General features: G+C 55.3%; 54 protein-coding genes (2 of these 54 only partly in view). 24 read left to right on the forward strand and 30 right to left on the reverse strand.

The window, feature by feature from the left end; all coding sequences use genetic code 11:
* The 3 genes from ABIE29_RS06320 to ABIE29_RS06330 form a co-directional block, all read left to right on the forward strand.
* Positions 1–141 carry the final stretch of a cytochrome o ubiquinol oxidase subunit IV gene (locus ABIE29_RS06320; protein ID WP_024483939.1) on the forward strand. It extends 198 nt beyond the left edge of the window, so 141 of the gene's 339 nt are visible here — the last part of the coding sequence; its start codon lies off the left edge, out of view; the stop codon is at positions 139–141.
* 17 nt (positions 142–158) lie between these two features.
* Entirely contained in the window at positions 159–1,049 is an 891-nt protein-coding gene (cyoE, locus tag ABIE29_RS06325; RefSeq protein ID WP_429617553.1) for a heme o synthase, read from the forward strand.
* Positions 1,050–1,376: 327 nt separating this feature from the next.
* Positions 1,377–2,741, forward strand: coding sequence for an MFS transporter (locus ABIE29_RS06330; protein WP_429617302.1), 1,365 nt, complete (start codon positions 1,377–1,379; stop codon positions 2,739–2,741).
* 777 nt (positions 2,742–3,518) lie between these two features.
* On the opposite strand, the gene ABIE29_RS06335 is transcribed toward ABIE29_RS06330, so the two are convergent.
* Entirely contained in the window at positions 3,519–4,010 is a 492-nt protein-coding gene (locus tag ABIE29_RS06335; RefSeq protein ID WP_024483937.1) for a YajQ family cyclic di-GMP-binding protein, read from the reverse strand.
* Positions 4,011–4,179: 169 nt separating this feature from the next.
* On the opposite strand from ABIE29_RS06335, the gene panE reads away from it, so the two are divergent.
* Both panE and yajL read left to right on the forward strand, forming a co-directional pair.
* The gene (gene panE / locus ABIE29_RS06340) at positions 4,180–5,091 is read left to right on the forward strand and encodes a 2-dehydropantoate 2-reductase (protein ID WP_429617303.1); all 912 of its coding nucleotides are present in this window, start codon (positions 4,180–4,182) and stop codon (positions 5,089–5,091) included.
* Positions 5,054–5,644, forward strand: a complete 591-nt coding sequence (yajL, locus tag ABIE29_RS06345) for a protein deglycase YajL (protein ID WP_429617304.1) — start codon at positions 5,054–5,056, stop codon at positions 5,642–5,644. The genes panE and yajL overlap by 38 nt, the downstream gene beginning before the upstream one ends.
* A 40-nt stretch (positions 5,645–5,684) precedes the next feature.
* Here yajL and ABIE29_RS06350 read toward each other — a convergent pair whose 3' ends face one another.
* Both ABIE29_RS06350 and thiI read right to left on the reverse strand, forming a co-directional pair.
* Positions 5,685–6,476: a DUF4198 domain-containing protein gene (locus ABIE29_RS06350; RefSeq protein ID WP_429617305.1), complete on the reverse strand. Its 792-nt coding sequence runs from the start codon at positions 6,474–6,476 to the stop codon at positions 5,685–5,687.
* A gap of 175 nt (positions 6,477–6,651) precedes the next feature.
* Positions 6,652–8,100 (reverse strand): tRNA uracil 4-sulfurtransferase ThiI, encoded by a 1,449-nt coding sequence (gene thiI / locus ABIE29_RS06355; protein WP_429617306.1) that lies wholly within the window; start codon positions 8,098–8,100, stop codon positions 6,652–6,654.
* Positions 8,101–8,383: 283 nt separating this feature from the next.
* Here thiI and xseB point away from each other — a divergent pair, with 283 nt between their 5' ends.
* From xseB to dinQ, 4 genes are all read left to right on the forward strand, one after another.
* Positions 8,384–8,647, forward strand: coding sequence for an exodeoxyribonuclease VII small subunit (gene xseB, locus ABIE29_RS06360; protein ID WP_429617307.1), 264 nt, complete (start codon positions 8,384–8,386; stop codon positions 8,645–8,647).
* A 5-nt stretch (positions 8,648–8,652) separates the two neighbouring features.
* On the forward strand, positions 8,653–9,555 hold the full coding sequence (gene ispA / locus ABIE29_RS06365; protein WP_429617308.1) for a (2E,6E)-farnesyl diphosphate synthase: 903 nt from the start codon (positions 8,653–8,655) through the stop codon (positions 9,553–9,555).
* Positions 9,556–9,576: 21 nt separating this feature from the next.
* On the forward strand, positions 9,577–11,439 hold the full coding sequence (gene dxs / locus ABIE29_RS06370; RefSeq protein ID WP_429617309.1) for a 1-deoxy-D-xylulose-5-phosphate synthase: 1,863 nt from the start codon (positions 9,577–9,579) through the stop codon (positions 11,437–11,439).
* A 431-nt stretch (positions 11,440–11,870) separates the two neighbouring features.
* The gene (dinQ, locus tag ABIE29_RS06375; protein WP_363135930.1) at positions 11,871–11,954 is read left to right on the forward strand and encodes a damage-inducible type I toxin DinQ; all 84 of its coding nucleotides are present in this window, start codon (positions 11,871–11,873) and stop codon (positions 11,952–11,954) included.
* A gap of 56 nt (positions 11,955–12,010) precedes the next feature.
* On the opposite strand, the gene thiL is transcribed toward dinQ, so the two are convergent.
* From thiL to nrdR, 5 genes are all read right to left on the reverse strand, one after another.
* Complete coding sequence (thiL, locus tag ABIE29_RS06380; protein WP_429617310.1) at positions 12,011–12,991, reverse strand: thiamine-phosphate kinase; 981 nt, start codon at positions 12,989–12,991, stop codon at positions 12,011–12,013.
* 45 nt (positions 12,992–13,036) lie between these two features.
* Positions 13,037–13,453 (reverse strand): transcription antitermination factor NusB, encoded by a 417-nt coding sequence (gene nusB, locus ABIE29_RS06385; protein ID WP_021180188.1) that lies wholly within the window; start codon positions 13,451–13,453, stop codon positions 13,037–13,039.
* A 21-nt stretch (positions 13,454–13,474) separates the two neighbouring features.
* Positions 13,475–13,945, reverse strand: coding sequence for a 6,7-dimethyl-8-ribityllumazine synthase (gene ribH, locus ABIE29_RS06390; RefSeq protein WP_021805495.1), 471 nt, complete (start codon positions 13,943–13,945; stop codon positions 13,475–13,477).
* A gap of 120 nt (positions 13,946–14,065) precedes the next feature.
* Positions 14,066–15,172 (reverse strand): bifunctional diaminohydroxyphosphoribosylaminopyrimidine deaminase/5-amino-6-(5-phosphoribosylamino)uracil reductase RibD, encoded by a 1,107-nt coding sequence (gene ribD, locus ABIE29_RS06395; RefSeq protein ID WP_429617311.1) that lies wholly within the window; start codon positions 15,170–15,172, stop codon positions 14,066–14,068.
* Between the two features lie 10 nt (positions 15,173–15,182).
* Positions 15,183–15,632 carry a transcriptional regulator NrdR gene (gene nrdR, locus ABIE29_RS06400; protein ID WP_021180191.1) on the reverse strand — a complete coding sequence of 150 codons (450 nt, stop codon included), beginning with the start codon at positions 15,630–15,632 and terminating at the stop codon, positions 15,183–15,185.
* A gap of 196 nt (positions 15,633–15,828) precedes the next feature.
* Here nrdR and ABIE29_RS06405 point away from each other — a divergent pair, with 196 nt between their 5' ends.
* Entirely contained in the window at positions 15,829–16,371 is a 543-nt protein-coding gene (locus ABIE29_RS06405; protein ID WP_429617312.1) for a DUF3251 domain-containing protein, read from the forward strand.
* Between the two features lie 50 nt (positions 16,372–16,421).
* Here ABIE29_RS06405 and ttrA read toward each other — a convergent pair whose 3' ends face one another.
* From ttrA to ttrB, 3 genes are read right to left on the reverse strand one after another with little or no spacing between them, the layout of a single operon-like run.
* Positions 16,422–19,505: a tetrathionate reductase subunit TtrA gene (ttrA, locus tag ABIE29_RS06410; RefSeq protein ID WP_429617313.1), complete on the reverse strand. Its 3,084-nt coding sequence runs from the start codon at positions 19,503–19,505 to the stop codon at positions 16,422–16,424.
* Positions 19,498–20,556 (reverse strand): tetrathionate reductase subunit TtrC, encoded by a 1,059-nt coding sequence (gene ttrC / locus ABIE29_RS06415; protein ID WP_429617314.1) that lies wholly within the window; start codon positions 20,554–20,556, stop codon positions 19,498–19,500. The genes ttrA and ttrC overlap by 8 nt, the downstream gene beginning before the upstream one ends.
* Positions 20,553–21,287, reverse strand: a complete 735-nt coding sequence (ttrB, locus tag ABIE29_RS06420) for a tetrathionate reductase subunit TtrB (RefSeq protein WP_429617315.1) — start codon at positions 21,285–21,287, stop codon at positions 20,553–20,555. The genes ttrC and ttrB overlap by 4 nt, the downstream gene beginning before the upstream one ends.
* Positions 21,288–21,404: 117 nt before the next feature.
* Here ttrB and ttrS point away from each other — a divergent pair, with 117 nt between their 5' ends.
* Together ttrS and ttrR are read left to right on the forward strand one after the other, a co-directional pair.
* Positions 21,405–23,198 carry a tetrathionate respiration histidine kinase TtrS gene (gene ttrS / locus ABIE29_RS06425; RefSeq protein ID WP_429617316.1) on the forward strand — a complete coding sequence of 598 codons (1,794 nt, stop codon included), beginning with the start codon at positions 21,405–21,407 and terminating at the stop codon, positions 23,196–23,198.
* Entirely contained in the window at positions 23,173–23,787 is a 615-nt protein-coding gene (gene ttrR, locus ABIE29_RS06430; protein ID WP_429617317.1) for a tetrathionate respiration response regulator TtrR, read from the forward strand. The genes ttrS and ttrR overlap by 26 nt, the downstream gene beginning before the upstream one ends.
* Before the next feature lie 56 nt (positions 23,788–23,843).
* Here ttrR and secF read toward each other — a convergent pair whose 3' ends face one another.
* From secF to queA, 5 genes are all read right to left on the reverse strand, one after another.
* Entirely contained in the window at positions 23,844–24,812 is a 969-nt protein-coding gene (secF, locus tag ABIE29_RS06435; RefSeq protein ID WP_429617318.1) for a protein translocase subunit SecF, read from the reverse strand.
* A 10-nt stretch (positions 24,813–24,822) separates the two neighbouring features.
* Positions 24,823–26,670, reverse strand: coding sequence for a protein translocase subunit SecD (gene secD / locus ABIE29_RS06440; protein ID WP_429617319.1), 1,848 nt, complete (start codon positions 26,668–26,670; stop codon positions 24,823–24,825).
* Between the two features lie 25 nt (positions 26,671–26,695).
* A complete protein-coding gene (gene yajC / locus ABIE29_RS06445) occupies positions 26,696–27,028 on the reverse strand; it encodes a preprotein translocase subunit YajC (protein ID WP_021180200.1) in 333 nt (110 codons plus the stop codon).
* Between the two features lie 33 nt (positions 27,029–27,061).
* Positions 27,062–28,186 carry a tRNA guanosine(34) transglycosylase Tgt gene (tgt, locus tag ABIE29_RS06450; protein WP_248944652.1) on the reverse strand — a complete coding sequence of 375 codons (1,125 nt, stop codon included), beginning with the start codon at positions 28,184–28,186 and terminating at the stop codon, positions 27,062–27,064.
* Positions 28,187–28,258: 72 nt separating this feature from the next.
* On the reverse strand, positions 28,259–29,329 hold the full coding sequence (queA, locus tag ABIE29_RS06455) for a tRNA preQ1(34) S-adenosylmethionine ribosyltransferase-isomerase QueA (RefSeq protein WP_429617321.1): 1,071 nt from the start codon (positions 29,327–29,329) through the stop codon (positions 28,259–28,261).
* 117 nt (positions 29,330–29,446) lie between these two features.
* On the opposite strand from queA, the gene ABIE29_RS06460 reads away from it, so the two are divergent.
* The 3 genes from ABIE29_RS06460 (at position 29,447) to ggt (ending at position 32,850) form a co-directional block, all read left to right on the forward strand.
* Positions 29,447–30,028: an ACP phosphodiesterase gene (locus ABIE29_RS06460; RefSeq protein ID WP_429617323.1), complete on the forward strand. Its 582-nt coding sequence runs from the start codon at positions 29,447–29,449 to the stop codon at positions 30,026–30,028.
* A gap of 230 nt (positions 30,029–30,258) precedes the next feature.
* Complete coding sequence (locus ABIE29_RS06465; protein WP_037375265.1) at positions 30,259–30,861, forward strand: peroxiredoxin C; 603 nt, start codon at positions 30,259–30,261, stop codon at positions 30,859–30,861.
* Between the two features lie 225 nt (positions 30,862–31,086).
* Positions 31,087–32,850, forward strand: coding sequence for a gamma-glutamyltransferase (gene ggt / locus ABIE29_RS06470; protein ID WP_429617324.1), 1,764 nt, complete (start codon positions 31,087–31,089; stop codon positions 32,848–32,850).
* Between the two features lie 199 nt (positions 32,851–33,049).
* On the opposite strand, the gene malZ is transcribed toward ggt, so the two are convergent.
* Complete coding sequence (malZ, locus tag ABIE29_RS06475; RefSeq protein WP_429617326.1) at positions 33,050–34,873, reverse strand: maltodextrin glucosidase; 1,824 nt, start codon at positions 34,871–34,873, stop codon at positions 33,050–33,052.
* A gap of 238 nt (positions 34,874–35,111) precedes the next feature.
* On the opposite strand from malZ, the gene ABIE29_RS06480 reads away from it, so the two are divergent.
* Positions 35,112–36,377 carry a mechanosensitive ion channel family protein gene (locus tag ABIE29_RS06480; RefSeq protein WP_429617328.1) on the forward strand — a complete coding sequence of 422 codons (1,266 nt, stop codon included), beginning with the start codon at positions 35,112–35,114 and terminating at the stop codon, positions 36,375–36,377.
* Positions 36,378–36,511: 134 nt separating this feature from the next.
* Positions 36,512–36,775 (forward strand): hypothetical protein, encoded by a 264-nt coding sequence (locus tag ABIE29_RS06485; RefSeq protein WP_429617330.1) that lies wholly within the window; start codon positions 36,512–36,514, stop codon positions 36,773–36,775.
* 88 nt (positions 36,776–36,863) lie between these two features.
* Here the strand turns inward: ABIE29_RS06485 and proY are convergent, their stop codons facing one another.
* The 5 genes from proY to phoB all read right to left on the reverse strand — a co-directional run bounded on the left by proY (position 36,864) and on the right by phoB (position 43,135).
* Positions 36,864–38,267 carry a proline-specific permease ProY gene (proY, locus tag ABIE29_RS06490; RefSeq protein WP_429617332.1) on the reverse strand — a complete coding sequence of 468 codons (1,404 nt, stop codon included), beginning with the start codon at positions 38,265–38,267 and terminating at the stop codon, positions 36,864–36,866.
* A 72-nt stretch (positions 38,268–38,339) separates the two neighbouring features.
* The gene (brnQ, locus tag ABIE29_RS06495; RefSeq protein ID WP_429617334.1) at positions 38,340–39,659 is read right to left on the reverse strand and encodes a branched-chain amino acid transport system II carrier protein; all 1,320 of its coding nucleotides are present in this window, start codon (positions 39,657–39,659) and stop codon (positions 38,340–38,342) included.
* A 492-nt stretch (positions 39,660–40,151) separates the two neighbouring features.
* On the reverse strand, positions 40,152–41,090 hold the full coding sequence (locus ABIE29_RS06500; protein WP_429617336.1) for a PstS family phosphate ABC transporter substrate-binding protein: 939 nt from the start codon (positions 41,088–41,090) through the stop codon (positions 40,152–40,154).
* Between the two features lie 14 nt (positions 41,091–41,104).
* Positions 41,105–42,421: a phosphate regulon sensor histidine kinase PhoR gene (gene phoR, locus ABIE29_RS06505; protein ID WP_429617338.1), complete on the reverse strand. Its 1,317-nt coding sequence runs from the start codon at positions 42,419–42,421 to the stop codon at positions 41,105–41,107.
* Positions 42,422–42,445: 24 nt separating this feature from the next.
* A complete protein-coding gene (gene phoB, locus ABIE29_RS06510; protein WP_021180214.1) occupies positions 42,446–43,135 on the reverse strand; it encodes a phosphate response regulator transcription factor PhoB in 690 nt (229 codons plus the stop codon).
* A gap of 202 nt (positions 43,136–43,337) precedes the next feature.
* On the opposite strand from phoB, the gene sbcD reads away from it, so the two are divergent.
* The 3 genes from sbcD (at position 43,338) to licT (ending at position 48,879) form a co-directional block, all read left to right on the forward strand.
* Entirely contained in the window at positions 43,338–44,567 is a 1,230-nt protein-coding gene (gene sbcD, locus ABIE29_RS06515) for an exonuclease subunit SbcD (protein WP_429617341.1), read from the forward strand.
* On the forward strand, positions 44,564–47,815 hold the full coding sequence (sbcC, locus tag ABIE29_RS06520) for an exonuclease subunit SbcC (RefSeq protein WP_429617343.1): 3,252 nt from the start codon (positions 44,564–44,566) through the stop codon (positions 47,813–47,815). The genes sbcD and sbcC overlap by 4 nt, the downstream gene beginning before the upstream one ends.
* A 206-nt stretch (positions 47,816–48,021) precedes the next feature.
* Positions 48,022–48,879, forward strand: coding sequence for a BglG family transcription antiterminator LicT (gene licT / locus ABIE29_RS06525; protein ID WP_429617345.1), 858 nt, complete (start codon positions 48,022–48,024; stop codon positions 48,877–48,879).
* 59 nt (positions 48,880–48,938) lie between these two features.
* Here licT and mak read toward each other — a convergent pair whose 3' ends face one another.
* A complete protein-coding gene (gene mak / locus ABIE29_RS06530; protein WP_429617347.1) occupies positions 48,939–49,847 on the reverse strand; it encodes a fructokinase in 909 nt (302 codons plus the stop codon).
* Between the two features lie 240 nt (positions 49,848–50,087).
* On the opposite strand from mak, the gene rdgC reads away from it, so the two are divergent.
* Positions 50,088–50,999: a recombination-associated protein RdgC gene (rdgC, locus tag ABIE29_RS06535; RefSeq protein WP_021805520.1), complete on the forward strand. Its 912-nt coding sequence runs from the start codon at positions 50,088–50,090 to the stop codon at positions 50,997–50,999.
* Between the two features lie 74 nt (positions 51,000–51,073).
* On the opposite strand, the gene ppnP is transcribed toward rdgC, so the two are convergent.
* The 3 genes from ppnP to ABIE29_RS06550 all read right to left on the reverse strand — a co-directional run bounded on the left by ppnP (position 51,074) and on the right by ABIE29_RS06550 (position 52,191).
* Entirely contained in the window at positions 51,074–51,364 is a 291-nt protein-coding gene (ppnP, locus tag ABIE29_RS06540; protein ID WP_021180225.1) for a pyrimidine/purine nucleoside phosphorylase, read from the reverse strand.
* A 184-nt stretch (positions 51,365–51,548) separates the two neighbouring features.
* Positions 51,549–51,743: a YaiA family protein gene (locus ABIE29_RS06545; RefSeq protein ID WP_429617349.1), complete on the reverse strand. Its 195-nt coding sequence runs from the start codon at positions 51,741–51,743 to the stop codon at positions 51,549–51,551.
* 58 nt (positions 51,744–51,801) lie between these two features.
* Positions 51,802–52,191: a nuclear transport factor 2 family protein gene (locus ABIE29_RS06550; RefSeq protein WP_429617351.1), complete on the reverse strand. Its 390-nt coding sequence runs from the start codon at positions 52,189–52,191 to the stop codon at positions 51,802–51,804.
* A gap of 101 nt (positions 52,192–52,292) precedes the next feature.
* On the opposite strand from ABIE29_RS06550, the gene ABIE29_RS06555 reads away from it, so the two are divergent.
* Positions 52,293–53,012, forward strand: a complete 720-nt coding sequence (locus ABIE29_RS06555; RefSeq protein ID WP_429617354.1) for an AraC family transcriptional regulator — start codon at positions 52,293–52,295, stop codon at positions 53,010–53,012.
* Between the two features lie 108 nt (positions 53,013–53,120).
* Here ABIE29_RS06555 and aroL read toward each other — a convergent pair whose 3' ends face one another.
* Together aroL and ABIE29_RS06565 are read right to left on the reverse strand one after the other, a co-directional pair.
* On the reverse strand, positions 53,121–53,645 hold the full coding sequence (gene aroL / locus ABIE29_RS06560) for a shikimate kinase AroL (protein ID WP_429617356.1): 525 nt from the start codon (positions 53,643–53,645) through the stop codon (positions 53,121–53,123).
* A gap of 119 nt (positions 53,646–53,764) precedes the next feature.
* Entirely contained in the window at positions 53,765–54,283 is a 519-nt protein-coding gene (locus ABIE29_RS06565) for an N-acetyltransferase family protein (RefSeq protein WP_429617357.1), read from the reverse strand.
* Positions 54,284–54,511: 228 nt separating this feature from the next.
* Here ABIE29_RS06565 and ABIE29_RS06570 point away from each other — a divergent pair, with 228 nt between their 5' ends.
* Positions 54,512–54,973: a GNAT family N-acetyltransferase gene (locus tag ABIE29_RS06570; protein ID WP_429617358.1), complete on the forward strand. Its 462-nt coding sequence runs from the start codon at positions 54,512–54,514 to the stop codon at positions 54,971–54,973.
* Positions 54,974–55,260: 287 nt separating this feature from the next.
* On the opposite strand, the gene ABIE29_RS06575 is transcribed toward ABIE29_RS06570, so the two are convergent.
* A complete protein-coding gene (locus ABIE29_RS06575; RefSeq protein WP_429617360.1) occupies positions 55,261–55,542 on the reverse strand; it encodes a DUF1471 domain-containing protein in 282 nt (93 codons plus the stop codon).
* 336 nt (positions 55,543–55,878) lie between these two features.
* Positions 55,879–57,240, reverse strand: coding sequence for an esterase-like activity of phytase family protein (locus tag ABIE29_RS06580; RefSeq protein WP_429617361.1), 1,362 nt, complete (start codon positions 57,238–57,240; stop codon positions 55,879–55,881).
* A 428-nt stretch (positions 57,241–57,668) separates the two neighbouring features.
* Here ABIE29_RS06580 and aqpZ point away from each other — a divergent pair, with 428 nt between their 5' ends.
* A protein-coding gene (aqpZ, locus tag ABIE29_RS06585; RefSeq protein ID WP_024483892.1) for an aquaporin Z crosses the window boundary here: on the forward strand, positions 57,669–57,671 show its start. 693 nt of this gene lie beyond the right edge of the window; the window shows 3 of its 696 coding nt (coding positions 1–3); its start codon is at positions 57,669–57,671; its stop codon lies off the right edge, out of view.

Below are 57,671 nucleotides of genomic sequence, written 5' to 3' on the forward strand. Positions count from 1 at the left end.
TACTTCCTGCATATGAACACCTCATCGGAAGAGCGCTGGAACCTGGTGGCATTGCTGTTCACTGCTATGATCATCGGTATCGTTGTTGTGGGTTCACTCTGGATTATGTACAACCTCAACATCAACATGATGGTCGATTAAGAGCAGAGCTGGACGTGATGATTAAGCAATACCTGCAAGTAACTAAACCAGGAATTATTTTCGGTAATTTAATTTCTGTCGTCGGGGGATTCCTGCTCGCTTCCAAAGGAAGCATCGACTATCCCCTGTTTCTCGCCACCCTGTTGGGAGTCTCGTTGGTGGTTGCCTCGGGCTGTGTATTTAACAACTACATTGACCGCGACATCGACAAGAAAATGGAGAGAACGAAGAACCGGGTGCTGGTAAAAGGCCTGATCGCGCCGAGTGTGAGCCTGGTTTACGCTACCTTGCTGGGTATTGCTGGTTTTGCACTGCTGTATATCGCAGCCAACCCGCTGGCCATGTGGCTGGCGGTGATGGGCTTTGTGGTTTATGTCGGCGTTTACAGCCTGTACATGAAACGCCACTCGGTATACGGCACGCTGATCGGCAGCCTGTCGGGAGCCGCGCCGCCGGTTATTGGCTACTGCGCGGTCACTAACGAGTTTGATGCTGGTGCGTTGATCCTGCTGGCCATCTTCAGCCTGTGGCAGATGCCGCATTCTTATGCGATTGCCATCTTCCGCTTTAAAGATTACCAGGCAGCCAATATTCCAGTACTGCCGGTGGTGAAAGGCATCTCCGTTGCCAAAAACCACATCACGCTCTACATCCTGGCGTTTATGATCGCCACGCTGATGCTGACCCTGGGTGGTTATGCCGGCTACAAATACCTGATCGTCGCAGCGGCGGTGAGCGTATGGTGGCTGGGCATGGCGTTACGCGGCTACAAAGCCGAAAATGACAGCGTCTGGGCGCGCAAACTGTTTGTGTTCTCAATCGTGGCCATTACTTCACTTAGCGTGATGATGTCGATCGATTTCAGTGCCAGTGCCACACCAGAAACCCTGTTAACCTACGTTTGGTAAACAGCGGTTATCTGCGAATGGGCCGCTTAGCGGCCCATTTTATTTGTTTCGGAGAAAAGCACGCCAACTGTAATATCTGTTAAACAACATTCGATTTACCCCCCCAGCCCTACGCACTAGAATGACGCAACTTTGCCGAGGCTATTCCAACTGGCCAAGTCCCCCGCTTAACCTGTTGGAATAGGTTCGATACCCTATGAATTTCAAGTTGCAGCTAGGCGACAAGCTTGCTCATCCCCAGGAGCTTACTTTTGTAAGTGACCTGGGGTGAGCAAGTGCAGGTAACAACGCTGCAACTTGAAAGGCGACGGGTTAACTGAGGTTTACATGAACGACAATATTATGACGCCCCTAGAACGCCGCGCGACCTGGGGCTTGGGTACCGTTTTCTCACTGCGCATGCTCGGCATGTTTATGGTGTTACCGGTACTGACCACCTATGGGATGGCGCTGCATGGTGCCAGTGAGGCACTGATTGGTCTGGCTATCGGTATTTATGGCCTGGCGCAGGCGGTATTTCAGATCCCTTTCGGCCTGGTTTCCGACCGCATTGGCCGTAAGCCGCTGATCGTCGGCGGGCTGCTGATCTTCGCCCTCGGCAGCGTGATCGCCGCCTTGAGCGATTCGATCTGGGGCATCATTCTTGGCCGTGCATTGCAGGGTTCCGGGGCGATTGCCGCTGCGGTGATGGCGCTGCTGTCGGATTTAACCCGCGAACAGAACCGTACCAAGGCGATGGCGTTTATCGGCATCAGCTTCGGCATCACCTTTGCTATCGCCATGGTAGTAGGCCCGATAGTGACCCATGCTTTCGGTTTGCAGGCGCTGTTCTGGATGATTGCCGTGCTGTCATTAGCCGGTATCGCCATCACCTTGCTGGTCGTGCCTTCTGCCGACGAACATGTGCTGAACCGGGAATCGAGCATCGTGCGGGGCAGTTTCAGCAAGGTGCTGAATAATTCGCGGCTGTTGAAACTCAACTTTGGCATTCTGTGCCTGCATATCTTGCTGATGTCCAGCTTCGTCGCCCTACCGCTGGCGATGGAAAAAGCCGGGCTGGCCGCTGCGGACCACTGGAAAGTCTATCTGGTCACCATGCTGGTTTCCTTTATCGCCGTAGTGCCGTTTATTATCTATGCGGAAAAATACCGCCGTATGAAGCAGGTCTTTATGGGCTGCGTAGCGGTGCTTTTTTGTGCCGAGGTAGTGCTGTGGTTTTCTGGTCAGCATCTATGGGGCATCATTGCCGGGGTGCAGTTGTTCTTTATGGCGTTTAACGTCATGGAAGCTATTCTGCCTTCGCTGATCAGTAAAGAGTCCCCGGCAGGTTATAAAGGCACGGCGATGGGGATTTACTCCACCAGCCAGTTTATTGGCGTGGCCATCGGCGGCAGTGTCGGCGGTTGGTTGTACGGCCTACAGGGAGCAGGATTGGTGTTTATCGCCGGAGCGGTACTTGCCGCCGTCTGGTTTGTGGTCAGCAGTACCATGAAAGAGCCGCCTTACGTCAGCAGCCTGCGTATCACGTTGTCTGAACTGGCGGTAAAAGATTCGGCGTTACAAAGCCGTTTGCTGGCTCAGCCGGGCGTAGCGGAGGCGGTCGTGGTTCCAGAGGAGCGCAGCGCTTACGTGAAGGTAGATACCAAACAGACCAATCGCGGCCAGTTGGAAGCCCTGATCGCTGCGCTTTAAGGATGCCCATCTACTTTGGCTTAATCGTCTGTTGTTCCCCCTCACCCCAACCCTCTCCCCAAAAAGGAGAGGGAGCTGGTACGGCATTATAGTCAGGCACACCACTCTGTCTGTGGCATGTACAGATGAATATTTGACGTGGGATTGCAGATTGGAACAGACGTAACGTTGTAGCACGATCGGTCCCCTCTCCCCAAAAAGGAGAGGAGCTGGTACGGCATTATAGTCAGGCACAACACTCTGTCTGTGGCATGTTCAGATGAATATTTGACGTGGGGTTGCAGACTGGATCAGACGTAACGTTGTGGCACGATCGGTCCCCTCTCCCCAAAAAGGAGAGGAGCTGGTACGGCATTATAGTCAGGCACAACACTCTGTCTGTGGCATGTACAGATGAATATTTGACGTGGGATTGCAGACTGGAACAGACGTAACGTTGTAGCACGATCGGTCCCCTCACCCCAAAAAGGAGAGGAGCTGGTACGGCATTATAGTCAGGCACAACACTCTGTCTGTGGCATGTTCAGTTGAATATTTGACGTGGGGTTGCAGACTGGAACAGACGTAACGTTGTAGCACGATCGGTCCCCTCTCCCCAAAAGGAGAGGGGCTGGTACGGCATTATAGTCAGGCACAACACTCTGTCTGTGGCATGTTCAGATGAATATTTGACGTGGGGTTGCAGACTGGAACAGACGTAACGTTGTGGCACGATCGGTCCCCTCTCCCTGTGGGAGAGGGTTAGGGTGAGGGGCTATCCCCCCAGATCGGCACTACTTAATCGCGGAAGTTTTTAAACTGGAACGGCTGCCCCAGATCGGCACCACGGATCAGCGCCATCACGCTTTGCAGATCGTCGCGGGCCTTACCGGTAACGCGGATTTCATCACCCTGGATCTGCGCCTGTACCTTCAGCTTGCTGTCTTTGATCAGCTTGACGATCTTCTTCGCCATTGAGCTTTCGATCCCCTGCTTGAGCTTGGCATCCACGCTATAGGTTTTGCCACTGTGGGTCAGCTCTTCCGGGATCTCCAGCGCGCCGCCTTCAATGCTGCGTTTCATCAGTTTTTCACGCAGGATATCCAGCAGTTGCTGCACCTGGAAGTCAGACTCGCTGGCGACCTTAATGCTTTCGTCTTTCTCGTTCAGCTCAAAGCTGGCCGGTACGTTACGGAAATCCCAACGGGTGCTGAGATCGCGGGTAGCGTTATCAACGGCGTTGCGAACTTCCTGCATATCAATTTCGGAAACGATGTCGAAAGATGGCATACTTCTCTTCCTCCTGAATGGGTGCTCTATGATTTCGATGCCGTGCATAATACCTGCTTTGCGGTTGCAGGCAAAATTCGGATATGCGCTTGAACAAGACGTTCAACAACAGAAAAGCCTATAATCAAAAGGATACACCAGTGGTCTTACCGGACACCAAGGAGATTTTATGAAAATAACCATTCTTGGTTGCGGTGCACTCGGACAACTGTGGCTGGCCAAACTCTATCAGCAGGGTCACGATGTACAGGGATGGCTACGGGTGCCCCAACCATTTTGTGCGGTCAACGTCATTGAAGCCGACGGCACATCGTTTAACCGTAATTTGCCCACCAACGATCCCGAGCACCTGCGGCAAAGTGAGTTGCTGCTGGTCACCCTGAAAGCCTGGCAGGTTTCCAGCGCGGTGACAGCATTGCTGCCCAAGTTACCCCCTCACTGTGCCATTTTACTGTTACATAACGGCATAGGGACTCAAGAAGAGCTGCCACCGCACAGCCAGCCGGTGTTACAGGGCATCACCACGCATGCCGCACGCCATGATGGTAACACCATTGTGCACGTCGCCAACGGTACCACCCATATCGGCCCAACGACCCAGCAAGCGACCCATCTCAGCCATCTGGCAGAGATACTGCATCAGGCCATGCCGGACGTTGCCTGGCATAATAATATTGCTTCGGCCAGTTGGCGCAAGCTGGCGGTCAACTGTGTCATCAACCCGCTAACCGTGCTGTATGACTGCCGCAATGGCGATCTGCAACGCTATCCTGAGCAGATAGAGCTTATCTGCCGTGAAGTGGCTAGCGTGATGGAGATGGAAGGTCACCACACCTCATGCGAAAGCCTGGTGTTCTATGTGATGCAGGTGATCCAGCTGACGGCGGACAACACGTCCTCAATGCTGCAGGATATCCGTTCTCAGCGGCACACCGAGATCGACTATATTACCGGTTATTTGCTGCGTCGCGGACGCAGCCACGGCATTTCCCTGCCAGAAAATACCCGGCTGTTTGAAATCATTAAACGCAAGGAAAATAGCTATGAGCGCATCGGCATTGGTCTGCCTGGCACCTGGTAGTGAAGAAACCGAAGCCGTAACCACCATCGACCTGCTGGTTCGCGCCGGAGTCAAAGTAACGACCGCCAGCGTAGCCAGTGACGGCAGCCTGACCATCGTCTGCTCACGCGGCGTGAAGCTGCTGGCAGACGCCCCCTTGGTGGCGATTGTTGATGACCACTTTGACGCCATCGTCTTACCTGGCGGTATCAAGGGTGCGGAATGTTTTCGCGATAGCCCGTTGCTGGTGGAAAAAGTCCGCCAGATGCATCTGCAAGGCAACATTGTCGCCGCCATCTGTGCGGCTCCGGCCTTGGTATTGCAGCATCACCAACTGTTCCCTATCGGTAATATGACCGGTTTCCCCGGCCTGAAGGAGCAGATCCCCGAAGGACAGTGGATGGAAAGACGCGTTGTTTTCGACCCACGCGTCAACCTGCTCACCAGTCAAGGGCCAGGCACCTCGATGGAGTTTGCCCTGAAACTGATCGATTTGCTGTTGGGGAAGGCCAAAGCGGCTGAGATAGCGGCACAGCTGGTACTGATCCCTGGCATGTACGACTTCCGCGATTGAATCAATATCGGCAGGCCGGTTGGCCTGCCAAGCCAATGACTTATTCGCTGATGGTAAAGGTCAGCGTTGAAAGCAACACGGATTCATCACATTTCGCCTTATCCACATAAGGCAGTTTATGTTCGGTTTCGACTACCCAATATCCCGCCTTCAGCGGGTAAACATTGACTTTGCCCTTACCGTCCGTCTGATTCAAAAAGGCTTTGGCATGACTATGAGTATGCCCGTGGTGCTGGTGTTGGTCGCCAAAACCGGCAAACGTCGCCGTCACATCGGCATTCTTTAACGGTTTCCCGTCATACAATACCTGTATTGGCAACGGCTGCCCTGGCTTGATAGTAGCCGGGTTGGCCAACGGGATAATTTCCAACTGCAACCCCTGTGGCTGGCTGATGACTGCGGTCTCTGTCGCCCCATCGATGTTCACAATGGTTTTGCCAAACATGGAAGCCCGCTCGCAGTACAGCGCGTCTGGCATTTCCGTCCTGCTCTGCTGTTGCCATCCCGCTTTATTTTTCGACCAATAGGTAGGTTTATAGATAGCGATAGCGGCATAGCTGCCCTTGGCTAACGGTTTTTCCGTCACGAACTGGTAATTCTCTTTACCAGGCTTCAGCATCAGATCCCCATTCTTTCCGATCAACTGTGCCGGTGAGAAAATGTGCAGGCGATCTTCAGGGATCGTTTCTGCGCTAGGGAACTCATCTCCATAACCTAGTTCTATCGTGCTCTGTCCACCCGCAGCGGGTAGCGCATTAACCCATAAAGAATGGGCCTGCGAATGGTTGATAAACCAAAAAGGCAATATCACCACCAACTTTTTTAACCGCATTAACCTGCTCCTTTCCCAATCAATAAAAGATACGTTATAACATAACAACAAATAAACCAAAGTGAGTCACTATGTCAAAGTTATTCGAGGGAAAAGAGAAAAAAGAGGATCAAACAGGAGAAGTGGATAAGGGTAGCAACACCAGAGAAACGGCATTGCTACCCTGCAACGCAGATTACGGGCGGTAGACTTTCACGTTAGCGTAGCCCTGCTCCAGCAGGTACAGCGCTTGCAAACGGCTCATCACTCCGCGCTCACAGTACAACAGATAGGTTTTGCTCTGATCGAGATCGGCAAACTGCGTGCCTAACTTGTAGAACGGCAGCAGTTTGACTTCCACCTGCGCCAGTTGCAGCGGCTTCTCTTCCTGCTCGTCCACCGAGCGGATATCCAGTATCACTTCGTCTGCGCTGAATTCAGCCACGGTTTCTACTTCGGCGACCTGCTGACTGGTTTCTTCTGCGATAGTGCGGATATCGACGTTACGCGCTTCGCGCACCACGCGATCGAGGATTTCGAAGTCAAAGTGCCCTTCTTCCTCTTCAATCCTGGCTTTGATTGCCTTGACCGTCGGGCTTTTTGAGATCACGCCACAATACTCCGGCATGGTCTTGGCGAAGTCTTCGGTGCCGATTTCACGCGCCACGTTGATGATGTGCTCTTTATCATGCGAGATCAGCGGGCGCAGGATCAGGGTATCGGAGGCGTTATCGATCAGGCGCAGGTTGGTCAGGGTCTGGCTGGAAACCTGGCCCAGCGCTTCGCCGGTCACCAAAGCCTGTACACCATAACGTTCAGCAACCTGGGAAGCGGCACGCACCATCATGCGTTTTAGCACCACGCCCATCTGGCCGTCATCGACCTTTTCCAGGATCTCACCGACCACCGGTTCAAAATCGATCGCCACAAAGCGTACCTTGTGTGAGCTGCCGAAGCGGTTCCACAGATAGTAGGCAACCTGCTTGACGCCAATTTCGTGCGCCGCACCACCCAGATTAAAGAAGCAATAATGTACGCGACAGCCACGGCGCATCAGCATATAGCTGGAAACACCAGAGTCAAAACCGCCGGAAATCAGTGACAGCACATCTTCCTGGGTGCCGATCGGGTAGCCGCCAATGCCTTCGCGGCGCGCCTTGACCAGCATCAGCTTATCGTCATCGATCTCCAGGTTTACCGTAACCTGAGGGCGAGAAAGTTTGACGCGTGCGCTTTCAATATGCTGGTTCAAACCGCCACCGACGTAGCGCTCTACGTCCTGGGAACTGAACTCATGCTTGCCACGGCGTTTCACCCGCACGCAGAAGGTCTTGCCTTCCAGTTGTTCGCGGTAGGTTTCCAGCGTCTGCTCAAAGATATGGTGGACATCGGTATAAGCGCGATCTTCCACCTCCAGGATATGGTGAATGCCGGGAATTCGCGTCAGGGCATCGGCAATCGCCGGGCGCTGATCTTCGTCTTTGGCACGCACCTCGATAAAATCCCAGTGACGGACAACCGCCAGAGTTTCATCATACTGCTTCAGGACGTTACGGATGTTGGTAGTCAGGATCTTGATAAAGCGCAAGCGCACAGATTGACTCTTGATGGTGATTTCCGGGAACAATTTAATGATAAACTTCATGGCGGTCTTTATAGTCTGATGAAAATTACGCAATACCCTGCCCTATGGGTTTCAGCGGCGGTGGTTAGCTGCCACTGCAAGGCTATTAGGTATACAATGGCGATAATATTGATAAAATCGCGGGCTGGCCGGGCTTTTATCAATCTTATCTGGGCGCGAAGTATATCACTATCTGCACGCGCGCCGTGCACAAAACCACATAGACGTGCCATGATTTGCTAATCAAGATCCGCTAGGATAGGCTCGGGTCTCACTGTTCACATGATGATGTAAAAAGAAAACTATGGCGAAAAAACCTGCACAATCAGACAGTAAAGAGCAAAGCATCAGCTTTGAGAATTCTCTGAACGAACTTGAGAGTATCGTAACCCGCCTGGAATCCGGCGATTTGCCGCTGGAAGATGCGCTCAATGAGTTTGAACGTGGCGTCCAATTGGCTCGCCAGGGCCAACAAAAGCTGCAACAGGCGGAGCAGCGCGTACAGATCCTGCTTAACGACCAAAGCGACGATGCTGCACTGGCCCCTTTTACCCCGGACGCTGAGTAATTACGATGTCTGAGTTCCACGATCAGTTACAGGCCTTCCATCAGCGCAGCGATCGCGCACTGCTTGGCTATATCGCTCCACTGCCGTTCAATGATGGCAAAATGGTTGAGGCGATGCGTCACGGCGCCTTACTGGGCGGTAAACGGCTACGACCTTTTCTGGTTTATGCCACCGGGCAAATGTTTGGCCTGAGCCTGGCAAATCTGGATGCCCCAGCAGCGGCGGTGGAGTGCATCCATGCCTATTCGCTGATCCACGACGATCTGCCAGCGATGGATGACGACGATCTGCGCCGTGGCCAGCCAACCTGCCATATCAAATTTGGGGAAGCCAACGCGATTCTGGCGGGCGATGCCCTGCAAACGCTGGCTTTCTCGATCCTGGCTGACGCCGATATGCCCGATGTAGCCCTGCGCGATCGGCTGGCAATGATTTCCGAACTGGCCAAAGCCAGCGGCGTGGCCGGCATGTGCGGCGGCCAATCGCTGGATCTGGAAGCCGAAGGTAAGCAGATCGATCTACAGGCACTAGAACAGATCCACCGCCATAAAACCGGCGCGCTGATCCGTGCTGCGGTTCGTTTGGGGGCATTGGCCGCCGGCGAGCCGGGCCGTGCCGCACTCCCTGAGCTTGATCGTTACGCGGCCGCCATTGGCCTGGCGTTTCAGGTACAGGACGACATTCTTGACGTCGTGGGCGAAACCGAAAAAATCGGTAAACGCCAAGGCTCCGACCAACAGCTTGGCAAGAGTACCTACCCGGCCCTGCTTGGGCTTGACAGCGCCAAGTTAAAAGCGTGGGATCTCTATCAGGAAGCCTTGGCCGCATTAGACTCGTTGACCACACAATCTTATAACACCGCACCATTACGTGCCTTGGCCAACTTCATTATTGAACGCGACAATTAACTCCTCTGATATGAGTACTGAATGAGTCTTGATATAGCCAAATACCCGACCTTGGCCTTAGCGGAAAGTCCTGAAGAGCTCCGCTCGTTGCCAAAAGAAAGCCTGCCGAAGTTATGTGATGAACTGCGGCAATACCTGCTGGACAGCGTCAGCCGCTCCAGTGGTCACTTTGCGTCTGGGCTGGGTACCGTCGAGCTGACGGTGGCACTGCATTACGTCTACAACACTCCTTTCGATCATCTGGTTTGGGACGTTGGCCATCAGGCTTATCCACACAAGATCCTGACCGGCCGGCGTGATCGCATCTCGACCATCCGCCAGAAAAACGGCCTGCACCCGTTCCCGTGGCGCGCCGAAAGTGAATATGACGTGCTGTCCGTTGGCCACTCTTCAACCTCGATCAGCGCGGGTCTTGGCATGGCCGTGGCCGCCGCGCGTGAGGGCAAAAACCGCCGCACCGTCTGCGTGATTGGCGACGGTGCCATCACCGCTGGCATGGCGTTCGAAGCCATGAACCATGCGGGCGACATCACCCCGGATATGCTGGTGGTGCTGAACGATAACGAAATGTCGATCTCCGAAAACGTCGGAGCGTTGAATAATCATCTGGCGCAGTTGCTGTCTGGCAAGCTCTACTCCACGCTGCGCGAAGGCGGCAAGAAGGTGCTCTCCGGCGTACCGCCGATCAAAGAACTGCTCAAGCGTACCGAAGAACACCTCAAAGGCATGGTCGTCCCCGGCACGCTGTTTGAAGAGTTGGGCTTTAACTACATTGGCCCGGTAGACGGGCACGACGTGCAGGGATTGGCCACTACGCTAAAAAACATGCGTGACCTGAAAGGCCCACAGTTACTGCATATCATGACCAAGAAAGGCCGTGGTTATGCTCCGGCAGAAAAGGATCCGATCAGCTTCCACGCGGTGCCGAAATTCGATCCGGCGAGCGGCACCCTGCCAAAAAGTGCTGGCGGCCTGCCAACCTATTCCAAGATCTTTGGTGAATGGCTGTGTGAAACGGCGGCCAAAGACAGCCAACTGATGGCGATCACCCCAGCCATGCGCGAAGGTTCCGGCATGGTGCAGTTCTCACGCGACTATCCGCAGCAATATTTCGACGTGGCGATCGCCGAGCAACATGCGGTAACTTTCGCCGCCGGGTTGGCAATCGGCGGTTACAAGCCGGTGGTGGCGATCTACTCCACTTTCCTGCAGCGCGCCTACGATCAGGTGATCCACGACGTGGCGATCCAGGAACTGCCGGTGATGTTTGCCATCGATCGTGGCGGAATTGTCGGTGCCGATGGCCAGACCCACCAGGGCGCATTTGATATTTCGTTCCTGCGCTGCATCCCGAACATGGTGATCATGACGCCGAGCGACGAAAACGAATGCCGCCAGATGCTGTACACCGGTTATCACCATAACGCTGGCCCAAGTGCGGTACGCTACCCACGGGGCAACGGTACGGGGGCAACGCTGGAACCTCTGGCCGCACTGCCGCTCGGTAAGGGCATAGTGCGCCGCGAAGGGGAAAAGATTGCCATCCTCAACTTTGGTACCCTGTTGGCGGAAGCCGCTCAGGTCGCCGAGGCGATGAACGCGACGCTGGTAGACATGCGCTTTGTCAAACCACTGGACGAACAACTGGTGCTGGAAATGGCCGCCAGCCACGAAGTGCTGGTGACGCTGGAAGAGAACGCCATCATGGGGGGCGCTGGCAGCGGGGTTAACGAACTGCTGATGGCCAAACGCCGCGTGGTGCCCGTACTGAATATTGGCCTGCCGGATTGCTTTATCCCACAGGGCGGTCAGGAAGAGATCCGCAGCGATCTGGGCCTGGATGCGGCCGGTATTCAACGCCAGATCGAAACCTGGTTGGCATAGTCTAGCCAAGGGCGCCGCATCATGTGGTCAGTTTTGAATAGCTGCACGGCGTAGCCAAAAACGCAAAAACCCGACTGGTGAGGTCGGGTTTTTGCGTTTCGGCCAACGACTCTGGCCGGGGTAGAACTATCCCTAACTAACCAAGCCAGTATAAGACAAAAGATTGAGAGGTGCAAATTCGTACAGCTTATCGCTCGTTTTTTACACACCTCTCCGATATAATCGGGAGGTTAGTCATAGTGATAGTTAAACTTTGGCCATCCGCAGCGTGGGATCAACGTTTTCAAGTCCTGGCTGAAATAACAGATGGTGCTGATTTCAGTGCTCTGGCCGGAGTGGCACTATCCCTAACTAACACTTGGGATAAACCGTTGTGACAGGCAGCGTATGAGTAAACAGCGGCGTTCTCACTCCACTTGATGGAGAAACGGATGAAAACTTTGATTGATAAAGTTCTCATCGTTCTTAAAGCGCTGGTTGCGCTGCTGGAACTGATTCGCCGGCTCATCGATTGATGACAGTGAAAACGTAGCTAAGGTCGGGGGTTGCCGCCTCCGACCTTTAACAACGGCTATCGAGCGCTACCAAAGTGATCGTAGCCACTCCACGGCAGTTCAACCTCTTGCTGATCGCGGTAGAACTTCATCCCTTCAGACTGCGGGCCGATCTGGCCAATACAGGTGTAATCCGCGCCTAAATGGCTTAATGCCACTTCCAACGCCCCCCGATTGATCTCTGGCACGGTGAAGCAAAGCTCATAATCTTCACCACCGGTCAGCGCCCAGCGCAACGCCTGCTCCGCATCGGTATTGTAGTTCAGCGTCTGCGATATCGGCAGCTCATCGAGTTCAATGCGAGCACCGCATTCGGAGGCGTTCAACACGTGCCTCAGGTCTGAAATCAGGCCATCGGAGAGATCAATTGCCGAGCTGGCCAAATCACGCAGCGCCTGGCCTTGCAGCACACGCGGATACGGGCGCAGATGGCGTGCCAACAGATATTCATGCGAAGCCCGATCGCTCACTTGCAAACGATCCTGCAGGATTGCCAGCCCGGCGGCGCTGTCACCCAGCGTACCGGTCACGTAAATCCAGTCACCAATGCGCGCGCCGCTGCGGGTTAGCGCCCGCCCGACAGGAATATGGCCATGGATCGTCAGCGTCATACTCAGCGGGCCACGGGTGGTGTCGCCGCCAATCAGCTGCATGCCGTAGTAATTCATCTGTTCGAACAGGCTATCGCTGAACGCCTTGAGCCACTCTTCGTTCACTTCCGGCAACGTCAACGCCAGCGAAAGCCACGCGGGATCGGCGCCCATTGCCGCCAGGTCGCTCAGGTTAACCGCCAGGGCTTTATAGCCGAGATCGGCGGGATCGATATCCGCCAGGAAGTGAATACCCGAAACCAGGGTATCGGTACTGATGGCTAAAAGCTGCTTTTCCGGCACTGTAAGCAGTGCGCAGTCATCGCCAATGCCGAGCTGTACGTCGCGGCGCACACTTTTGAACCGGTCAAAATAGCGGGCAATGAGATCAAATTCGCCACATGCCATAATTCGTCTTCCAAAGAAGTAAGGCCGGTTTCCCGGCCTTATATTTTATTTTTTCCTACGGATGCTGGGGGCCGCTTTATCCAGCACGCCATTGACAAACTTGTGGCTATCTTCCGCGCCGAAGGTTTTCGCCAGTTCGATCGCTTCGTTGATGGCCACTTTGTAAGGGACATCTTCACGCATTTTCAGCTCGAACAGCGCAATGCGCAGTACGGCTCTTTCCACCTGGCCCAATTCTTCGAGCTGGCGCGACAGGAAGGGGGCCATCAGGCCATCCAGCATACCTGCGTTGACTGCCACACCGGACAGCAGCTCACGAAAATAGGCGACGTCAACATCTTTGACATCCTGCTCCGTCAGGAACTGGTGTTCAACATCGGCAATGTCATTTTTAGACAACTGCCAAGAGTAAATCGCTTGAACAGCGCACTCACGAGCGCGACGACGAGCAGCAGGTTTCACGGAATTCCCCTTAAACTAAATTCAGGCTTTAATAGCTTTGATTACATTAATCATTTCAAGTGCGGTCAGGGCGGCTTCTGCGCCTTTGTTGCCCGCTTTGGTGCCGGCACGCTCGATCGCTTGTTCGATGCTTTCGGTAGTCAGCACGCCAAAGGCAACCGGGATCTCGGTATTCATCGAGACTTGGCCCAGACCGGAGCTGGCTTCGCCCGCCACATATTCGAAGTGCGCGGTGCCCCCACGGATCACCGTACCCAGAGCAATCACCGCATCATATTTGCCGGTATTAGCCAGCACGCGTGCGGTTAATGGCAGCTCGTAAGCGCCTGGAACCCAAACAACGGTGATGTTGTCATCAGCAACCTGGCCGATACGTTTCAGTGCATCAATGGCACCTTGCAGCAGGCTGTCGTTGATGAAATTGTTAAAACGTGCAATTGCGATCGCCACACGGGCATTTGGAGTAGCAACAACACCTTCGATAACTTTCATGGGCTTTCCTTAAAAATAGGTTCAATACCCCGCAGGGGGGCGGATTCTATCATATTCTTTGTCCGCCTGCGCGGCGCTTTTGTAAAACGCGGCTGCACCGGCAGACAAAGGTTACATTCTCTATTTGGCGGTTAGCCGCAGGCGCAGATCGGGGCCAATCTGGCGCACCTCGCTAAAGGCAAATTCAGGCACGTCGGCCAACTGCGTCAACCCCGGTAATTGGCATAGCCCGCGAGCATTATCACCCAATAATTTGGGCGCGATGTACAAGATGAGCTCATCCACCAGCCCAGCCTGCAGCAGCGCACCGGCAAGCTGCGCGCCAGCCTCGACCCAGATGCTGTTCACCTGACGCTTGGCCAATTGCATCATCATCACCACCAGATCGATACCGCCGCCGTGCAGCGGGAAGGATAATTGCTCCACACCTGCTGGCCAAATCCGATCGTCTGGCTGCTGGCGTGCCAACCAGGTCATCCCCGGTTGCTGCACGACCCGGTGCTGCGGCGTAACCCGGTTCTGGCTGTCCAGAATAATCCGTAGCGGTTGACGCAGATTGTCACGCGGATAGATCTTTTGGGTTTCACTGCTCAGTTCATCCCAACGCACCGTCAGCGCGGGGTCATCAGCCAACACGGTCGCGCTGGTGCTGAGGATAGCCGAGCTAGCCGCCCGCAACTCCTGTACATCCCGCCGGGCCTGCGGTGAGGTGATCCACTGGCTTTCCCCAGAGGCCATCGCCGTACGACCATCCAGTGAAGCCCCCAGCTTGAGCTGCACATAGGGAAACCCGGTGCGCATACGCTTGAGGAACCCCAGATTGACCGCTTCCGCCTCGGCCAGCATTACGCCGTGGCGCACTTCAATGCCCGCCTGTTGCAGCTTGTATAGCCCACGCCCGGCAACCTGCGGATTGGGATCTTGCATGGCAGCCACCACGCGGCTGACTCCCGCGGCGATCAACGCATCTGCACAAGGTGGCGTACGGCCATGGTGGCTACAAGGTTCCAGCGTGACATAGGCCGTGGCCCCCCGCGCCTTTTCCCCCGCCATGCGCAAAGCGTGTACTTCCGCATGAGGCTCACCGGCCCGCAAATGAAAGCCTTCACCCACGATGCTGCCATCGCGCACGATAACGCAGCCCACGTTCGGGTTCGGCGTGGTGGTGAAACGCCCCAGACGTGCCAACTCAAAGGCGCGCGCCATATAGAATTCGTCGTTTTGCATGCGGATCCCGTTAATCCTGCAGTTTGGCGATCTCTTCGCCGAATTCGCGAATGTCTTCAAAACTGCGATACACCGAAGCAAAGCGGATATACGCGACCTTATCCAGCTTCTTTAACGCATCCATTACCAGATTGCCGACCATTTTGGTGGGCACTTCACGCTCGCCGGTAGCACGCAGCTGGGATTTGATATGGTTGATGGCGTTTTCTACGTCGTCGGAGCTGACCGGGCGCTTTTCCAGCGCTTTCAGCATGCCACGGCGCAGTTTATCTTCGTTGAACGGTTCGCGAACCTCATCACTTTTGATCACCCGTGGCATCACCAGTTCGGCCACTTCAAAAGTGGTAAAACGTTCATTACAGACCAGACATTGGCGACGACGGCGCACCTGCGATCCATCACCCACCAGGCGGGAATCAATCACTTTGGTATCAACGGCAGCGCAGAAAGGGCAATGCATAACTCGTCCTGATAAGCGTTTACATAGTTGCACACAGTTTACCCCGAACTACCGCCACAACAAAGACCGCCGGACATTTGTTGCGAATTGCATCCACGATTGCGCAATAAAGCAGCCATACTTAGTGGTAGACATGACTTTGGCCAGCGATCGGGCTAAGCTGGGAGCCAGTGTTATTGAAGAGGAAATTGCCGTTATGACAATCCGTTATCGCCAGGTTTGTCTGCTCACCGCCATGATCCTGCTGGCCGGTTGCGCACAGAACCGCGAAGTGCCGAAACTCACCAACCAGGTGGTTGAGCTCAAGCAGGTGCTGGGGGAGTTGACCGAGCAGGCTACCTCCCTGGAGCGCCAAAACCGGCTTAACCAAAGCTCTAGCAGCGGCGTCTACCTGCTGCCCGCCGCCAATAATGCCGCCAGATTACAAAGCAGCGTGGGTGAACTGAGCCTATCGCTCAACTATGTGAAGAGCGAAGCCAACGGCAGCCAGGCAATACTGTATGTGCGCACGCTCTCAGGCCAATATCTGCCCGGTTTTACCGCTACGTTGGAGTGGGGCCAACTGGATGCCGCAACCGGTATGCCACTAAGTGCGCAAGCGCAGTCGCAACAAATTCAGAGCGCCAGTTCGCTGCTGCCAAAAACCGAGCAAATCTTTGAACTGCGCCTGAGTGGCGTAACGCCATCGCAATTGGGCTATCTCCGTGTGCATAGCGTAGAGCCCATCACTCAACGTTGATGCGGTAAATCACCCAATCCCCGTCGTTCACGGGGATTGGGTCAGTAAGGTTAGCCCAAACGCTGCAACTTCGCCGGTAACCCCTGCCGTACCGCCGCCCCGCTGACCCAGTCCAGCCAGCTGTTGCCTACTTCGCGAGTCGGATCGGCCAGCCCTAAATCGTTGAGGTTGATCCCTGCGGCAATGCGTGGATCTGCCGCCAATGCCTGCCCATCCAGTGAATGAACCCGTGCCCCCATCTCACGATGCCCGTAGCCGTGTTCAATGGCAATCACGCCCGGCATGACCCCGTCGAGCAAGCTGATTTGCGCTTCCACACTGCCGCCAGGCGTCTGCAACCTGACCCGGTCGCCATGTTGTAACCCATTGCGCTCGGCATCTAGCGGATTGAGCGCGACCAGATTAACCGCCTTCACGGCCCGCAAACGTTCGATAGGAGCGGTTGAGCTGCTCATCAGATGCGACTTGAACGACATCAGGCGGAACGGCCATGCCTCGCTCGGATAGTGTTGCGCCACGTCGGAACCGTCGGCAAAACGAGGTGGATAATAGGTTGGGCAGCCGCTATAGCGCTCCCCAGTCATGGCATGACGATGGCGTGCCACCTCCTCATTCCAGATATTCAGCCCTTGCTTCCACTGTGGGCCGGTCGCCTCCCCTTGCCAAGCCTGCTCATGAGGCGCGAAACGGCCACCACGCGCCAGCATATAGCCCACCCGCAGCCGCTCATCCGCTTTCAATACCTGATTCAGCGCCGGTTGCAGACGATCGACACCGGTCAGGCGCAGCTCACTCTCCGTCGCCTCAGGCAGCGGCTCGCCAGCAAACACCACGTTGGCCGCAGCGCGCAGGTAATAATCCTCGGCACAATGCAGCCCGCAAAGATCCCCTTGCGCATCCTGTAACGCCCCTTCGCCGAAGCCCGGCAACCCCATGGCCTTCGAGAGCGCAATAACAAAGCTCTCCAGCGCGATCGGCTGTCCGTCCGCCGTCTTGGCCGTGCGCGCAGGCACTATCGGCCAACGCGCGGTACTTGCCTTGACCATGACGCCAGACCAAGGGGAGGTAAAACCCCAGCTTTCAAAGTTGTGCGTATCCGGCACGATATAGTCCGCCAACGCGCTGGTTTCGTTAATAAAGGCGTCGACGGAAATAAACAGCGGCAGGTGCTGCGGATCCTTCAGCCTGCTCTCCACCACCTCGCGCAATCCGGCCACACCGTAGAGCGGGTTGCCCATGTGATTGATCCAGGCTTTCAGCCGATAAGGGTATCCCATCAACGCCGGAGCCAGCTGCTCGGTAAACTGACCAGCCACAAAGGGATACCACGGCCCACGAGCCGGATAAGGATTGACGCCTTGTTCCACCTTGCGACGATATTCGTCTGACTTTTCGTACGCCTGCTTACTGCGCGACAGTACCAATCCTTTCGGCTTCACCATGTCAGGGAAAGTGGCAAGATTGTAGCGTGGCCCTTCGGCAAACTCCTTGAACTTGCCGCCGCCCACCGAAACACCCCCCTTGAGATTAAGGTTACCGATCAGCGCATTGAGCATCATCACCGCCCAACTGCTGTAGAAACCGTTGCCGCTCATCATGCCACCATGGGAGATCACTGCCGCCTGCCGCTGATAAGAAGTAAACTCCTTGGCCAACGCCGCAATGGTTTCAGCGCTAACGCCACACTGGGCGCTGTATTCGGCCAGCGTAAAACGTTGCGCCGCCAGTTGCAGACAACGGAAGCTGGAGCGCACCCGTACCTGTGAGCCATCGGCCAGTTGAACCTGCTGCTCAACCAGCAACTGCCCACGCATGGCCTCGGTGGCAGGCAGTGGTTCGTCTCGCTGGGCGTCCCACACCAGGGCAGGGCTTTCTTCATCACCGCCAGCCTCAGCTATCAAATGTGACTTACGCAGGAACTGGCCACACAAAGGATGATCGTCATCGATCACCACCAAATGGGTAGCATTCGACCAGCTTTTTTCACCGGCCGCCTGCATGGCCGCCTCGCCAGGTAACGCCAGATAATCGGCGTTATAACGCTCCTTATCGATAATCCAGCGGATCATGCCCATCGCCAGCGCGGAGTCCGTCCCCGGCAATACCGGCACCCAGCGGTTATGATCGTTGACCAGCGTGGTGGTTAACGGCAATGCTGGGGCCACCACCACGTAGCGGAACTCATCGCGCAGGCGGGCATTGGCTAACTGACGCCCCTGCCGTTTGAACGGATTACCGGACTGTGCGGGTGACGTCCCCAGAAACAGTGCAAAGCGCAGATGATCCCAGTCAGGTTTCACATGGGCGTTTTTGTCCAGATCGCCCATCAGCGCCCCGGAACCCGCCCGGTAGGCCAGCCCACAGTAAGCGCCGTGATGGCCGAAGTTGCGCGTGCCAAAGGCGTTTTGCGCAAAACGTTTGATAAAGCTGTCTCGCCCCTCATCACCAGCGTTGGTGACCAGCAGTTGGTTAGCCTTCGGCCCGAGCGCTGGCTGTGCCGGATCGAGCGGCGTTTGCAGATCGCGGATGGTCCGTAATCCCTCCACTGGCCCTTCACCAAACAGATCGCCGCCTTCAACCACTTCCTTGATCAACTGTTCAAAACTGATGCGCTGCCACTGCCCGCCACCGCGCGGCCCTACCCGTTTCATCGGCTCCAGCACCCGGTACGGGCTGGTCAGCCCTTCCAACAGGGTAGCACCGCGAGCACAGGCGGTTGAGCGTTGTTCCAGACCAGCATCCCCGCCTAGCCGGTTTAGCGCATCACTCACCGGCAAACGATAGGGAAAATGGTGATCGTGTGACAGCGGGTGATAAGGATTACCCGCCACGCGCAGTATCTGATTGCTGTCACGATCGACCCGCACCCGCAGGCCGCACAGCGTCCAGCAGCCAAAACATTGCGTCATGGAAACGGCCTGCTGCGGATTGGCCTGCCAGCCTTCGGGATGCTGGCGGCCTTCTGGCGGTAACGCATTGGCGCTGATCCGGTCTAGCGTCAGCTTCCCACTGCTGCCATCGCGCAGGCCGGTAAACACCTTCTGCACCATTTCGCTGTAGCTGGCAGCAAACACGGCCAGCCCACCCAAAGCGAGCCCGCCCTTCAACCACTGACGACGCGTTGACTTAGCCATAGCGTTTTTTCTCCATCAACCCATGCTGTAATTCACGAACCCCGATGATTAATGCCAGCCACAGCCCGAAGGTACCGAGGATAGCCAATAGCCCCTCGCTGCCGAGCGGTAAAACATAGGGGTTGAGCAATATATTGAACTTGGGCAGCGTCTGGGTTTGCATCAGCAGCATCCAGCGCACGCCCCAACAGAGCAGCAACGCTGCCACGCATTGTGCTAACAGACCTGCCGTCCCTAGCGCCCGATGACGCAATCGCCAAGCCGAAACCATCAATAGCAGGATAGCTACGGCAAATGCGCTACCAGCCAATGACCAAGCGCTCCCCTGAGCGGGTAACTGGCGCAGCGCAGCGGCGGAGTCACTACCATCCAACCACCAGCCCAGGCTGGAGAGGCACAGTAACAATAGGGAAAGCCCCTGATAGCGAGCCAAACGAGGCTGCCACTGAGGCTCATGGCGTAACCAATAGGCCAGCATTGGCGGAACGGCCTGCATAGCGGTGAGCAGCAATAGCCAAGGTAACCACAGGCTGTACCACAGCGGTTGTGAACGCAGCACAGACACTTCCCGGCCGGTATAGAGCAGGATGCTGACTGCTGAAAGCAGCGTGGCCAATGCCACCCAACGCAGCCATTTCTCTTCTTGCCAAGCGGGCCAAATCTGTAACCAACGCGCCCAGAACGGCAGGGCTTTTGCCCTCAGTTGGCAACGCAGCAGCAAAATGAAATAGGCCACGACCAGCAAGGTAAACAGTGGTAAAAACACCGAGCCAAGAGACATCCACGACCAAGGTGCGAAATGGGCATAGAAGTGCCAGATTCGAGCGGGTTGATGTAAATCTGCACTCAGGGCCAACGGAGCCACAGTGCCGCTCACCACCGCCAGCGAAACGGCAGCCAACTCCAGCCGAGATGCCTCAGGTGCCAAACGCCAGCGTAACCAGGCCGCAATGGCAATGCTGCTACATGCCAGACCGATGAAAAAGAAATACTGTACCGCCCAGGGCAACCAGGCGATCTCCTGCGGGCGAGCCATCACTTCGCGGATCATGAGTGTACCTCCTGCCACAGCGCCGGTTGTCCCCGGACATGGCTGACAAAAGCCTCATCCAGCCCCAGATAAAACACCTGTGGGTGCGTCCCCTGCTCGGGTTTCAGCACCTTTAGCTCCCCTCGATGCTGTTCCAGCGTGCGCCTCAAGGTGCCTTGTTCATCGTTAAGATCGCCGATCATGCGCGCACCGCCGACACAGGATTCAACGCAGGCAGGCAACAGCCCGGCATCCAGGCGGTGGACGCAGAAGGTGCATTTATCCGCGGTTTGGGTTTCATGGTTGATAAAGCGCGCCTCATAGGGGCAGGCTTGCACACAGTAGGCGCAGCCGACACAGCGGGTATTATCAATCACCACAATGCCGTCCTGACGCTGGAAGGTCGCCTGAACCGGGCAGACCGGCACGCAAGGCGGGTTATCGCAGTGATTGCACAGGCGCGGTAGCAGCACGTTGGTGGGGATACGCTGGCTATCCGTGACGACCTGATACTGCAGTACACTGGTGCGAAACTGCCCCTGCGGCAGCTGATTCTCTACCGCACAGCTAACCGTGCAGGCCTGGCAGCCAATACAGCGGCGCAGATCGATCAGCATCGCCATGCGCCTTTTGCTGTCGCCTTCCCGCCGTTCGGGTTGCAGTTGCCAGCCGGAATGCGCCAGCGGCACCAGTGCGGCTCCTGCGGTCAGGACACCGATGCGTTGTAAAAATTGCCGTTTTCCACTATCCATTGATTTCTCCCAAAAAGTATCAACCGGGGAGCTGATACAAAGGAGTGTAGAAGTGGCGCATGACCGCCCATATTGTGGTTTACCACATTCCCTACGGCGGCTTGATCCAGGACAATTATGGTGGGCGATCGAGATCATAAAAATGGAGATGATGTGAAAAAAGCACTACTGATGATCTTGCTATGCAGCTGGCTGTGCCCGGCCTGGGCGGGCCAGCGGACCATCGCTGTACTGGCATTACGCGGTGATACACATGCTCTGGCCCAATGGCAGCCGTTAATTAACCATCTCAATCGCCAGTTCCCAGACGAAAGCTTTCAACTGTTGCCGCTCAACCTGGCCGATATGGGGAAAGCCGTCAACAACGGCCAGGTCGATTTTCTGCTCACCAACCCGGCGCAGTATATTCAGTTGGACAATAGTTACCCGTTACGCTGGCTGGTGTCCTTACGCTCCAACAAAAATCTGCAGAATGCCTCAAACAACGTGATAGGTAGCGTGATCCTGGTACGCCGCGATAGCACAGTGACCAAGGCTAATCAGCTCACCGGTAAAAAAGTGGGCGCGGTCTCCCCTGACGCCTTCGGCGGCTATCTGCTGGGTTATAAGGAACTGCTGGCCGCCGGCATACATCCGGAAAAAGATCTGCAACTGCACTTCAGCGGTTATCCCGTGGATGCCCTGCTTTATCTGCTGCGCGATCGGGCGCTGGACGCAGCCATAGTGCCGGTCTGCCTGTTGGAAGAGATGGAGGAAGAAGGATTACTAAAGGCCAGTGATTACCGTGCCCTGCTGGCCAAGCCCAACGCACAACCCTGCCTGACCAGCAGCGTACTTTACCCCAATTGGTCGTTTGCCGCCTTGAACCACGTGCCCGATCCCCTGGTCGACGAACTGACCCGCCAACTGTTGCAAATGAATACCCCAGGTCTTCCTAACTGGGGCGCTCCCGCTTCATCCCGCCAGGTAGACCAACTGCTGCGTGATCTGGATCGCCACCCAGCACAGCGTTCACTCTGGCAAGAGATACACAGTTGGGCACTGCAACATCTGCTCCTGCTTGGCGTGCTCGCCGGGGGCATGCTACTGCTCGGCGCAAATCATCTGTGGATCGGCCATCTGGTACGCCAACGTGGGCGCGAGCTTGAGCAAATGCATCTGACGCTGCGGGCCAGAGAAGCGGCGCTAGCCCGGGCGCAACGCCTCAGCACTCTGGGTGAGATGGCTTCCGGTTTCGCTCACGAACTTAACCAGCCGCTGGCGGCAATACGTCACTATGCCGAAGGCTGCCGTATCCGCCTTGAGCGCAGCGATCCGCAACACGAGCTGTTGCCGATCCTCGAACAGATTGGCCAACAGGCGCAACGAGGGGCAGAAACCATCGTCAATCTGCGCCAATGGGTCAGTAAAACGCCGCACCATGAAAGCACGCAATGGCTGATGCTGCGCCCCCTGGTGGAAAACGTCATCAAGCTGATGCGCATCGAACAGCATTACCCTCGGTGCCGCTTGGTCATCATCATCGCCCCGAAAAGCCAGTTGTATAGCCAGACCACGCTATTGGAGCAGGTGCTCACCAACTTGTTAAGCAACAGCCTGCAGGCCGGCTCCCAGCAGATCACCCTACGGCTGGAAACCGATGGCGTTCGGCAAACGCTGATACTGGAAGACGATGGCGGCGGCCTCAGCGCCGAACAGTTAGCACAACCATTCGTGCCTTTTCGCAGCACTAAATCGGAAGGGCTTGGCCTGGGGCTGGTGATCTGCCAGCGGCTGTTAAGGAGCCAGCAGGGTGAGCTGACGTTGGAAAATTATTCGATATCGCCACAACGGCAGGGGCTACGGATTATCCTGATCTTCCCCGGGTTCAAGAAGGAAACACGCTATGGCGCTGATACATCTGGTCGATGACGATCTGGCGGTCACCGACGCCAGCCGCTTTTTACTCGAAGGGCTGGGTTATCAGGTACAGATCTGGAACGACAGCCAAAGGTTTATAGACCAAGTCGCCCCTTACCAATGCGGCGTCGTGATGCTGGATATTCGCATGCCGGGGATCGATGGGCAGCAAATCCATCAGCGGCTACGCGAGCGGGAAAGCACGCTGGCAGTGGTGATCGTTACCGGCCATGGTGATATCGCCATGGCGGTAGCAGAGATGAAGTTGGGAGCGTTGGATTTCCTGCAAAAACCGATTGCCACAGCACCGCTGATCGAGGCGCTGGAACGGGGGTTCGCCCATTCTCAACGTCAGGTGGAACGCTACCAGTTGCAGCAGCGTTTCAGTACGCTGACCTCGCGCGAACGAGATATCGCCAGCGCCGTTGCCGCCGGAATGACCAACAAGGCCATCGCCGATCGTTACTTCGTCGCCGTACGCACCGTCGAGGTACACCGCTCCAAAGTGATGGAGAAGATGCAGGCCACCAGCCTGGCGGAATTGGTGAGTTCGCTAAACCTGTTGGCCGCGCAGGAGCAAAAAAAATGCCGGTCAGAGTAAACTGACCGGCATCAGGTTCAGGCGGTACACGGCTTATTCAGCCGTGTACCGGGCAATCACGGCAGGATCGAAGGCTGATCGGCGCCCTCTTTCTCCACTTTCTGCTGCAGCATGTGTTCGCGTTTCATACCCAGTTTCAACGCCAGCGCAGAGGCGACGTAGATAGAGGATATGGTACCGATAGACACACCGATCAGCATGGTCAGTGAGAAGCCCTGCAGCATCGCGCCACCGAAGATGTACAGCATCAGAACCACCATCAGCGTAGTGGCGGAGGTCATGATGGTACGGCTCAGCGTCTGCGTCAGCGAGACGTTCATGATTTCATAAGGCGTACCGCGGCGGATCTTGCGGAAGTTCTCACGAATACGGTCAGAGACCACGATACTGTCGTTCAGCGAGTAACCGATCACCGACATCAAGGATGCCACGATGGTCAGGTCAATCTCGATATGGAACAGCGACAGCACACCCATGGTGATGACCACGTCGTGCGCCAGGGCGATAACGGCCCCCGCGGCCAAACGCCATTCAAAACGGAAGCCCACGTAAATCAGGATACAGATCAACGCCACCAGCAGCGCCATACCGCCGGTTTGTGCCAGTTCTGCCCCTACGCTCGGGCCAACGAATTCAATACGCTTGACGGACGCATTCTTATCGACTGATTCGTTGATCACGCCAATAACTTTGTTACCCAGCTCCTGACCTGCGGTACCGACCGCCGGTGGCATACGCACCATTACGTCACGGCTGCTGCCAAAGTTCTGGATAATCGGGTCCTGGAACCCGGCTTTTTCCAACGTATCGCGCATCAGGTCCAGATTCGCGGGTTGTTCCAGGGTAATTTCAATCACCGTACCACCGGTGAAATCCAGACCCCAGTTAAACCCACGCACCGACATAATGGCGATCGACGCGATCAACAGCACCAATGAGATGCCGAAGGCCACGTAATCCCAGCGCATAAAGTCATAGACTTTACGGCCATAGTTGAGTTGTTCAACAGTATAATCCTGTGCCACAACGCACTCCTCAGATAGACAGCTTGTTAATGCGCTTGCCGCCGTAAAGCAGGTTGACGATGGCACGGGTACCGACAATCGCGGTGAACATGGACGTCGCCACACCGATTGCGGTGGTAATTGCAAAGCCCTTGATCGAACCGGTACCGACTGCGTACAGAATGATGGCGGTGATCAACGTCGTGACGTTGGCATCAACGATACTGGAGAACGCGCCTTTATAGCCCTCATGGATCGCCTGCTGAATGGAGCGTCCATTCTTCAGTTCCTCCTTGATACGTTCGTTTATCAGTACGTTGGCGTCAACCGCCACCGCCAGCGTCAGCACGATCCCGGCAATCCCCGGCATGGTCAGCGTCGCCCCTGGTAACAGAGACATCACGCCAACGATCAGCACCAGGTTAGCCATCAGCGCCGTTGAGGCGATCAGGCCAAACTTGCGATACCAGACCACCATAAAGACGATCGAAGCCACCAGGCCCCACAGGCAAGCTTCCAGGCCCTGGGTGATGTTCTGCTGCCCCAGGGTTGGGCCGATGGTCCGCTCTTCCACGATCTGGATAGGCGCAATCAACGCACCGGCACGTAGCAACAGCGACAGCTGACGCGCTTCGTTCGGGTTGCTGATACCGGTGATACGGAAGCTGTTGCCCAGACGTGACTGAATGTTCGCCACGTTGATGACTTCTTCCTGCTTCACCAGCACCGAACGGCCATTGGCATCTTTCTTGCCGCTGTCTTTATACTCCACAAACAGCGTTGCCATTGGCTTGCCAATGCTGTCTTTGGTGAAGTTGGACATGGCAGTACCACCAGCGCTGTCCAGCGAGATATTTACCTGTGGCTGGTTGTACTCATCGGTGCTGGAGGTGGAGTCAGTAATGTGGTCACCGGTCAGGATCACGCGCTTGTACAGCACAACCGGTTGACCTTCACGGGTGTATTTCACTTCGGAGTCACCCGGCACACGACCATTGGCCGCAGCGGTCGCATCCGCGTTGGTATTTACCAGACGGAATTCCAACGTAGCGGTCGCACCCAAAATTTCTTTGGCACGCGCCGTATCCTGGATACCCGGCAATTCAACAACGATACGATCGGCACCCTGGCGCTGTACCAACGGTTCGGCAACGCCGAGCTGGTTAACACGATTACGCAGGATGGTGATGTTCTGCTGCACCGCATACTCACGCGCTTCGCTCAGGCGAGCGTCGGTCATCGTGGCTTTCAGAGTGTTGCTGCCGTTGGCAGAAAGCACCAGATCGCGCTGACGTGGCGTCATGTAGCTGATGGCCTGGTCGCGAGCGGCGTCGTCACGGAAGCGGACTTCCACGCCGTTGTTGTCCAACTTGCGGATTGCAGCGTATGGAATGCCCTTTTCACGCAGTTCGCTGCGCAGGGTATCCATAGTTTGTTCTTGCAACTTACTCAGCGCAGTGTCCATGTCGACTTCCATCAGGAAGTGCACGCCACCACGTAAATCCAGACCCAGCTTCATCGGCTCGGCGTTGAGCATCGCCAGCCAGGCAGGCGTTGCCGGGGCGAGGTTCAATGCGATGACATATTTGTCACCCAGTTCCGCCATCAAGGCTTCACGAGCGCGCAGCTGAACGTCAGGATCTTTAAAGCGAGCCAGGATGGCGCCGTTTTCCAGCGCAATCGACTTGCTCGCAATATTGTCTTTTTCTAATGCAGTACGGACTTGGTCCAGCGTAGTTTCACTGGCGGCGACTCCGCGCACACCAGTGATTTGTACGGCCGGATCCTCTCCGTAAATGTTGGGAAGCGCATATAGCAGTCCGACGAGGATCACCACGATCAGCATCAGATACTTCCACAGAGGATAACGGTTTAGCACGGCAGTTCCCTTAGGGAAAACAAAATTACAGGGCCTTCATAGTACCTTTCGGCAGAACGGCCGCCACGAAATCACGCTTGATCATCACTTCCGTGGTGTCATTCAGCGCGATGGCAATAATACCGGTATCTGCCACTTTAGTGACACGGCCAATCAGACCACCGGTGGTCAACACTTCATCACCCTTGCCGATAGAGTCCATCAGTTTTTTGTGCTCTTTAGCGCGTTTCTGCTGTGGGCGCAGGATCATGAAATAGAAGATCAGACCAAACACCACCAGCATAATGATCAGAGAGTACGGGCTACCCTGAGATGGAGCCCCTGCTGCTGCCACTGCATCGGAAATGAAAAAGCTCATTAAAATTCCCTCATTAAATTTTCAATTAGTAATTCAAGCGTTTAAAGGTGGTATCGGTTTACCGATCCGACCATAAAAATCCGCCACAAACAGCTCTAATTTACCCTCTTCAATGGCCTGGCGTAAACCCGCCATCAAACGTTGGTAATAGCGCAAGTTATGGATGGTGTTCAATCGAGCACCGAGAATTTCGTTGCAGCGATCGAGATGATGCAAATAGGCACGACTATAATGGCGGCAAGTATAGCAGTCGCATTCACTATCCAGCGTGGAGGTATCATCCTTGTGCTTGGCATTACGGATTTTTACCACACCGTCAGTCACGAACAAATGGCCGTTTCGAGCATTACGCGTTGGCATCACGCAGTCGAACATGTCGATGCCGCGACGCACGCCTTCAACCAGATCTTCCGGCTTGCCGACCCCCATCAGATAGCGTGGCTTATCCTCTGGAATTTGTGGGCAAACGTGCTCAAGAATGCGATGCATATCCTCTTTTGGCTCACCGACCGCCAAACCGCCCACAGCGTAACCATCAAAACCGATATCCACCAGCCCTTTTACCGATACATCACGTAAATCTTCGTAAACACCGCCTTGGATAATGCCGAATAACGCATTGTTGTTATTCAGTTCATCAAAACGCTGGCGGCTGCGCTGCGCCCAACGCAGAGACATTTCCATCGAACGCTTGGCATAGTCCCAATCCGCCGGGTAAGGCGTGCATTCGTCGAAAATCATCACGATGTCAGACCCCAGGTCGTACTGGATCTCCATCGATTTTTCCGGGCTGAGGAACACTTTATCGCCGTTGATCGGGTTACGGAAATAAACGCCTTCCTCTTTAATCTTGCGCATCGCCCCCAGGCTGAACACCTGGAAGCCACCGGAGTCGGTCAGGATCGGCCCGTGCCACTGCATAAAGTCATGCAGATCGCCGTGCAGTTTCATGATCTCCTGCCCTGGGCGCAGCCACAGGTGGAAAGTGTTACCCAACAGGATCTGCGCACCGGTGTCTTTCACTTCTTCCGGCGTCATGCCTTTGACCGTGCCATAGGTCCCCACCGGCATAAAGGCCGGGGTTTCCACTACGCCGCGCTCAAAGACCAGGCGGCCACGACGAGCACGGCCATCGGTTGTCTGCAATTCGTACTTCACAAAACCTCCAGCGTCAGAGATACAGTCTGACGTGATTAAAACAGGGCCACGCATTGTGCGTAACCCGGGAATTTATTCCCCGACGGATTCGCTTTCCGCCAGTGGATTACGGCTGATAAACATGGCATCGCCGTAGCTGAAGAAACGGTACTGCTCGGCCACCGCCTGATGATAGGCATTCATGGTGTTTTTATAGCCGGCAAACGCCGAGACCAACATGATCAGGGTGGATTCGGGCAGGTGGAAGTTGGTCACCAGCGCATCGATCACCTGATAGTGATACCCCGGATAGATAAAGATGCTGGTATCGCCGAAGAAGGGCGCGATCAGCGCATCCTGGCAAGCATTGGCCGCGCTTTCCAGCGAGCGTACCGAAGTGGTGCCCACGGCAACCACCCTCTTACCTCGCGCCTTGCAGGCTAATACCGCATCCACCACATCCTGCGGCACTTCGGCGTATTCCGCATGCATCACATGCTCTTCAATGGTTTCCACCCGCACCGGCTGGAAGGTGCCAGCGCCAACGTGCAAGGTGACAAACGCCATCTCAATGCCCTTGGCGCGCAACGCAGCCAACAGCGGCTCATCAAAATGCAGGCCCGCCGTCGGGGCCGCTACGGCACCCGGCTTTTCGCTGTAGACGGTCTGATACAGCTCGCGGTCGGCGTCTTCATCCGGACGATCGATATACGGCGGCAGCGGCATATGGCCCACCGCGTTGAGGATGGTGAACACGTCGCGATCGTCGTTAAAGCGTAGTTCAAACAGCGTGTCATGGCGCGCGACCATGGTGGCGGCAATGCTTTCGTCATCACCCAGCAGCAGCTCGGTGCCCGGCTTGGGGGATTTGGAAGCACGCACATGGGCCAGTACCCGATGATCGTCCAACACCCGCTCTACCAGCACTTCTAACTTGCCGCCGCTGACCTTGCGGCCAAACAGGCGCGCAGGGATCACGCGGGTATTGTTGAATACCAGCAGGTCGCCCGCTTCCAGGTTATCCAGCAGATCGGTGAACACGCCGTGCGTCAGACCTCCGCTTGGCCCATCCAGTTGCAGCAAACGGCAACCGCTGCGCTCAGGTTGTGGATAGCGGGCAATCAAAGACTCGGGGAGCTCAAAAGAAAAATCGGCGACGCGCATGGGTATTCACTTCTTCAGCTAGCTAATTGGGAAAAAACAGGCGGTACAGTCTAAAGCCGCGGGCGACAAGCAGCAAGGAATAAGGAGGAATTGCATGACTTGGGTTATAGTTGGCGGATGAATTTTCTCGCTCATCTCCATTTGGCCCAGCTTGCGGAAAGCTCGCTGCTTGGCAACCTGCTCGCCGATTTCGTGCGCGGCAACCCCGCAGGTGATTACGATCCGGCGGTAGTGGCTGGCATCATGATGCATCGGCGCGTCGATGTTTTGACCGATATCCAACCGGAAGTCAAAGCCTGCCGCGACTATTTCAGCCCACAATTCCGCCGCGTCGCCCCCATTACGCTCGACGTGGTCTGGGATCACTTTCTGGCTCGCCACTGGCAACAGCTTGAGCCAACCTGCAGCTTGCACACCTTCACCCAGCAAGCTCGCAGCGTGATTGTGCCGCACCTGCCGCAAACGCCGCCGCGTTTCCAGAACCTGAACAGCTATCTTTGGCCCGAACGCTGGCTGGAGCGTTACGCCGAGCTGCCGTTTATCGGCGATGTATTGGCAGGCATGGCTAGCCGCCGTCCACGGCTGGCCGCATTGGCTGGCTCTTTTGCCGACGTGGAACGCCAGTATCATCAGCTTGAAACACAGTTCTGGCAGTTTTATCCCCGCATGATGGAACAGGCCAGAAACAAGTCATTGTGATAGCCGGATAAAAAACCCTATTACTCATACAGTTAACGGAATGTGGCTTTTTGTCCTTGCCCTTTTGTACGAAAAGGTTATTTTGAAAGACTGCTGAATTTATTCTCTCGGTTTGATAGGTGGAAGCTATCTCATTGATTGGTCTTTCACCCTTCCCTCACCGAGTGGCGGCCCCTATACTGGCCCCTGCTTTTACATCAACCCATTGAACTACTATTACAGGAGTAATTATGGTCCTGGTAACTCGTCAAGCCCCTGACTTCACCGCTGCAGCCGTTTTAGGCAATGGCGAAATCGTAGAAAACTTCAACCTGAAGAAGCACCTGAACGGCAAACCAGCCGTCCTGTTCTTCTGGCCGATGGACTTCACCTTCGTATGTCCTTCTGAGCTGATCGCGTTCGATCACCGCTATGAAGAGTTCCAGAAGCGCGGCGTTGAAGTTGTAGGCGTTTCCTTCGACTCAGAATTCGTCCATAACGCATGGCGTAAAACCCCTGTCGACAAAGGCGGCATCGGTGAAGTGAAATACGCAATGGTTGCTGACGTTAAGCGCGAAATTCAGAAAGCTTACGGCATCGAACACCCAGAAGCGGGCGTTGCCCTGCGTGGTTCTTTCCTGATCGACAAGAACGGCGTTGTTCGTTCCCAGATCGTGAACGACCTGCCAATCGGCCGTAACATCGACGAAATGATCCGTACCGTTGACGCGCTGCAATTCCACGAAGAGCACGGCGAAGTGTGCCCAGCTCAGTGGGAAAAAGGCAAAGCAGGTATGGGCGCATCTCCGGACGGCGTAGCTAAATACCTGTCTGAGAACGCTTCCAAGCTGTAATTTCAGCCTGTAAGTGTCAGAACCGGTCAGCCCTGCTGGCCGGTTTTTTTATGCCCAAAATCGGTGCAATCGCCTGCAGCAAGTGCAATATTCCTCTGTTTCGCTTCACAATTTTCACTCCTCCTGCCGCCGTATTCCCCATCCATAGCTACTATTCTTTAGTTGGCCTGCGCTTTGCAGTTCCTTCAATACAGATAAAAAAACAGGGATCAAACAGGAGTCGTTATGTTTTTGCAAAAATGGAGTCAACCGCTGACCTTGGCAGCCTTGCTGGTCAGCAGCCAGCTGTATGCCGCCTCAAACCCGGCGGTGGAAGCGCAAAATGGCATGGTGGTCACCTCGCAGCATCTGGCCTCACAGGTCGGCGTAGATATTCTCAAGATGGGGGGCAACGCGGTGGATGCGGCGGTCGCGGTCGGCTATGCCCAGGCGGTGGTTAACCCCTGCTGCGGCAACATCGGCGGCGGCGGTTTCATGACCCTGCACCTAGCCGATGGCACCGATACCTTTATCAACTTCCGTGAAACCGCTCCGGCGGCGGCTAGTGCCGATATGTATCTGGATGCGCAAGGCAAAGTGAAAAAAGACGCCAGCCTGTACGGTTACCTGGCCGCTGGCGTGCCGGGAACGGTGCTGGGTATGGAGACTGCGCGTAAAAAGTACGGCAAGCTGAGCCGCGAACAGGTGATGGAACCGGCCATCAGGCTGGCCCGTGAGGGCTTTATCCTGACGCGGGCCGATACCGATATTCTCGACACCACCGTCGCACGCTTCAAGCAAGACCCGGAGTCGGCCAAAATCTTCCTGCGTAAAGACGGTTCTGCGCTGCAACCGGGCGATCGCCTGGTGCAAACCGACCTGGCTAACACGCTGGAAGCCATCGCCAAAGAAGGCCCTTCCGCATTCTATCAGGGCAAAATCCCGCAGGCGGTTGAAGCCGCCGCCAGACAGGGGGGAGGCATCCTCACCGCCGCCGACTTCGCCAACTACAAAGTGACCGAGGCTACCCCGATAACCTGTAGCTATCGCGGTTATAAATTCGTCTCTGCGCCACCACCTAGCTCCGGGGGCGTGACGCTGTGCGAGATCCTCAATATCGTTGAGGGTTACGATCTGAAAAGCATGGGCTTTAACTCAGCGGCGGCGATCCACACCATGAGCGAGGCGATGCGCCATGCCTATATGGACCGCAACACCTATCTCGGCGACCCCGAGTTTATCAAGAATCCAATCGATCGGCTGGTGAGCAAAAGCTACGCCGATGAGATCCGCAAGAAAATCATCGCCAATCAGGCTACGCCTTCCGTCAATGTACAACCGGGGATGGAGCCGCACGAAAAGCCGGAAACCACCCATTACTCGATTGTCGATCATGAAGGGAATGCCGTATCAACCACCTATACCGTCAACGGCCGTTTTGGTGCCGTGGTGATCGCACCGGGTACCGGCTTCTTCCTCAACGATGAAATGGATGATTTTACCGTCAAGGTCGGTGAGAAGAACCTCTATGGTCTGGTGCAGGGAACGGCCAACGCCATCGCTCCCGGTAAGCGCCCACTATCCTCAATGAGCCCTACGCTGGTGACCAAAGACAACAAAATCTTTATGGTGCTCGGCTCGCCAGGCGGTTCACGCATCATTACCATCACGCTGCAAACCGCACTGAACGTGATCGATCATGGCATGGCGCCACAGGAAGCGGTGGATGCCCCGAGGATCCATCATCAATGGTTGCCGGATGAAGTCTATTACGAGCAGCGCGGTGTCTCTGCCGATACGCTGAAAATCCTCAAACAGATGGGTTACAAGATGGTTGAGCAAACCCCTTGGGGCGCTGCAGAGCTGATTATGGTGGGATTGCCGGGCGCGGCGGGTGTCAGCCCGGCCAACTCGGGTAATGATTCTGCCGTTTCCGGCCGGGTGCGTGAGGGCTACCTGTACGGAGCCAATGACGTACGCCGTCCGGCTGGATCTGCAGTGGGATATTGATACCCCCCTCACCCCAACCCTCTCCCACAGGGAGAGGGAGCGGTTAGCCCCTGCTCTTTTGGAAGTAAAGAGGTAATCTCAGCAGACTCCATCGCCCCCAAATGCGAGGCACGTCACAGAGTTTTCAGACCCACTCGATCGGTTCCCTCTCCCTGTGGGAGAGGGTCAGGGGTATTACACCTTTAACCTTCACTTGGCTTTAGCTACGTAGCCGCCACACGCTGGCCGACTCGGCTGCCAACTGCAACCGCAGGCCACCTTCCTGCGTAATCAGTTCGCCGTCCCCTTCCACAAGCTGCCATTTCCCCTCTCGCAACAGCGGGCTATAAGGCAGTTCGACTTCTCCGCTATCGCTGCGCTGCAATGCCACCAGTACCTGCTCCCGCTGGTAAGTACGCACAAACACCAGCGTCTCCCCCTGCGCATACAACACCTGGCAGCCGCCGCGGCGTAACGCCTTGCTCTGCTTACGCAGTGCCGTCAGGCGGCTGAACAAGGCCAACAGTGGCCGATCCCATTGGCCTTCATCCCAAGGGAACGTCTTGCGGCAGAAGGGATCGTTGCCGCCATCCAGGCCAATCTCATCACCGTAATACAGGCAAGGCACGCCAATCCACGCCAGCAGCCACACCGCCGCCATCTGCATACGGCGCGGATTGTTATCCAGCAAGGTCAGGAAACGCGCCGTATCGTGGCTATCCAACTGATTGAACTGGATGAGTTGGCGGTTATGGGGCAATCCGGCCCGGTAACCATCCATCCACTGAGCACAGTCTGCCGCATCCAGCTGCACCGGATGATAAGCCACGTCGACACCGGCCAGAAACGCCCTAACCGGCAAGGCAAAGCCCATATAATTCATGGCGGCGTCTTCAACCCCGGCATGCAGCCAGCGGCGCGCATCGCCAAAATGTTCGCCCAGTACATAGGCATCCGGGTTCTCTTGCTTGATGGCCTGATACATTCCGGACAGGTGATGCAGGTTCCCCGCTGCACCGCCGTTTTCCCCCAGCATATGCACCACGTCCAACCGCCAGCCGTCGATGCTGTACGGTGGACGTAACCAATGACGCACCACGCTGTCTTCTGCCCGATAAATAGCATCGACCACCTGTGGTTCAGCGAAGTTAAGCTTGGGCAGATTGGTATTACCCTTCCAGCTCAGTACGTTACCGTCCGGGTAGAAATTAAACCAGCCGCGATACGGAGAATCGGGATGATGGCACGCGCCCCCCTCTGCCTGTTGATAACGATCGAACCACGGATGGGAGTCGCCGGTGTGGTTAAATACCCCGTCCAGCACCAGTTTCATCCCCACCTTGTGAGTGCTTACTCGCAAACGCTGCAATGCGTCGTTGCCGCCGAAGTAAGGATCGACCTGATAATAATCTTCGGTATCGTACTTATGAACGCTGGGTGAGGTGAAAATCGGGTTCAGATACAGGGCGGTGACGCCGAGCCGCTGCAAATAGGGCAACTTCTCGCTGATGCCGTCCAGATCGCCACCATAAAAGGTCGAGGCAGCATGCTCATCTGCCAACGGGTGTTGCCAGTCACGACGTATCACATCGCATCCGGCTGCATGATGGTGATAACTGCCATTCTGGATGCCATGCTCCGCGCCGCTGCTGGCAAAACGATCGGGGAAAATCTGATAAAACACCTGATCGGCTACCCAGCCTGGGCTACTATCTGGTTCATCCACGGCAAACTGAGCCAGTTGCCCCGGCGGGGTCAGCGACCAGCCCTGTGGGCCAAACCACTGCTGACGGTCGGCCCACAACAGTTTAAAGCAGTAGCGCCGTACCGGTTCCCCTTCGTGCAGCGTCAGGCTGGCCTGATAGCGCCAAAGCCCTTCTACCGCCTTCGGCTTCATGATCAGCAACCACTCTTCATTGTCCGGCTCGACGCGTAAAAAGACCTGTTCTGGCAACTCATCACTTTGTAACCATAAAGCGATCTCCAGACGCTGTCCCTTATTCACCACGAAAGGTGGAACCGGCTGATGCCAGGCATTAAGCATGAATTTTCTCCTGATGTAGCAAACCCAATCGACGACGAATGCAATGCCACGCACCATGCCACGTTGAACGCCTTTCTCCCTCATCTTTCAGCCATAAACTCGGGGATGAGCCGAGGGGTGGAGAGGCTGATTTACAATGTAAAAGTGGGTAAACAGACACATATCTCGCCCAATAGCCTTTATGCTAACGGGTTTTAGATTTATTGGATGTTTTTTACGTACTTTGGAGGGAGCGAGCATGCAACAACAAATAAGGCAATGGCTGGAAAGCATTGGGCTGGAATTCACCGACATGATGTCACTGGCGATGGTACTTGGACTGATCGTACTGATTTCAGTGGTTATCCATCTGGTGCTGCACCGCGTGGTGCTGACCGCTATCCAGCGCCGCGGCCAGCACTCACAGCATCTCTGGCAACAGGCCATCACCCAACATAAACTCTTCCAGCGCGCCGCCCTACTGCTGCAAGGGGTGATCATCAACGTGCAGGCGGTGCTGTGGCTGCATAATGGCAGCCAGACCCAGGCAATTATCGTCACTGCGGCGCAGGTGTGGATCCTGTTATTTTCCCTGCTGACGTTGTTCTCACTGCTCGACACGCTATTGGCTCTGATGCGCCAAAGCCCGCTTGCCAGCCAACTCCCACTGCGTGGCATCTTCCAGGGCGTGAAACTGGTCGCCGCCATCTTTATTGGCATCATGATCATCTCACTGCTGATGGGCCGCTCACCGCTGCTGTTACTCAGCGGTTTGGGGGCCATGACGGCCGTCTTGATGTTGGTGTTTAAAGATCCCATTCTCGGCCTGGTCGCCGGGATCCAACTTTCCGCCAACGATATGCTGAAAATTGGCGATTGGCTGGAGATGCCCAAATACGGTGCCGACGGCGCAGTGACCGATATCGGCCTGACCACGGTCAAGGTCAGAAACTGGGACAACACCGTCACCACCATTCCCACCTACGCGCTGATCTCCGATTCGTTCAAGAACTGGCGTTCGATGTCTGAGTCCGGTGGCCGCCGCATCAAACGCAGCATCAATATCGACACCACCAGCGTCCACTTCCTGACGTCAGAGGAGCAGGAGCGCCTCAACCGCAACCCACTGTTGCAACGCTATCTGAACGATAAAACCCAGGAGTTGGGTAAGTACAATCAGCAGAGCGAGGTGGATCTCAGTTCGCCGCTTAACGGCCGCCGCCTGACTAACGTCGGTACTTTGCGCGCCTATCTGGTAGCCTATTTACGTTCGCACCCGGGGATCCACCAGAATATGACGCTGATGGTACGCCAGCTGGCTCCAACGCCGGAAGGGTTACCACTGGAGATTTACGCCTTTACCAACACCACGGTGTGGGCAGAGTACGAAGGAATTCAATCGGATATCTTCGATCATCTGCTGGCGGCGATCGGTGAATTTGATCTGCGCATCCACCAGACGCCAAGCGGCAACGACATGCGCAGCATGTTGGCAAACCTGCAGCCCGCCCCCAACAATCCCTGACCTAACCTGACGAAATTATTTCTGTTGGTAATTATCTTCCATCGATTGCCAACAGATATCTCCGCAGGCTTCCTTTCTGCCGTCGAATGGCTATTAATAACCCACACGCCATTTTATCGTTCGGAGCAGGTACCTTGTTAAAATCGTCAAAACATCGTCTGATCACCCTATTGGCCACGCTGATGTTTGCTGGCTACCTGCACAGCGCCACGCTGGACGAAAGCCAGATGAGCCGCACATTGCAACCGGCGCTCAGCACCTTGAGCAGCAGTATGATGGATATTCGTGAAGTGCTGGCGCGCTGTTTCGAAGAAGGGAAGGAAGAACGGTTATGCGAAAGCAATCTGGTGATGGAGGCCAGGGCCGCCGGAGGGGACGATCTCGAGGAACACAGTTAAAAAATACCGGTTCGAGGTTGGAGTCTGATTGCTGACAAAGTAGCAATATAAGGGCGCAGTTATGCTGCGCCCCCTAAATTAGTCTCGTTCAGTCCTGTTGCGTCCGCGCGAGCTGCTTTTTCTGGCGGTTCACCTTGATGTAGTAGCCCAGCAACAGCACCGCGACCCACACCAGCCCGGCATACAGGGAAATACGCGTCGTCGGGAAGTAACCGATCAGGCCGATGATAAACACCAGGAAGATGATGGCAACCACTGAGGTGAATACCCCACCGCGCAGTGGGAACGCCAGCTTGCTGACCTGGTCTTTGCTCAAGCTGCGGCGGAAAGCGATCTGCGAGAACAGGATCATGATCCACACCCACACGGTGGCAAAGGTCGCCAGTGAGGCAATCACCAGGAACACGCTTTCCGGCATGATGTAGTTGAGATACACGGCGATCAGCATCGCCGCCATCATCACCACCACCGTCACCCACGGAATACCGCGTTTGGAGATTTTGCTGAATACCTGCGGGGCGTGCCCCTGCTCCGCCAGACCATGCATCATACGGCCAACGCCGAACACGTCGCTGTTAATCGCCGACAGTGACGCAGTGATCACCACGAAGTTAAGGATACCCGCCGCAATGGTGATCCCCATATGCTGGAAGGTCAGCACAAACGGGCTACCGTTGGTTCCCACCTGGTTCCACGGATAGATAGACATGATGACGAACAGCGTCCCGACGTAGAACACCAGAATACGCCAAGGCACCGAGTTGATGGCCTTAGGGATCGACACTTTGGGATCTTTCGCTTCGCCGGCGGTGATACCGATAATTTCAATCCCACCATAGGCGAACATCACCAGTTGTAGTGACAGGATCATGCCGATAAAACCGTTACTGAAGAAGCCGCCGTTGACCCACAGATTGTGTATCCCTGTCGGTTGCCCCCCGTTGCCAATGCCCCAGACAATGATGCCGATACCGGCCACGATCATGATGATAATGGTCGCTACCTTGAAGAACGAGAACCAGAACTCCAGTTCACCGAACACCTTCACGCTCATCAGGTTGATGGCACCGATAATCAGCACCACACTCAACACCCAGATCCAATGCGGCACTTCCGGGAACCAGACGCCCATGTAGATGCCGAAGGCCGTCACGTCGGCAATGGCAACGATCAGGATCTCAAAGCAGTAGGTCCAGCCGGTAATGTAACCTGCCATCGGGCCGAGATAATCCTGGGCATAGCGCGAGAACGAGCTAGCCTGCGGATTATTCACCGACATTTCGCCCAGCGCGCGCATGATGATAAAAGCAATGATACCGCCGATCAGGTAAGCCAACAGGACGCTGGGGCCAGCCATTCTGATGGCCTCTGCGGAGCCGTAAAACAGGCCGGTACCAATGGCCGATCCCAGAGCCATGAAACGGATGTGGCGCGTGCTGAGACCACGCTTTAGCTTATTGGCTGGTGCTGCAGTGGGTGACTGTTGTTCCATGAAAATGACCCGTCTTTTTTAAACGTAAAAAAGCCACGGACAAGTCCGTGGCCTAAAATTCAGACCGTAGGTTTAAGGGTGAGCAATCATTTGGCTGCGTGCAAAAACCCGATCATAAATCGCGACCAGTACCAGCATCAGCAGCGAAGGTGGCAACCATGCCAGCCCCTGCGCCGCCAGCGGCAGGTGATTGGTCCACTCTGGCATAAAATGCTGGAAGTTGGACGCTTTCACTGCATCAAGGATACCAAACAACAGGCTGACTAACATCACCGGCGCAACAATACGTGATGCACTGTTCCACCAACGCAGGGTGAAGCTCAGCATCACCAGCACGATGCAAGGCGGATAGATCGCGGTCAGCACCGGGATCGAAATCTGGATCAGGTGGCTCAGGCCGAGGTTGGAAACCACCATCGAGAACAGGCCGAGAATGAATACCAGCGTTTTGTAAGAGAACGGCAAGTATTGCTCAAAGAACTCCGCACAGGCGCAGGTCAGGCCCACCGCGGTCACCATACAGGCGATGAAGATCAGCGCAGCCAGGAAGAAGCTGCCCAGGCCGCCGAAGGTATTTTGCACATAGGCGTGCAGCACTACCGCGCCATTGGTGGCATCCGGCGTCAACACGCCGCTGCCAGAGCCCAGCTTGAACAGGCTCAGGTAGACCAGCGTCAGACCAACACCGGCGATCAAACCAGCCAGGATGGTATAACGGGTCAGCAGACCTGCGTCTTTCACCCCACGAGAACGTGCGGCGTTAACGATCACGATACCGAACACCATGGCGCCCAGCGTATCCATCGTCAGATAGCCGTTAACAAAACCGGCAGAGAACGGCACGGTTTGGTAGGCATCCACCGCCGGGATGGGTGCCCCTGCTGGCCAGATCAGCGCGGCAATACCCAGTACGGCCAGTGCCACGATCTTCAACGGTGCCAGAATATGGCCCACGGTATCAAGCAGGCGGCCCGGATAGAGCGAGATGCCGATCACCAGCGCAAAATAGACCAGGCTATAGATGAATAGCGGCAAGGGACCGTCACCGGTCAACGGCGCAATGCCGACTTCAAAGGAAACGGTCGCGGTACGCGGGGTGGCAAACAGTGGGCCAACGGCCAGATAGCACACCGTCGCCAACAGCAGACCAGCGCTACGGCCAATGGGTGAGCTTAATGCATCAACGCCGCCGCCAACGCGAGCCAGGGCAATCACGGTCAGCACCGGTAGACCCACTGCGGTGATCAGGAACCCAATAGCCGCAATCCAGACGTGTTCGCCAGACTGCAAACCCACCATCGGCGGAAAGATGATGTTCCCTGCGCCGACGAATAAGGCAAAGGTCATAAAACCCAAAGCCAGGATATCTTTTGATGTTAAACGATGACTCATAATCTGTTGTGCTGCCTGTTGAAATAAAAAATTACCGATAAAAGGATGGTGGTCAAAGTGCCCCACTTCGGTTGCCGGCCTGCTCTCTCATCGTGAAATTCATAGGCAACAGACAGCGCACAATAGCAGCGTCTTACCTTGAGAAAGGCGAATACTCATGATGACGAGCAGATTTTTAGACGTTTTTTCCCCGCTGAATCCATGGTCGCAATCACCGAAGAATGCTGGGGAAAATGGAGGTTTAGTCCGGCAATAGGGGGCTAGTTAAACGTTTATAGTGCCAAAAGGCAATACGCAGGATAAAAAGCAGAGCGATCGTCCAGATAATATTGCTCATCCAGTCGAACATAGGGGTTATCAATAAATATGCACTACATGATTTGTATTATTTTTGAGCACATCACTCACGAAAATTGAAATAACTAGTTACATGATGCGTGAAAACGCCATTAATCAGCTATAAAACGCGTGGTATGCGCTCAAAAATCATCCCTACTCCAGCCCCAGCAGCGTACGGGTTTTACGCAGCGTTGCCGGTGGCAACGGCAGATAACCGTCGAGATTAACCAGATCCTGCCCCTGCACAGAGAGCACACGGTCGAGGAACGCCGCCGTCAAGGGTTCCAGCGGCTGATTCGGGGCTTTATTGATGTAGATATACAGATAGCGCGCCAATGGATAGCTTCCGTTGCGCACGTTGGTTTCGCTGGGTTCAACATAACGATCGCCAGTTTCTGCCAGGGGCAGCAACCGCACTCCGCTGGCACGAAAACCAATGCTGGCATAGCCGATACCGTTTAACGAACCGGCCACCGCCTGTACCACCGAGGCCGAACCCGGCAGTTCATTCACCCGCGCCATAAAGTCACCGCCACATAACGCACGCAGCTTGAAATATCCATAGGTGCCCGAAGCGGAGTTGCGGCCAAAGCGTTGCAAAGCGCGTTGCTGCCAGCCGCCCTGTAACCCCATTTCTCCCCAGCGGTTAATCGGCGTGTTTTCCCCGCAACGGCGGGTAGCAGAAAAGATTTGATCCAGCTGTTGCAGATTCAAGCCACGCAGCGGATTGTCCTGATGCACCAGCACCACCAGCGCATCGACCGCAACCGGCACCGCCAGCGGCGCATAGCCGTAGCGGTGCTCAAATGCCGAGACCTCCGCCGCCTTCATTGGCCGGCTCATTGGGCCAAGCTGCGCCGCTCCTGCCGCCAATGCGGTGGGTGCCGTCGAGGAACCGGCAGCCTGCAGTTGCAGGTTAACGTTGGGATAGTGTCGGCTGAAATCCTGCCCCCACAGCGCCATCAGGTTGGCCAGGGTATCGGAGCCTACGCTAGACAGGTTGCCGGAAAGCATGCCATCCGGAGCAGCCACGGCCCCGCGGCCAACCGACAACAACAGGCAAAGCAGCAAAGCTTGGGTAAATCGATTCATGGTAGGGCTACCTGCTAATTTTTCACCGCATTCTCTGCTAAAGCCGCGGGAACAATCAACCGGTTAGGCAAGGTAAAGATAAAACGGGTGCCAATGCCTGGCTCGCTGAGGATCTCCAGCCGTGAATCATGATGGCTGAGCGCATGCTTCACAATGGCCAACCCGAGCCCACTGCCGCCGGTCTGGCGCGAACGTGCCTTATCTACGCGATAGAAACGCTCGGTCAGGCGCGGGATATGTTCGGCACCAATGCCCGGCCCGTTATCGCTGACCTGGAACTGAGCCCCCTGCGGCGTCTGCTGCCAGCTCACTTCGATATTGGTGCCCGCCGGAGTATGGTTGACGGCGTTGTACACCAGATTGGAAACCGCGCTGCGCAGTTGATCCTCGTTACCGAACACCTGCAGATTTTCATTCACCCGGAAATTGATCTGGTGATTACCAGCGCTGAGCGACTGCGCCTCACGCTGCAATACCCGCAGCATTAACGGAATATCCACCTTCTCGTTCATATCCACGTTTGGTGCAGCCTCGATCCTGGAGAGTGTAAGCAACTGCTTCACCAGGCCATCCATGCGTTTGGTCTGCTCTTGCATGGTGCCCAAGGCTTTGCCACGCAGCGAACCATCCAGCTCTTCGTCACTCATCATCTCCAGGTAGCCTTGCAACACCGTTAGCGGCGTACGCAGCTCATGGCTGACGTTGGCGAAGAAGTTGCGTCTGGCCCCTTCCAGTTGGCGCATCTGGGTCACATCACGGGCCACCATCAGCAGTTGGCCTTCGGAATAGGGCATGATACGGAATTCAACAAAGTGCTCGTTATTCAGCTGTAGCGTCAGCGGTCTGGTGAATTCTTGCTGTTGCAGATAATGGCTGAATTCCGGGTAGCGCAGCAGGTTGAGAATGTGTTGGCCGTTATCTTCCGGCCAACGAAAGCCCAGCAGATGTTGTGCCAGGCCGTTACACCAGAAGATATTGCCCTCCACGGTGGTCATCACCACCGCATCCGGCAAGGATTCTGCCCCGCTGCGAAAGCGTTTGATCAACAGCGCCAGCTCACGGCGGCGACGGCGATTACGCTGCTGCATCTGATACAGGCCATAGAACAGCGGCTCCCAGCTCCAGCGGCCCGGCGGCGGCGTCATACTGCGGTCCACCCACAGCCAGTGGGAAAGTTTGAGTTGGTTATAGAAGTTCCAGGCCAGCGCGGCCAGCACCGAAACCAACAGCAGCCAGGGCAGATAACCGAAAACAAGCCCCAGCAATAAGGCGGGCAGGCAAAAAAGGGCCAGCTCCAGCGCCAGCCTCTTCCACGATAAACGTTCTAGCACGGTAACCTCTCCAGCGCGGTGCGATCAGTAGCGCGTCGAGAACCGATAACCGGTGCCGCGAACGGTTTGAACCATCTTGTCATGACCACTGGTCTCCAGCGCCTTACGCAGCCGGCGGATATGCACATCAACGGTGCGGTCTTCCACATAAACGTTAGTGCCCCAGACGTGATTAAGCAACTGTTCGCGGCTATAAACCCGTTCAGGATGAGTCATAAAGAAGTGCAGCAGTTTGAACTCGGTCGGCCCCATCTCCAGCGCCTGCTCATTAGCCATCACCCGGTGCGAGGAAGGATCCAGGCTTAGCCCCTGCATTTCAATCACTTCTTCTACTGCCATTGGTGAAATACGGCGCATCACCGCCTTGATACGTGCCACCAGTTCCTTGGGGGAGAAAGGCTTGGTGATGTAATCATCCGCACCAACCTCCAGACCACGTACCCGATCTTCTTCTTCACCACGCGCGGTCAGCATCATCACCGGGATATCCCGGGTCATCGCCTCGCGCTTCATATGCTTGATAAACTGGATACCGGACCCTCCCGGTAACATCCAGTCCAGTAACACCAAATCAGGGAACGGCTCAGACAGGCGCGTGACGGCACTGTCATAATCCTCGGCTTCCAACGGTTGGTAACCATTCTGCTCCAACACAAAGCACACCATCTCACGGATCGGCGCTTCGTCTTCCACCACCAGTATGCGTCTTGCCATCGTCAATCCTGCCAATGTGTTAGCGATCTCAGTTGATTGCGGTCGCCATTATGCGTCAGTTTTGTGACACTTTTATGAAAAAAAAGCCCGGTTGATCGCAGTAAGCATAGCGATTATTTCTGGCGTTAAAGAAATATCATCATGCTTGAGTTACGATAAGGCCCATTTATGCCCTTATCATCCTGTTAGCGATGGAAGACCTATGCGCCTGATCCACACCTCCGACTGGCATTTGGGCCAGTACTTTTTCACCAAAAGCCGCGCCGCCGAGCATCAGGCCTTCTTGGGCTGGCTGATCGAACAGGTGGAACAGCAGCGGGTGGATGCGCTGATCGTCGCAGGCGATCTGTTCGATACCGGCTCCCCGCCAAGCTACGCCCGCGAACTGTACAACCGCTTTGTGGTGGAGCTGCAACGTACCGGCTGCCAACTGGTGGTGCTGGGCGGCAACCACGACTCCGTGGCCACGCTGAATGAATCGCGTGAGCTACTCTCCTGCCTGAACACCACCGTGGTTGCCAACGCGCAAAGCGAGCTTGAGCAGCAAATCGTGGTGCTCAACCAGCTTGATGGCCAACCAGGGGCGGTGCTCTGCGCGATCCCGTTCCTGCGCCCACGGGATTTGCTCACCAGCCGCGCTGGTGAGTCTGGCAACCAAAAGCAGCAAGCTCTGCAAGAGGCCATCGCCGAACATTACCAAAACCTGTATCAGGCGGCCTGTACGCGCCGCGATGCGTTGGGTTTGCCACTGCCGATCGTCGCCACAGGCCATTTAACCACCGTGGGCGTCACCACTTCGGATTCGGTACGGGATATCTATATCGGCACGCTGGACGCCTTTCCAGCCCAGGCGTTCCCCCCTGCCGATTACATTGCGTTGGGGCATATCCATCGCGCGCAGAACGTCGCCAAGTCTGAGCATATCCGCTACAGCGGCTCCCCAATTCCTCTGAGTTTCGACGAGTTAGGCAAGACCAAAAGCGTGTTTATGGTCGATTTTGCCGACGGAGCGCTACAACAGATCACGCCGCTGGAGATCCCAACCTTCCAGCCCATGCAGCTGATAAAAGGTGATTTGCAGCAAATCGAGGCTCAATTACAGCAGTTTGCCGATTATCAGGGCGAACTCCCGGTTTGGTTGGATATCGAAGTAACCACTCAGGATTACCTCAGCGATATTCAGCGCCGCATCCAACAGTTGGCGGAAGATTTACCGGTTGAAGTGGTGCTGCTGCGGCGCAGTAAAGAGCAACGTAGCCAGACCATTGCCCAGCAGGATAAAGAAACCTTGAATGAATTAAGCGTCGGCGAAGTCTTCGAGCGCCGGTTGGCGTTGGAAGCCGAGATGGCCGAGCCGCGCCAACAGCAGATGCGGCAGATGTTCCAGCAGGTGGTAGAAACCTTGCACCAGTATGAGGAGCCATCAGCATGAAGATCCTGAGCCTAAGGCTGAAAAACCTCAACTCGCTACAGGGCGAGTGGAAAATCGACTTCACGGCGGAACCCTTCGCCAGCAACGGCCTGTTTGCCATCACCGGCCCCACAGGAGCAGGTAAAACCACCCTGCTGGATGCCATCTGCCTGGCACTTTATCACCAGACGCCGCGCCTGGAAGTCAGCGCCAGCCAGAACGAATTGATGACCCGCCACACCGCCGAATCGCTGGCAGAAGTGGAGTTTGAGGTCAAAGGCGTCGGCTATCGCGCCTTCTGGAGCCAACGCCGGGCGAAAAACGATCCGGACGGCAACCTGCAGGCTCCCAAGGTAGAGCTGGCACTGCGGGCAGACGGCAAAATCCTGGCGGATAAAATTTCCGATAAAAAAGAACTGATTGCCGCAATCACCGGGCTGGATTTTGGCCGCTTCACCAAATCGATGATGCTGTCGCAGGGCCAGTTCGCCGCCTTCCTGAACGCCAAGGCCAACGAGCGTGCCGAACTGCTGGAAGAACTGACCGGCACCGAAATTTATGGGCAGTTGTCGGCACAGGTCTTCGAACAGCACAAACAGGCGAAAAGCGATCTGGACGCTTTACATCACCGCGCCAGCGGGATTGAACTGCTCAATGATGAGCAGCGCCAGGTGCTGGAAAACCAACTCGGGGAACTCGGGGCTGAAGAGCAGCTTCTTAGCCAACAGGCGCAGCAGCAACAGCATCAGTTGAGCTGGCTACAACGCTGGCAAACCATCCAGCAACAGACTCAGGACTATCAGCACCAGCTGGCTGGCGTGCAGCAGGAGTTTCAACTGGCCGAACCGCAGTTGCAGCAGCTAGCTCGTAGTGAGCCCGCTGAGAAACTGCGCCCGTTGTTAAATGAACGCAATCGCTGCCAGCAAGATCAGTTGGCGTTGCAACGGCAGATCGAACAGTTGGCACAGCAGCAACAGCGGCAATTAGCCGAACTAATGCCGTTACAGCAGCAGTTGGAGCAGGCACAAAAGGCCAGACAAACCCAGACAGAACATCAACAACAGCAACAAACGCTGATGGATGACAAGGTGTTACCGCTCGATCACCAGATCGCCCAGTTGCAGAACCAGTTAGCAGAAGCACGCAAGCAGCATGCCGAGAGCCAACGGCAGAGCGAAGAACTGCGGCGTACGCTGGAACAGCTAACCGAAAGACGCAGCCAACTGGCTACCCTGGCGGGCCAGTATCAAACCAGGCAGCTTGAACTCACGGCGGCGCTGGATAGCCAACTCCAGCAACATGCCACGTTAGAGGCGCAATCCCCGCTGGAGAAACTGCGTCACCGCCAGGCCGAACTGAGTGGCTTGCGCCCGGTTCGCCAGCAGTTGTCGAAACTGGCCTTACTGTTCCAGCAGAACCAGCAGCGCCTTGAGCAACAACGGCTCGAATTCACTACCCGCCAAAAACAGCTGACCGAAGTGGAAACCCAGCTCGATGCGGTACGCCAGCAGTATAAACAGCAAAAAGCGCACCTGACAGACGTTGAGAAGACGCTCGAACTGGAAAAGCGCATCGTCAGTCTGGAAGCCGAACGGGCGCGGCTGCAAACCGATGCTCCCTGCCCGCTGTGCGGCTCCACGCACCATCCAGCGATCGAGCAATATCAAGCCGTCAAACCATCGGAAACGGAACGGCGCGTCGCTCAATTGCGCAGCCAAACCGAAGAGCTGCACACTCAAGGGACAGAACTGCGCGCACGCAGTGAAAGCCTGAAAGAGCAGCAGCAACGGCAGCAAACGCAGTTGAACCAGGAACTTGAGCAGCAGGAAAACCATCTGCAAAGCTGGCAGACCCTCAGCGCCCCCTTGGCCTTCGACTTTACGCTGCAAGACAGCGCCCGGTTAACCGTCTGGCTGGAGGCTTGCGAGAGTGAAGAGCAGGCCGCTCAGCAGCTTCTGTTGCAACACGAACGGCTCGCCAAGGCCGTACAGCTTGCGAAGGATGCCCTGAATGCCCTGCAAACCGAACAGCAGAGTTCGCAACAGGAAACGGCGCGGCTGAATGAGCGCTTTGAGCTGCTGCAGAAAAGTCAGCAGGAAACTCAACGCCAATTGGCACAATGGCAACAGCAGTGCCTGACGAATGAAACTCAGCTGCTGGCACAGCGTAACGAACGTATCGCGCTGTTTGGTGAGCGAACGGTGGCGGAAGCCCGCGAGCAGTTGCGCACGGCACAAAACGCCGCAGAGAACGCCTTGCAGCAGGCTACGGAGCAATTGCACAAAGCCCAGGAGCAGCACGATCGCCTGGCCGGCCAGTGGGTCGGTTTGCAGCAACAACAGCAGCAGCAAATCGAACGGGGGCAAAAAGCCGAACACCAATGGCAGCGGGCCTTGGCCAGCAGTACCTTCGACGATGAGGCCGCATTCAACGCCGCGCTGCTGGATGACGACGAACGCCTGCGCTTACAGCAGCACAAAGAGCAGTTGCAGGAGCGTCAGGTTCAGGCCACCACATTACTGGCACAGGCCGTACAAGCGCTGGAACAGCATCGTCTGGATCGCCCAGCGGACCTGGATGAAACCCAGGCCAATATCGAGCAACTCACCACCGCGCTCAGCGGGCTGGCGGAACGGCTGAAAACGCTACAGCTGCGCCAGGGCGAGGTGCGCAACCAACTGAGCAGTGATGCCGAGCGCCGCCGCAATCAACAGTCCCTGTTCGAACAGATCGCCCAAAGCCAGCAGCAGTACGACGACTGGAGCCTGCTCAACCAGCTTATCGGCTCCAAAGAGGGCGACAAGTTCCGCAAATTCGCCCAGGGCTTGACCCTCGATCATCTGGTTTACCTGGCCAACAACCAGCTTGGCCGTCTGCACGGGCGCTATCTGTTGCAGCGCAAAACCAGTGATGCACTGGAGCTGCAGGTGGTAGATACCTGGCAGGCCGATGCCCTGCGCGATACACGTACCCTTTCTGGCGGTGAAAGCTTTCTGGTGAGTCTGGCGCTAGCGCTGGCCTTGTCCGATCTGGTCAGCCACAAGACCAGCATCGATTCGCTGTTCCTGGACGAGGGCTTCGGCACGCTGGACGCCGAGACGCTGGACACCGCGCTAGACGCCTTGGACAGCCTTAACGCCACCGGCAAAACTATCGGCGTGATCAGCCACGTGGAGGCAATGAAGGAGCGCATCCCGGTGCAGATTAAGGTGAAAAAGGTCAATGGGCTGGGTGTCAGCCGATTGGATACTCAGTTTCGCATCGAATGACCGCGACAGGGGCTTACGTCAAGAGATAACTACGGCCAGAAGTGTGATCGTGGCTACAGTACAAGCTGAAAAGCATTGAGCCAGAGCCGACAACGGTTATCATGATAATGATTACAGGATTGTCACTGTGCATACAGGCAAAACCTGACTTTCGGGATCATTCCTGAACGTCGGGTTTTTTTGTTTTCAGCGGGCCGGGAATAGCCATGAAAATCGCTAAAATACTCAATAATAACGTAGTGATTACGCTGAATGACCATCAGGAAGAAACGGTGGTTATGGGGCGTGGCATTGGCTTTCAAAAGAAAGCCGGGGAAAGTGTGGATGAAAGCCTGATCGAAAAGGTGTTCACCCTCAACAGTGGCGAAATGAGCGAACGCTACAAAGAACTGCTGGCGGAGATCCCGCTGGCGTGTGTGACCACCGCAGACAAGATCATCACCCTCGCCCGCGAGCGGCTGCCGGGGAAACTGCATAACATTGTCTACATCACGCTGACCGACCATATCCATTTTGCGCTGCAACGCCACGCGCAAGGGCTGGATATCAAGAACGCGCTGCTGTGGGAGATCAAGAAACTCTATCCAAACGAGTTTGCCATCGGGCTTGAGGCGTTAACCATCATCGCCAAGCGCCTGGAAACCACGCTGCCGGAAGACGAGGCCGGGTTTATTGCCTTGCACCTGGTCAACGCGCAGCTCAATGACGAAATGCACAACACCCTGCATATCACCCGCGTGATGCAGGAGATCCTCAATATCGTCAAATACCATTTCCGTTTTGACTACAACGAGGAAGCGCTCAGCTACCATCGCTTTGTCACCCACCTGAAATTCTTTGCCCAGCGGCTGTTAGGCAACAACTACGTCAACAGCGAGGACGATTCGCTGTATCAGGTGGTAAAGGAGAAATACCGCGAGTCATTCGCCTGTGCAGGCAAGATCAACCAGCACATCGAGAAAAGCTACCAGCACCAACTGACCAGCGAAGAAATGATGTTTCTGACCATCCATATCGAGCGGGTACGTAGCGAAAGCGAAAAAGACTACGCGCCAAAGGATTAGGGTTCTCAACGTAGGGGGGCTGCAAACTGCCCCCTACGGAGTAAGGCGCTTGAGGTTTGTTACACCTGAGGCCAGAGCCAGGCCGCGCCGCGCACGCCACTGGAATCACCGTGTATTGCCTTACGGATCGGCGTTTCGCACTCGCCGCCAAATACCCAAGGTTTCACCAGTGACGGCACCGTTTGATACAGCCGCTCCACGTTGCTCATGCCGCCGCCCAGGACGATCACATCGGGATCAAAGAGATTGATCACGTGCGCCAGGGACTTCGCCAACCGCATTTCATAACGCTGAATAGCCAACTCTGCCACCGCATCCTGTTGTGCAGCCAGCGCCATAATTTCGTGGCCTTTCAGTGCTCGACCACTCAATCGTGCATAGTCGGTAGCGAAACCAGTCCCGGAGATAAAGGTTTCAATACAGCCAGGCTTGCCACAGTAACAGGGCACCTCGGCGCGAAAACGCAGTTCGTCCTCATCCAGCCACGGCAACGGGTTATGGCCCCACTCGCCGGCTATACCGTTGCCCCCAGCATGTACCTGGCCATTAATCGCTACCCCAGCCCCACATCCAGTACCAATAATCACCGCAAATACGGTTGGTTTTCCGGCTGCGGCCCCATCGGTGGCTTCCGATACCGCCAGACAGTTGGCGTCGTTCGCCAGACGCACCTCGCGTTGCAACATGGCGGAAAGATCTTTATCCAACGGCTGGCCATTCAGCCAGGTAGAGTTGGCATTTTTTACCAGGCCGGTAAAGGGCGACAGCGTCCCAGGGATCCCCACGCCCACCGAGCCTTGCTGGCCGGTTTTTTCCTCCGCCAGCGTCACCAACCCGCAGATAGCGTCCAGCGTCAGCTGATAATCATGACGAGGCGTGGCAATACGATGGCGGAACAGCTCCGCGCCGTCGTTGGCTAACGCAATCACTTCAATTTTGGTGCCACCCAGATCGATACCAATACGCAAAATTTCTCTCCCCAATTCAGCACGACAACGAACTTGCCGCCCAGTGTAGCGCATAGCCCGGCTCACGCCACGCTCACCGAATGTGACGCCAATGGCAATTCCCCTATCTGGTTGTGTGAAACGCGGCAGCGGACGCAAATCAGTGGGAATGAGGCGATTTTTCAGCGTCAATTCGTTATTATGCCGCCCTGCTTTTGATGAATCTGCGTGCCAAATGCACGCCCAGCCTGGGATAACATTATGCTGTGGTTTAAGAATTTGATGGTTTACCGTTTGAGCCGCGACGTTGCGCTAACTGCGGATGAAATGGAAAAACAGCTCAGCGCCTTTGCCTTCACCCCATGTGGCAGCCAGGACATGGCGAAAACCGGCTGGGTTTCCCCAATGGGCTCTCATAGCGACGCACTGACGCACGCGGTTAACGGCCAGATCATGATCTGCGCCCGTAAAGAAGAGAAGATCCTGCCCTCTCCGGTACTGAAACAAGAGCTACAGGCCAAGATCGAAAAGCTGGAAGGCGAACAGCACCGCAAGCTGAAAAAAACCGAGAAAGACTCCCTGAAGGATGAAGTGCTGCACAGCCTGCTGCCACGCGCTTTCAGCCGTTTTAACCAGACCTATATGTGGATCGATACCGTTAACGATCTGATTATGGTCGATGCCGCCAGCGCCAAGCGTGCCGAAGATATGCTGGCGCTGCTGCGCAAGAGTCTGGGTTCTCTGCCGGTGGTACCTTTGACCATGGAAAGCCCGATCGAGCTGACGCTGACCGAATGGGTCCGCTCCGGCGAACTGCCAGCCGGTTTTATCATTCAGGATGAGGCCGAACTGAAGGCCATTCTGGAAGAAGGTGGGGTGATCCGCTGTAAGAAGCAGAACCTGATCAGCGACGAGATTGCCGTGCATATCGAGGCTGGCAAGCTGGTAACCAAGCTGGCGGTAGACTGGCAGGAACGCATTCAACTGGTGCTGGCCGACGACGGCTCACTCAAGCGCCTGAAGTTTGCCGACACCCTGCGCGATCAGAACGACGATATCGATCGTGAAGATTTTGCCCAGCGTTTCGACGCCGACTTCATCCTGATGACCAGCGAACTGGCGGCCTTGATCAGCAACACCATCGAAGCCTTGGGGGGCGAGGCTCAACGCTAAAACAGAAGGGGCGCAACAGGTTGCGCCCTCTGGGGAGGGCCGGGGAAAATCCCCCCCGGCCAAACTGCACTGAATTATTTACTTAAGTAACGACACAGATAGGCTGTCGCATCGGCAACCTGAACGTTGAATTCACTCTGCGCAGGCACAAAGAACTTCTCGCCTGGCGTAAACACCTGCCAATCCGGTGCGCCCGGTAACAGCACTTTCAATGCCCCGGTGATCACCGTCATCTCTTCCGGCTGCGCGGTACCAAAGGTGTATTCACCTTCTTCCATCACCCCGACGCTGGTACGACCGATGCTGCTACTATCGTAACCGATAGACTTCACTTTCCCGGCAAAATACTCGTTCACTTTCAGCATAGACTGGCACCTGCGTAATCATCTTTGAGGGATCTCCATATTGGGGGATGAAACCGGGTCTGTCACTGGTTTTTGATGCGAAATGCGATCGTTACACACGGCAAAACATGAGCGGGATCAAACAATGAGTTCAGTGGCCAACTTAGTCACCCTGAGTAGCAGCCACCATGCGCTACACCGTAGGCTATTCTCCCAGGTTTTCATCCTCGTAACGCCGCTTGGCGTCTAGCGCTTCCCGCTCGGTTTCGTGCTCGCTGATCAGCGTATCGGGTTTGGGGTGATCGGCCCGCAGCTCGTACCAACGAACCTGCTTGCCCGCTTCGCCCTTGTCTACGGCCTTGATACGCGCCGTTCTCGGGTAGGGAGGTTTACTCGGCATAGTGATCTCCTGTGCGATTACCTGCGGTTAAGTATAGACAACCCCCCTGAAATACCAGTTATTGGCGCGACCCCAAATCCCGGTCCTGCTGTTCACCGGCCAGCAACTGTGTCAGTTCAACACAGGATTGGATCTGGCCATCACGCACGGTGAAATGGGCTAACACCCTAATTTGGCTCTGGCTACCATCACGTTTTTCAATATTCACCAAATGATGGGTGAAGACATTTTCCCCGGCGGCGGCGATGGCGAGGATCTGAAGCTGCATGCTGCAGGTGATCTGTTTAAGCAAGGCCATATGCTGGATAAACTGCGGGTAATCTAGCGTATGACCATCCACCGTCTGGTGATAGTGGCGGCTGAACAGATTGGCAATCAGCTCAGGCTGGTGTTCAGGATTAGCTACAATTTGCTGTAAAGCCGTAAGGACAAGAGTTTGGTGAATCATGCTGTTCTCTCCGGTGTGATAGAGTCCAAAGAGCATAATGGCAATCAGCAATGGCATAATAACCGTATCAAGATATTCAATAACGCTAATCGGCCAACCTGATGAAACTGTACAGCGAACGTTTGTTGCACGCTAAAAAACACCTGACGCCTTGGCATCAGCATCAACAGGGGCAGGTCTATCTGTTGACCCACGGCATGATGATGTTAGAAACCGCAGGGCAGCGGTGGGCAATGACTGCCGGTAACCTTGGCTGGCTTCCGCCCCACTGCCCTCATCAGGCACTGGCCTGCGGCAAGGTGATCGGCTGGATCCTTTATTTACCCGAGACCAGCTGCAACACACTGGCGGCAACGCCACGCCTGACCGCCGCCAACGCCTTAAGTTCTGCGCTGGTTGAACGCATTGCACAGTTTTCTGCGCCGTTCGACATGGCGCAACAACGTTTGGTGGAGGTTCTGCTCGATGAGATGCGAAGCGAGGAGGCCGAACCGCTGCAACTACCGCTGCCACAAGATGCCCGGTTGCTGAGAATTGCCTATGGCTTATTGAACGATCCCGCCAATGATCGCCAACAAGGTGAATGGGCGGCATGGGCGGGCTTAAGCCCCCGCACCCTTAGCCGACGCTTTATGCAGGAAACCGGCATGAGTTTTTCCCGCTGGCGTCAACAAGCCAGGGTGATCCGTTCGTTGGAGGCGCTATCGGCCGGTATGCCCGTTGCTAACGTAGCCAACGAATGTGGCTATGATAACGTCAGCGCCTATATTGCCGCCTTTCGTCAGCGATTTGGCATAACGCCAGGGCTTTATTTTACTTAGTTAATCGGCTGCGGCTAAGCGGGCGCAGCATGCGGCGCCCCCACAGCACATAGCAGGTTGGTTGGGATTGGTCAGTGATATCGTGGCACAAGATGTGACCTGAGAAAATTACTTTACCGCCTCGCCTTGCAAGACCGCCAAGATTTGCTCGACTACCTGCTGGGGGTTAGCTGTACCGTCCATAACATGGTGCGCGGCCTCCTGATAGAGCGCCTCACGTACCGCCAACACTTCCAGCATTTCTTCGGCGATGGGCTGACCAGTGAGCGTTGGGCGCTGGCCCTCTTCCGGAAACTCTACCAGCCGTTGCGCCAATACGCTGGCTGGGGCACGCAGGTAAATCACCGTGCCATGCTGACGCATAAAGCGCCGGTTCTCTTCGGCCAGGATCGCCCCGCCGCCGGTGGCAACTATGGTTGACGATTGGGTTACCGCTTGCAGGGCCTGGGTTTCACGCTGGCGAAAACCCGGCCAACCAACCTGTGCGACCATTTCCGCTACGCTCATTTGCGTGGTTTGCTGCATAAACAGATCGGTATCGATAAACCGATAGCCCAGCGCCTGCGCCAATGCACTACCGACCGTGGTTTTACCTGCTCCGCGAGCTCCTACCATAAAAATGGCTTGTGTCATTACGGGTTGTCCCTTTTGCGGTGACTGAATGCATTGGATTGCCTGCGGATCTGTCCGCAGGTCGATCGAGCGTTAACATTATGATTGCATCATACCGCCCTGAATCTGTATTTCAATCTTTACGATAGTGTAAACTCCATGGCACAGCGGCTATTGACAGCCAACCCTTGCCCCATCTCTTGCGCCAGAAGGTGCTGTAAATACGCATCCAGCCGTGCGACGGGAATAATGCGAAAACCTAGGCGCTGATAATAAGGCGCATTCCATGCCACTTGTAAGAAAGTGGTTAGCGTTAACCGTTGCATGCCTTGGCACAAGGCCAGCCCGGCAATCTCTTCGATCAGGCGCTTGCCCACGCCTTGCCGCTGCCAATCGGCCGCAACCGAAAGCTCGGCGATATGCCAGCTGTGCGGAAATGGCTGCACCGCGATAAAACCGGCGATCTGCTCAGTTGGGCTAGCCATCACCCACTCCCGCTGCTGGGCAATAAAACCGACGTGCTGCTGCGGGCTCATCACCTCACCTTCGGCAATAAACTGCAACTCTGGCTGCTGGCGAAACAGCTGGGCGGCGGAACGTTCAACCGCGACCAACTGCGCAATATCCTGCCGTTGCGCCAAGCGTAGCTTCAGGCTCATGTCTGGCTCCTGGTTAGCGGCCGGCTATTTAAACAGATTTTGCCGCAGGCAGAAATCACCAATAGCGCCATAAAGTGCTATATGATAATGACTCTCATTTAAATATTCAATAATCAGCGCAAAGGTGGTTTCAGACCTCCTGGACGATATCCGCAGAAAAAAACCAAAAGCAGTCGCCACGCTGTAGCCTGGCAGGCTAAATTGGTATCACAACACCGGGGGATAACCATGGCTCAACAGATTGTTACGCTGACAGACTACCCACACTTTGCCGACGTCTGTGCCGCTTGGGCATTCGGCCAATGGGGCTCACAACGGGGCGGCACGCTGGAACGTACCCGCCAACGCTTTGCTTTGTGCAGCAAACCCAGCGAAGATTTCCTGACGCTGCTGCTGATTGATGGCGAACGCCCGCTGGGGATGGCCAGCCTGTGGCCAAGTGACGACCATCATCGCATGGATCTCTCCCCCTGGCTGGCCGGTGTCTTTGTGCACCCGGATCATCGGCGGCAGGGCATTGCCCAACGCCTGGAGCAGGCGATCGTCAGCACGGCACAGCAGCGCGGCCATCCTGTTCTGCATCTGATCACCGATCACAGCGAGGCATTGTATGCCGGTTGGGGCTGGCAGACGATTGAACGCCGCCAGCAATATGGCGACGAAGTGGTGGTGATGGAAAAACGGCTGTGATCGGTAATCAAATGCAACCGGGTATCATAAAATAAGAACCAAAAAGGCTGCGATAATAATCAGTCAATAAGCCAGGTCAGCTTTATTGGTCAGATTATTATCCGCAGCCGTCTATACCCGTCGCCTTTCAAGCTACAGCGTTGTTACCGGCACTAACTCACCCCAGTCACTTACTAAAAGCAAGCTCCTGGGAATGAGTAATTTTGTCGCCTAGCTGCAGCTTGAAATTCATAGGGTAATTTATATTGGCCAACTGATTGGCCGCTCAGCTATTTATCGTGGATGAATTAACGATAAACTTCCGCAGTACCGCGCCAGTCGCTGGAATCCCCGGGGTTATCCAGACCAATGATGCGATAATGCGTTGCACCGTCTTGAGTCGCTTTTTGTTTCAAGGCTTGGATAGCGTCGTCGGGTGAGCCGCTGATACCGGAAACCGACACCACACCGATGCTCTGCATGCTGCTGGCTTGGGCGCTATCAACCTGTTTGGCACCCATGGTTGCGGCCATGGTAGAGAATGAAGCGGTGGCGATCAGTGCTGCTGCGATACATGGTAATAGTTTCATGATTGACTCCGTTATTTTCATCTGAACTCGTTCTCAGTGAGGTTAATTATGAGTTAACCATTGAAAACAGACGTCATCCAATGTAAAGAAGCTCAATCATTGTGAGCAAAATAAGGAGAAAATGAGAGTGGGTATTTCCTGGTAGCGCATAACTTTATTTATAGCGCAAATTTTATGCTCTATTCAAAAAGATTAACAACCTTATTTAGCCTACTGAGCTAAACCAGTTTATTTTAAAGCAATTTTTCCTCGCCGTAACATCCGCCCAACGGATAATCGGGCCAAAGCAGGCTCAATTATCCGACAGGTATTCCACTATCAACTGGCTGGGCCCCTTCAGCGCAATGGTTCTGGCAAAGTCAGCACCCACAGTTCGCTCAAGGAACCTGGCTGTTCCAATGGCCGCAATTCAATCGTCGTGTTTACCGGTTTACCTGCCAAACTCAGCTTCCCTTGCTGATCCAGTTGGTAGTCGCCAATCTTTTTCCCTTCAGGCTCGGCGTTGACCAGTTTGGCCTGCAAACCAAAGTCGTTGTCGTTAATCACCGCCAGTGTGCGGTTGTCGATCAGCGCCAATCCTTCCACCTTTTCCTGCTGCCAGCCCAGCTTACGCAGATCGACCACTTCACGTTTCTGTGCCAGCTTCACCCCAAGCTTGGCCAGTTCGCTGGCATCAGCAAATTCCAACGCCTTACCCTGGCCGTCGAACGACGTCAGATCGCTGGCCTGGCTGAGATCAACCAGATAGATCTTGTTCATCATCTGCTTGTCTTTGTCACTACCCTGTTCAATCAGCAGGAGGTGTTGATTATCGACCGCCACGATATCGCCAATCTTGGCATCTTTGGCTTTCTGGTAGTGGGCAATATCGATTGGATAACCATACATGGCCGTTTTGCCACTGGCAGGGTCAAAGCTGACCAGACGGGTAAACTGCGCCTGGTTTTTGCTCTTGCCATCGATATCCAGCGTGCTCTGCACCGCCGCCAGGATCCGCCCATCCGGTAAACGGGTTACGCCTTCAAAACCCCGGTTCGGTTGACGCCATTTAATGATGTTTGGCAGGCCGCTGGCAACCGCCTGCTCCCCCGCTAACGGCGTTGGACCATATTTCGCCAGAATTTTACCCTGACCATCGATATGGATCAGGAAGGGGCCATATTCGTCACTCAGCCAATAGCCTCCTTTACCGTCTGGCGTGATCCCTTCGGTATCCAACCCGCGTTTGTCACTCGGCAACAGCTTGAGCGTATCTGTCAATGCCACTTCATTGGTTGAGCCAATCAGATTGCCGGGCAGCGGCAAGCCACTGATAGGGCCGTTATCATCGTGCAGAGGACGGGCTTGGGTGGCAATGGCCTTACCGCCACCAATACGGATTTCCATCAATAGGGGAACAAAAGCCGGGTTGGCGAATATCTTGGCCTCCTGTTTGCCGACCGCTGGCGCATCGGCGTTCGGGCCACGATCGGTCACGGTGGTCAACAGTAGATCCCCCCCTTCCTGACCATTAAATACCAGCCCGGAGCCAATCCCTACCGGTAGCCCATTGGGAAACCGGCTGGCAAAAGCGCCGGAATACCCCACACGATCGCCATCAGGAAAGCTGACGTTGTAACGAGCAACGCCAATATCGGCAGCATGGGACAACAGCGGTAATACAGAGGCCAACAACACGCCAAGCGGTTTGATTCTCATAGCATTAACTCTTTGTAAGGGAAAGTAACAGCCTGAAAGCCTAACCACCAACGGTGACACTTTTATGACGGCCAAGTCTAAAAATAGCCGATAACAAATAGGAATCAACAATCACCCCATCCTTATTGAGCGATAAAAACCAATTGTAAAATAAGAATTTACCTATCGGCAAAACAAAATAGAGAATTAATCCTATGCAAAATAGGAAAATTACCTACCACTGAGATAAAAAAACAACAAAAATTAGGATTATTTCTTAAAATCTTCGCTTTCACATAGACAAAATAAAAAGTTAGGGCTTTAATATCGGCCGTAATCGAAGGTGCGCGCACGAAAAATTACGCTATAGACCACTACAATATTAAAAAGGTGCTCTATAGTTTTAGTGCTAACGTCCGTTAGTTTGTTCCCCCAGCAGGATGGTATTTATG

Source organism: Serratia sp. 2723 (assembly GCF_050434425.1).
GTDB lineage: Bacteria > Pseudomonadota > Gammaproteobacteria > Enterobacterales > Enterobacteriaceae > Chania.

What these genes read in the sequence shown, in the direction of transcription:
- cyoE (WP_429617553.1), top strand. Translation starts at nt 159, where the DNA reads ATGATTAAGCAATACCTGCAAGTAACTAAACCAGGAATTATTTTCGGT.
- ABIE29_RS06330 (WP_429617302.1), top strand. Translation starts at nt 1,377, where the DNA reads ATGAACGACAATATTATGACGCCCCTAGAACGCCGCGCGACCTGGGGC.
- ABIE29_RS06335 (WP_024483937.1), bottom strand. Translation starts at nt 4,010, where the DNA reads ATGCCATCTTTCGACATCGTTTCCGAAATTGATATGCAGGAAGTTCGC.
- panE (WP_429617303.1), top strand. Translation starts at nt 4,180, where the DNA reads ATGAAAATAACCATTCTTGGTTGCGGTGCACTCGGACAACTGTGGCTG.
- yajL (WP_429617304.1), top strand. Translation starts at nt 5,054, where the DNA reads ATGAGCGCATCGGCATTGGTCTGCCTGGCACCTGGTAGTGAAGAAACC.
- ABIE29_RS06350 (WP_429617305.1), bottom strand. Translation starts at nt 6,476, where the DNA reads ATGCGGTTAAAAAAGTTGGTGGTGATATTGCCTTTTTGGTTTATCAAC.
- thiI (WP_429617306.1), bottom strand. Translation starts at nt 8,100, where the DNA reads ATGAAGTTTATCATTAAATTGTTCCCGGAAATCACCATCAAGAGTCAA.
- xseB (WP_429617307.1), top strand. Translation starts at nt 8,384, where the DNA reads ATGGCGAAAAAACCTGCACAATCAGACAGTAAAGAGCAAAGCATCAGC.
- ispA (WP_429617308.1), top strand. Translation starts at nt 8,653, where the DNA reads ATGTCTGAGTTCCACGATCAGTTACAGGCCTTCCATCAGCGCAGCGAT.
- dxs (WP_429617309.1), top strand. Translation starts at nt 9,577, where the DNA reads ATGAGTCTTGATATAGCCAAATACCCGACCTTGGCCTTAGCGGAAAGT.
- dinQ (WP_363135930.1), top strand. Translation starts at nt 11,871, where the DNA reads ATGAAAACTTTGATTGATAAAGTTCTCATCGTTCTTAAAGCGCTGGTT.
- thiL (WP_429617310.1), bottom strand. Translation starts at nt 12,991, where the DNA reads ATGGCATGTGGCGAATTTGATCTCATTGCCCGCTATTTTGACCGGTTC.
- ribH (WP_021805495.1), bottom strand. Translation starts at nt 13,945, where the DNA reads ATGAAAGTTATCGAAGGTGTTGTTGCTACTCCAAATGCCCGTGTGGCG.
- ribD (WP_429617311.1), bottom strand. Translation starts at nt 15,172, where the DNA reads ATGCAAAACGACGAATTCTATATGGCGCGCGCCTTTGAGTTGGCACGT.
- nrdR (WP_021180191.1), bottom strand. Translation starts at nt 15,632, where the DNA reads ATGCATTGCCCTTTCTGCGCTGCCGTTGATACCAAAGTGATTGATTCC.
- ABIE29_RS06405 (WP_429617312.1), top strand. Translation starts at nt 15,829, where the DNA reads ATGACAATCCGTTATCGCCAGGTTTGTCTGCTCACCGCCATGATCCTG.
- ttrA (WP_429617313.1), bottom strand. Translation starts at nt 19,505, where the DNA reads ATGGCTAAGTCAACGCGTCGTCAGTGGTTGAAGGGCGGGCTCGCTTTG.
- ttrC (WP_429617314.1), bottom strand. Translation starts at nt 20,556, where the DNA reads ATGATCCGCGAAGTGATGGCTCGCCCGCAGGAGATCGCCTGGTTGCCC.
- ttrB (WP_429617315.1), bottom strand. Translation starts at nt 21,287, where the DNA reads ATGGATAGTGGAAAACGGCAATTTTTACAACGCATCGGTGTCCTGACC.
- ttrS (WP_429617316.1), top strand. Translation starts at nt 21,405, where the DNA reads ATGGTGGGCGATCGAGATCATAAAAATGGAGATGATGTGAAAAAAGCA.
- ttrR (WP_429617317.1), top strand. Translation starts at nt 23,173, where the DNA reads ATGGCGCTGATACATCTGGTCGATGACGATCTGGCGGTCACCGACGCC.
- yajC (WP_021180200.1), bottom strand. Translation starts at nt 27,028, where the DNA reads ATGAGCTTTTTCATTTCCGATGCAGTGGCAGCAGCAGGGGCTCCATCT.
- queA (WP_429617321.1), bottom strand. Translation starts at nt 29,329, where the DNA reads ATGCGCGTCGCCGATTTTTCTTTTGAGCTCCCCGAGTCTTTGATTGCC.
- ABIE29_RS06460 (WP_429617323.1), top strand. Translation starts at nt 29,447, where the DNA reads ATGAATTTTCTCGCTCATCTCCATTTGGCCCAGCTTGCGGAAAGCTCG.
- ABIE29_RS06465 (WP_037375265.1), top strand. Translation starts at nt 30,259, where the DNA reads ATGGTCCTGGTAACTCGTCAAGCCCCTGACTTCACCGCTGCAGCCGTT.
- ggt (WP_429617324.1), top strand. Translation starts at nt 31,087, where the DNA reads ATGTTTTTGCAAAAATGGAGTCAACCGCTGACCTTGGCAGCCTTGCTG.
- malZ (WP_429617326.1), bottom strand. Translation starts at nt 34,873, where the DNA reads ATGCTTAATGCCTGGCATCAGCCGGTTCCACCTTTCGTGGTGAATAAG.
- ABIE29_RS06480 (WP_429617328.1), top strand. Translation starts at nt 35,112, where the DNA reads ATGCAACAACAAATAAGGCAATGGCTGGAAAGCATTGGGCTGGAATTC.
- proY (WP_429617332.1), bottom strand. Translation starts at nt 38,267, where the DNA reads ATGGAACAACAGTCACCCACTGCAGCACCAGCCAATAAGCTAAAGCGT.
- brnQ (WP_429617334.1), bottom strand. Translation starts at nt 39,659, where the DNA reads ATGAGTCATCGTTTAACATCAAAAGATATCCTGGCTTTGGGTTTTATG.
- ABIE29_RS06500 (WP_429617336.1), bottom strand. Translation starts at nt 41,090, where the DNA reads ATGAATCGATTTACCCAAGCTTTGCTGCTTTGCCTGTTGTTGTCGGTT.
- phoB (WP_021180214.1), bottom strand. Translation starts at nt 43,135, where the DNA reads ATGGCAAGACGCATACTGGTGGTGGAAGACGAAGCGCCGATCCGTGAG.
- sbcD (WP_429617341.1), top strand. Translation starts at nt 43,338, where the DNA reads ATGCGCCTGATCCACACCTCCGACTGGCATTTGGGCCAGTACTTTTTC.
- sbcC (WP_429617343.1), top strand. Translation starts at nt 44,564, where the DNA reads ATGAAGATCCTGAGCCTAAGGCTGAAAAACCTCAACTCGCTACAGGGC.
- licT (WP_429617345.1), top strand. Translation starts at nt 48,022, where the DNA reads ATGAAAATCGCTAAAATACTCAATAATAACGTAGTGATTACGCTGAAT.
- rdgC (WP_021805520.1), top strand. Translation starts at nt 50,088, where the DNA reads ATGCTGTGGTTTAAGAATTTGATGGTTTACCGTTTGAGCCGCGACGTT.
- ppnP (WP_021180225.1), bottom strand. Translation starts at nt 51,364, where the DNA reads ATGCTGAAAGTGAACGAGTATTTTGCCGGGAAAGTGAAGTCTATCGGT.
- ABIE29_RS06545 (WP_429617349.1), bottom strand. Translation starts at nt 51,743, where the DNA reads ATGCCGAGTAAACCTCCCTACCCGAGAACGGCGCGTATCAAGGCCGTA.
- ABIE29_RS06550 (WP_429617351.1), bottom strand. Translation starts at nt 52,191, where the DNA reads ATGATTCACCAAACTCTTGTCCTTACGGCTTTACAGCAAATTGTAGCT.
- ABIE29_RS06555 (WP_429617354.1), top strand. Translation starts at nt 52,293, where the DNA reads ATGAAACTGTACAGCGAACGTTTGTTGCACGCTAAAAAACACCTGACG.
- aroL (WP_429617356.1), bottom strand. Translation starts at nt 53,645, where the DNA reads ATGACACAAGCCATTTTTATGGTAGGAGCTCGCGGAGCAGGTAAAACC.
- ABIE29_RS06565 (WP_429617357.1), bottom strand. Translation starts at nt 54,283, where the DNA reads ATGAGCCTGAAGCTACGCTTGGCGCAACGGCAGGATATTGCGCAGTTG.
- ABIE29_RS06570 (WP_429617358.1), top strand. Translation starts at nt 54,512, where the DNA reads ATGGCTCAACAGATTGTTACGCTGACAGACTACCCACACTTTGCCGAC.
- ABIE29_RS06575 (WP_429617360.1), bottom strand. Translation starts at nt 55,542, where the DNA reads ATGAAACTATTACCATGTATCGCAGCAGCACTGATCGCCACCGCTTCA.
- ABIE29_RS06580 (WP_429617361.1), bottom strand. Translation starts at nt 57,240, where the DNA reads ATGAGAATCAAACCGCTTGGCGTGTTGTTGGCCTCTGTATTACCGCTG.